Below are 42,467 nucleotides of genomic sequence, written 5' to 3'. Positions count from 1 at the left end.
AGGTCAATTCACGCCTGGACTCCGTCCGTTTCAGCAGTTCGCCGAACTGGTGGCGTAAACCGCCCACCAATTCCACTGATGCTCTGCCATCTAAAAGTTTGCGACAGAACCGATAAATTCAGGGGTTGTGTCGCAAACTTTGGGTTTAGGCTGCCGCAGATACGCAAAGTGTCACGCTCGATTTACTTCGCAACCGTTTTGAAGGTGCATATATCATTTCTGGAGACGACTTTTTGGGCTGATGGTTCGCGACGCGACTTCACAACTGCGGCTAAAAGACGGGGTTGATTTCGAACAGATCAATGGTGCCGACAATGCGGTTGCTCGGTAGAGCGCCCAAGACAACTCACTGTTCTTGAAGGAAGATGCCAACCTTGACAGCGAGATCGTCCATGCAGTCGATGAAGGTTCTGAGTTGAATTTCGTGGCAGATTATGGCCCTTTTCCTATTTGACGAAACAGCTGCTTGCGCTGGGTCGCAACGAGTGACCCGGTGCAAGCAGATTACGGGTTGAAAAGAAAAAAGTGGATTTCCGTCTGCATTGGTTTGTTAGATGGATTGCGCGATATCATCGAGTGGTCGTGCTCAATCAATACTATGACCGAGGCACTCGAAGCCCGGCGAAAGACGAACTAAAAGTACCGTTTTGAAGGTCGTTATTCATCAGGGTTTCCATAAATCTGAATCATCAACGCTGCAAAGAACGCTATCCAGGAACCAAAAGCCCTGAAAAATCGCACCCTGTTGAACTTTGGAAAGAAGCCTCGAAATGCTCTCAAGCCTTTGAGGGCTGCGCCGACAAACCACTGTTGATTAGTAACGAGTGTCCTTTGGCTTAATTCCGGGACGCAAAGGTGTGTAGTCCTACTCTCATACTCACGTAGTTGCTCAGGTCATCATAGAAGAAGTTTTCGGACATACGGACGACCTCGTTTCTATTTCTCTATTTAATGCAAAGAATCCGATCCACTTGCGAAACTCGCCGTTTATCCGTCTTTCTTTTGAGCTTTAGGCAGAAGATCGATGGGCAGCGGGAACACAATTGTCGTTGTACCGTCAGTGGCAATGTCATTGAGGGCGTTGAAGTAGCGTAGCTGCATGGAATTAGGCTGGGTCGCTAACAACTTGCCGGCCTCCACCAGTTTCGAAGCAGCCTGAAACTCACCCTGCGCATTGATGACCCGCGCCCGGCGTAGGCGTTCGGCCTCGGCCTGTTTGGCTATGGCGCGGACCATGCTTTCGTCGATATCCACATGCTTGATCTCGACATTCGCCACCTTTATGCCCCAAGCATCTGTCTGGCGGTCCAGTATCTCCTGGATATCGGCGTTGAGCTTGTCGCGTTCGGCCAGCATCTCGTCCAGTTCATGTTTGCCCAGAACCGAACGCAAAGTGGTCTGCGCCAATTGGCTGACGGCGGCGCGGAAATCGGCCACGTTGATGATGGCGCGCTGTGGATCCACGATGCGGAAATAGATCACCGCATTGACCTTGACCGAGACATTGTCGCGGCTGATCACGTCCTGACTGGGCACATCTTCTACGAACATACGCAGGTCGGTGCGCACAAACTGCTGCACCACCGGTATGATCAGGACAAAGCCCGGCCCCGAGACCCGCGTGAACCGCCCAAGCGTGAATAAGACCCCGCGCTCATATTCCCGAAAAATGTAAATCGCTGCCTGCAGGAACAGGATCACCAGTACCAGCGCGATCAGATAGGCGATCCACTCAAACTGGAATGTTTCCATCATCATACACCTCCGCTCGTTTCCGGTTTCTCCTTAATCGCCGCGCCGACTTGCAGCGTGAGACCGTCGATCCCCAGTACGCGTACGTCCTGTCCGGGCTGCAGGCCGGTTAAACCCTTGGCTTGCCATCGTTCACCCTCGACCCAGACGAATCCAGCACCACCGGACCAATCCATCACACGGGCCTGCGCCCCCAACATCCGGTTCGATCCTGACACCGGCGCACGGCGGTAGGTGTGGATCGTGTACCCCAGAAGTACAGCCAGGATCGACGCGCTGACCAGCGCCATTACACCGATCAGCCACCACGAGACGCGGTAGGCTTCGACATCCGTGTCCACAAGCATCGCGGCCCCCATTGAAAAGGCGATGATCCCGCCAAGCCCCAACACCCCTAAGCTTGGCGAAAAGGCTTCAGCTACCATAAACGCAATACCCAGCCCGATCAGCGCCAGCCCCGCATAGTCGAGCGGCAATTGATTAAGCGCATAAAGCCCCAGCGTCAGGCATATGGCCCCGACCACACCGGGAACGATCGCACCGGGGTTCCAGAACTCGAATATCAGGCCATAAACACCAAGCATCATCAGCACCAACGCCACGTTCGGGTTCGATAGAATGCTGAGAATCCGGGTGACCGTTCCCATCTCGATCCGTTCCACGGGCAGGCCAGAGACGTCCAGCGTTTTTCGGGTGTCGCCCATAACCACACTGCGCCCGTCCACGTCCCGCAACAGCGCAGTCAGGTCAGAAGCTATCAGGTCGATGACATTTAGCTTTAGGGCCTGGGCTGCCGACAAGCTCTCGGCCTGTCGCACTGCGCTTTCGGCCCAATCCGCATTGCGACCATGCATTTCCGCCAGACTGCGGATTTGGGCCGCCGCGTCATTGGTTGCTTTGGCCGACATGGCATCTTTTGGTGCCAACGGGTCCTTGGCCGCGTCCCCATTGGCTTCGCTGTCTTTGTCGCCGGGTTCTGGCGGAGGTTGTCCGGGCAAACCGCCTGGCATTCCACCAATCGCGACCGGGGTGGCTGCACCCAGATTTGTGCCCGGCGCCATTGCGGCGACGTGACTGGCGTACAGGATATAAGTGCCCGCGCTGGCTGCATGGGCGCCGGGCGGGGCGACATAGGTAATCACCGGAACTGATGACAGCAGTATCTCGGAAATGATTTCGCGCGTTGCGTCTGCCAGCCCTCCGGGCGTGTTGAGCTGCAATACGACCGCCGCAGTGGGTTGGTTCCTGGATTGTTCAAGCACACGGGCGATGTGACGCACGGTTGCCGGGCCGATTGGCCCTTCGATCACCGTGTGCAGCACCCGTGTTTCGGGTGCATCTGCCATATCAACCTGGCCGTTCAATCGGTCAGCCGACAGGAAGCTCAGGATGATCAGACAGAGGAGTTGTAGCCGTTGCTTTGCAATCTCCATGTTTGCTTCCCTGATGTATTAAGTAGCGCGATCCTCCGTGTGCTCAAATTGGGGGCCTGCAGACCCTTCAGTTGCCAGCGCCCTTGAATGGCAAATCCATGCCTTCAGGAACGGGCCAGATTTGTTACCTGTTAAATCGGCACGAGCGGACACATTGATCAATTTCAACCAGTGACAGATCAAATATGCAGTGCGTGGCCGAGCGCACGCAGACATGCCTCTTGCAGGCTTTCCGATCGCGTCGGGTGTGCGTGAATCGTGGCGCTGATATCTTCCAGGCAGGCCCCCATTTCTATGGCCATGGAAAAGGCTGCCGACAATTCTGAAACGCCCTCACCAACCGCCTGAATACCGACCACTGCATGATCGCTTTCGCGCCAGACAACGCGGATGAAGCCATCTTCGCGCACGGTCGTCATGGCGCGGCCATTGGCCTGAAACGGAAACAGGGTGGTTTTGGTACCTTCCATCTCATTCGGCAGTGCGCCACAGGTCACCACTTCGGGATCGGTAAAACAGACCGCTGGGATGGCGCGTTTGTCCCATTCGACGGAATGGTCCGCAATATGTTCGGCCACCATTTCGCCCTGCGCCATGGCGCGATGGGCCAGCATAGGTTCACCGGTTACATCGCCAATGGCATAGATGCCGCGCATCGAGGTCTGACAATACCTGTCGATCTTGACGAAGGGCCCATCCTGGGTCAGCGCCAGTTCCTCTATACCGATGCCAACGGTGCGCGGACGGCGGCCAACCGTCACCAGAACTTTCTCGGCCACAACTTCGCCCTGATCTGTCTGCAACCTGCTGTCATCAAAGCCCAGTGCCCTTGCGCCCGTCATGACGGTCACGCCTAAATCGCTCAGCCGTTCGGCCACCGGGCGGGTCAGGGCCGTATCGTAGAGCGGCAGGATGTGGTCTTCGGCTTCAACTACGGTGACTTTGGAACCCAGCTTGGCAAACACCGTTCCCAGTTCCAGCCCGATGTATCCCCCGCCGACAACCGCAAGACTATGCGGGGCTTCAGTCAGGGAGAGAGCGTCTGTCGAGGACAGGATCGGTCCACCGAAAGGCAATACCGGCAGTTCGACGGGGGCGGAACCTGACGCGATCACAATGTATTCGGCACTGATCGTATGCTCTGTGTCACCATGCCGGACCGAGACGGTTTTGCCGTCAAGGAACCGAGCGCTGCCACTGACGAACCGGACCCCTGCCTTTTTCATCAACCCCGATACGCCGGTGTTCAGCCGGTTTACGATGCCGTCTTTCCAGGCGACGGTTTTTGCCAGATCGATCTTTGGTTTGGCAACCAAAATGCCCAATGGCCCGTCGGAGGCGTGGGTGATCCTGTGGAGTTCGTCGGCTGCATGGATCAGCGCCTTGGAGGGGATACATCCCACGTTCAGGCAGGTGCCTCCGGGTTTGTTTTCGTCTACAATTACGGTGTCGATGCCCAGCTGCCCGGCCCGAATGGCGCAGACATAGCCTCCGGGGCCGGCTCCGATTATCAAAAGTTTGCACTCGATATCTGACATTTAACCCTCGACAAACAGCATGGCCGGGTTCTCCAGCAAAGATTTCAACTTCTGCACAAAGACCGCAGCGTCCCAGCCGTCGATCACCCGGTGGTCGAAAGAGCACGAGATATTCATCATCGTCCGCGGTTGAAATTGCTGCCCGTCCCACACCGGCCGGACCTGCATCTTGTTGATGCCGACAATGGCCAGTTCGGGATGGTTGATGATTGGTGTGGTTGCGATAGCTCCGAGCGGGCCAAGCGAGGTGATCGTGATCGTACCGCCGCTCAAGTCCTCACGCTTAATTGAGCCCTCGCGCGCGGACTCTGCCAGTCGCGCAATTTCGGTGGCGTTGTCCCAAAGGCTGGCCGCCTCGGCGTGATGCACCACAGGCACAATCAGACCATGCGGAGTTTGCGTGGCGATCCCGATATGCACACCGCCATAACGGTGGATCACCCCGGTTTCGTCGTCAAATCGGCCATTCAGTTCGGGCTGTTCCCGCACCGCCTCGACGATAGCGCGCATCAGGAAGGGAAGGAGGGTCAGCTTGGGGCGCTCGTCTTTGTACTTGGTGTTCAATGCGGCCCGCAGATCCTCAAGCGCGGACATCTCAACCTCTTCAACGATGGTGATGTGTGGGATTTGTCGGTTCGACACCGCCATTTTCTCGGCGATCTTGCGACGCATGCCCACCACGCGCACCGCTTCCACGCCGGTGTTCCGATCCCGTGTCACGGCACCCTGCCTGATATCGCCTGAGGCAATCCAGCTGTCGAGATCGGCGTGGCTGATCCGACCCGAGGGGCCAGACCCCGGTACCTGCCGCAGATCGACGCCCTCTTCCCGTGCGCGTGCCCGCACGGACGGCGAGGCCAACGGTTTGGTGCCGTTGCTGCGTTGCACTGGGGTAGAGGCCAGTTTCTGGGCCGGTTTGTCTACTGTTTCGGGTTCGCTTTCCAACACCTCGACCGGCTCCGCAGCCTTTGCCGGTTCGGGACGTTCGGTTTCATTGCCCTCACCTTCGACCTCGATTCGGATCAGCACCGCGCCGATGGGGATCATGTCACCGATCTCACCCCCCAGTTCCAATACCTTGCCAGAGACCGAAGATGGAACTTCGACTGTTGCCTTATCGGTCATGACGTCAGCAAGTACTTCGTCTTCCCGGACAATATCGCCCGTTTTGACATGCCACTCCGTTAATTCGGCCTGCGCGATACCTTCGCCAACATCAGGCAGTCGGATTGCAAACACGCCCATGGATCAATCCTCCATGACTTTTTTTAGCGCTTCGGCGACGCGCTTGGGGCCCGGGAAATACTCCCATTCCTGCGCATGCGGGTAGGGGGTGTCCCAGCCGGTAACGCGGATCATGGGTGCTTCGAGGTGGTAAAAACAGCTCTCCTGCACCAGAGACATCAACTCGGCCCCAAACCCCGACGTGCGTGTCGCCTCATGCACGATCACGCAGCGGCCGGTTTTCCTGACCGACATGGTGATCGCATCCAGATCCAGCGGGCTCAGCGTGCGCAAGTCTATAACTTCGGCGTCAATACCGGATTCTTCGGCGGCTGCCTGCGCAACATAAACCATTGTGCCATAGGCCAGCACTGTAACGTCCGTGCCTTCCCGACGGATTGCGGCCTTGCCCAGCGGCACGATCTCATCCCCGTCGGGCACATCCCCCAGCGGGTGGTCTTTCCAGCTGACAAGAGGTTTCTCATGGTGTCCGTCGAAGGGCCCGTTATAGAGCCGTTTGGGTTCTAGAAAGATGACCGGATCAGGATCGTCGATGGCGGCGAGCAAAAGTCCCTTTGCATCGGGGGGGTTGGACGGCATCGCCACCTTCAGACCTGATACATGGGTAAACAACCCTTCGGGGCTTTGGCTATGGGTCTGACCGCCGAAAATCCCGCCACCTGTGGGCATACGGATCACGATGGGGCAGGTGAAATCGCCGTTCGACCGGTGCCGCAGCCGCGCGGCCTCGGACACGATCTGGTCAAAGGCGGGGTAAACGTAGTCAGCGAATTGAATCTCAATTACCGGTTTCAGACCATAGGCGGCCATTCCAATGGCAGAGCCGACGATCCCGGCCTCGTTGATCGGCGCGTCAAAACAGCGGGAGGCCCCATATTTCGCCTGCAATCCGGCGGTGCAGCGGAACACGCCGCCAAAATAGCCGACATCTTCGCCAAAAACGACGACACGCTCGTCGGCTGCCATAGCAACGTCATGAGCTTCACGCACAGCCTCGATCATGGTCATCCGCGCCATAATCAGAACCCCGCTTCCTGACGCTGCCGGATCAGGTGGGGCGGCATGGTTTCGTAGACACCTTCAAACATGTCCCGCGGCGAGGGTTGTTTGCCGGAGGCGAGCGTTCCTACAGCCTCGGCCGTTTTCTGAGCCGCCATGACCTCGTCCAACACTTCGGCCTCGGCCTGCGCGTGACGCTCATCGCTCCATGCGCCGATGGTGATCAAATGCTGCTTTAGCCGCTCGATTGGGTCCCCCAGGGGCCACGCCGCAGCTTCGCGTCGGGAGCGGTAAGCCGCGGGGTCATCGCTGGTCGAATGCCCGCCCGCGCGGTAGGTCACATGTTCGATCAGGGTAGGCCCATGGCCACGGCGTGCTCGTTCGCAGGCCCATTTGGCGACAGCGTGCACCGCCAGATAGTCGTTTCCGTCGACCCGAACCGACGCGATTCCGAAACCGTGGCCGCGCGCGGCAAACGTGCCTACGCCGCCTCGGGCAATGCCCTGAAAGGTTGAAATTGCCCACTGGTTGTTGACGATATTCAGCACGACCGGTGCCTTGTAGGTCGACGCAAAAACCATTGCTGCATGGAAATCACTCTCGGCGGTCGAACCGTCCCCAATCCAGCCTGCGGCAATTCTTGTGTCCCCTGAAATCGCCGATGCCATGGCCCAGCCGACTGATTGCACGAATTGCGTACCGAGGTTGCCCGAGATCGAAAAAAACCCGTGTTCTTTTGAGGAATACATGATCGGCAATTGCCGTCCATGCAGGGGGTCTTCGGCATTCGAGAAAATCTGGTTCATCATCTTTACCATCGGATAGTCGCGGGCGATCAGCAGCCCCGCTTGCCGATAGGTCGGAAAATTCATGTCGCCGTGTTGCATGGCGCGGCTGAACGCGCAGGACACCGCCTCTTCCCCCAGATGTTGCATGTAAAAGCTGGTTTTGCCCTGCCGTTGCGCCGTTAGCATACGCGCATCAAAAGCCCGCAGGATGAGCATATGGCGCAGCCCTTCGAGAAGCTCCTCAGCGCTCAGCGCTCCGGCCCATTCACCGACCGCTTCACCTTCTTTGTTCAGGACCCGTACAATGGAAAAGGCCATATCGCGTATTTTGTCCGGGTCGACGTCCACGGGTGGGCGACCGACCGCTCCGGCACGGGGAATTTCGAAATCCGAGAAATCGGGCGTGTCGCCCGGACGACATCCCGGCTCAGGTACGTTCAGGGAAAGTGGGCGAACAACATCACTCATATTGCACCTTTCTGGCTTGCCGCGGCATTGGCGGAGCACTGGGTCGCAATTGCGTCGGCCGTGTCGGTTGACGCCCTGCCGCTGTTCGATTTGATGTCCAGTTACTTATGGTTACGCCCTGCCATGGGGTTCGCGCAATAGGCTATGGCGCAGGTTAGACTTTAGCGGGTTCTGTCGCAAAGTTTGGCACTGTTCAAAGCTAGCGCTCTGAGAGGGCGTCTTTTATCCATCAAACTCTGCAAATAGACGGAATCCGCTTGTTGAATATCCGAGCTGACCTTTGCGGATCATGTGCGACACTTCGATCCCTGCAAGCGTCGCCGTGACCGAGGCAATGGACTTGAAGCCAAGCATCGGGCGAGTTCATCTTTGATGAAACGATGCTCCTGCTATTTAGAGCATGCGCTACCAAAACGACACTTAGTCTGACAGATGGGAACAAAATTTGCGACAAAGCCCTTATGAGCGTCAATAGTCAAAAGTTTGCACCAGATTCTGGGGATCAGCCCGTCGGCATGGGAAGAAGCGCGAGAGCTGATGGGACCGGAATGCACCGCTGTGACGGTTGCCTGCATTTTGCAACGGTTCGGTGACATCAACAGCCCCGGTGGATATCTGCGGGCTCTGGCAGGCAAAGCGGCGCTCGGAGCGTTTTCGCCGGGGCCAATGGTGATGGCGCTTCTGAACGGAACACACCGGGAGGCGGCCTGAGATGCAGGCTCGAACATCCTCGGACCTGATCTTTTGCAAAAGGGAGCCCATTGAGCTTTGTTGACAGCTGTAAACTTGCCGGAAGGATCAACAGGTCCGGCGTGCCGGTCGATATGGCAGGGGCAGTGTACTGCCCCTGCCCTTGCTGTCAGGCCAGTTGATCGAACCCTATTTCGATCAACTGCGTGAAAAGCAAACCGCTGTCATCAAGGATGGGGTTATTGGCGTCAGCCTCAAGATTGGCGCGGTTCAGGTCTTCGGCCTGAATGTCAATCAGGGTGGTGATGTTGCCGCCATTGCCCAAGACTTCGATCTCAAGGTTCCCCTCGACTTCGCGGATGTCGATCTGATCGCCGCTCAGCGCGTTGAAATCAAATCTGTCGGTGCCAGAGTCAAACCCTTCGATCCGGGTTTGGACGCCCCAATTCCAGTTGATATCAACGGTGTCGCGCCCATCCCCAAGGGCCACTGTTCCACCCGGCGCCGGGTCGGTGGGCATTGGATCGGTTGCATCGCCCGAGCTGCCACTCTCGTCGACCGACTCCGTTGCGCCACCGGTGAGGTCACCGGTGCGGATCTGGAAACCGTCGGTGCTTGCCCCTGCGGGGGCTGCGGGGGTCAGCAAAACCGTTCGGTCAACCAGGGTGACATCGTTCTGATCAAAGCCGAAGGGGGTTTCCAGGTTGTCCTCCATCACCTGATCGAAATGAAACTCTACCAATCCGGGGATCAGGTCGGCCTTGGCGACATCCGTAAGGGTCATGCTCTGACCGCTGGGCAGGGTCGAGATCACCAGACCTGCATCGGTATCCTCGACCGACAACCTTTCGCGGGTGCCAAAATAGAGGAAACTGATTTTCATCGTGGACGGGTCAAAATCGTCGATCACCTCGGCGCGGCCATATTCGTGGCTGCGGATGTAAATCGTGTCGGCGTCGCGCGGGCCAACGCCCTGCTCCCAAGAAATCACGCCGCCCATATCCTGGCGGAAATGTTCGTTCCCGACCACACCGAAATTGTCGACGGTCACATCCTGAAAGCCGACACCCTGTACGATTTGCGCTGCATCGGACCAGGGGCTGTCGATCACAATCTCGCCTGCGGGCGATTTGGTTATGATCATGCCGTGAACCGAGGTTCCTCCGAAATCCAGCTGATCGGTTGCAGGGTCGAAATCGGTAAGGTCATCCGCGTTACTGTCTGCCTTGAACACTCGTCCTCCGGCGTCGGTACTGCCGATCACCTCGGCCGGGTTCGAACCGTCGGCGTCATCAGTCAGGGTGTAACCGCCGGTCTCGGGGGTGGACACGTCCTGCCCCAATACGCTGGCGATTTCATTCAGCACGCTCTGATCGTCGACCGAGAAATTGGCCATGGTCAGGTCTTCGAGGCCGAACCCGGTGAATAAGGTTTGTGTCGTCACGCCATCAGTGGTGATGCTGATGCGAACCGTCATTCCGAGCGCATCGCCGGATTCCTCGAAGATCTCAAAATCGCTCGCAGCCACGTTCGCGCTGATTTCGACGACATCACCCATGGCCGGCATGAAACCGTCAACCACCTGCGCCGGGCTGTCATAACCGACGGCGACGTGCATGTGAGTGTGCCCGTGGCCATCTCCGTGACCATTGTTGCCATCGTGGTTGTTGATCAGCGTCGCCAGCTCGTCGCGGACCGTGACATCCAGCGCATAAATGTTTTGCGCAGCCAGCATGTCCAGCGTGACATCTTGCAGCGTGACGCTCTGGTTGTTCGAGGGAACTGCGATTTCGACCGCACCATCGACCTCGGAAATCTCTAGCGCATCAGCTCCGATCCAATCGACAAAGATCGTGTCGCTTGCGGGGTCGAAATTTTCGACAACCGGGTTGCTGCCCCAGGTCCATGTCACAACCACGTCCGCATTCTGCTTGGTGATTGCCGGATTTTCAAAAGCGCCACCAGAATCGTGCGGGGCAGGGGAGGGGGCCGGAGCCGGACCCGGGTCGGGCTCAGGTACTGGTTCAGGCGTGGGATCGGGGTCCGGGGCCGGGGAGGTGTTCCCGATCAGGCTCAGAATTTCCTGTGCGGCAGTGTCGTCCAGAATGGTGAAGTTGACAGCTGTCAACTCAGCCAGTGTTACTCCGACCAGTGTCAACGACTGTTGGTTCGACGGGACCGAAAACACAACCGATCCACTGGCTTCGGTAACGTCCAGATTGGCGGCCGGTATCCAGTCGACAAAGATCGTATCCGTTGCTGGATCGAAATCGGTAACCTGGGTCTCGGCCCCGTAAGACCAGGTCAGGACGACATCGGCGCTGTCCTGGTCGACGTTGGCTGTCCCATCTGGTGTGCCTCCAGTATCGGTGCCACCACCCGAACCGGCATCGGGCGTGCCCATACCCTCGTCTCCGGTTTTTCGGTCCTCATAAAACGCGATCATGTCCGCCGCCGCAGGACTGTCGTAACCGCCAAACTGAGCGATATATTGTAGGATCGAAGTCCCATATTCATCGGTCGATACTGCGCCACCAAGCAACAGGTTCAGCGTGCCATAGGCACCACGCAAATGCGCTGCGGCCAGAAGGCCGGTCAGTGTCAGCTCGACCGTGACTGTGGCGCCGGTGCCGTCGGTGTAGCCGGTGGTCTGGCCTATGAAGTCACTCAAATCCCGCCCCGCGTTCTGCAGGCCGTTTTCTATGATCCGAAGATTCAGGCCAAACGCCTCCTGAATGGCGACGGTCTGGGCTTGTTTGGTTGTAAAACTTTCCAGCGACGTGACACCGTTCTTGCCTGTCCAACTGCCATCCCAAGTGTTGGTCGCGGCACCATTGCCATAGAATTGGTTGTCGTCGTAGTAACCCAGATCGATCAGCAGTGCCTCGCCGAACTGAAAGCCGACGAAACCCAGCGAGTTCATCGATCTGTAGGCCATCGTCTGCCATTCGTCACTATTCAGGTCACCCCAGCTGCTGTAGTCGGGAAAGAATTCAGCGACTGCCCCCCCGGCCCATGTGTCGAGTTGCCAGTCCTGAATGACGCCTGCGTCGTATCGTTCTCGGTCCCAGCCGGATTCGAACGCCAGCAGCGCCGAGAGGAAATCAGTGAATGTACCGTTAGACATGGTGAGTGATCTTTCGTCTTAAGGTTGATGTTTTGCGCGAAGATTTCGCGTAGGTATCAACAAAAACACAAGAGTCATGCCATGATGTGTTCAAATCTTTAGGGCGCTCCGTCATCGGCGATTTATTGCAAATTATCTTTTCTATCAGCGGTTTTCCGTTAACTGTCAGGGATCGCGCACCCATCGGTTAACAGATCATGTAAGACTGATCCGGTCGGGAAAGCCACACAGATATATGGTCTCTGCCAATGATAGGCATGGGATGGATTGAAATATTCTGCAACTGTAGATTGTACAATTCGCGCAGGCGTCTGTATGTCTCGCCCTTGCCTCATAGGTGACCAGCGCGGACGCGCAACTGAAACAGGCAGATTCACCTTCGACCCTTTTTCTTGTCGCACGCCGCCTACCGGGAAAACCGCAAAAAGGTGAGAGGAGCAGAGCCCGACTGTTCCACGCGGCTGAGAATACCCGCGTTTGTCCGGCTTTGTTGCAAAGTTTTGGCTGTTGACGCGCTTGCGTTTAGCGCGTGGATGGCTTTCGGTCCCAACGAGTCGAAAGCCAACTCATGATCTCCTTCAAAGGCGCGATATCCCAAGGATGTGATCCTCTTTGCCGTGTTCTTTTACGTGCGATACGGCGTGTCGTACCGTAATCTTGAAGGAATCATATCCGAGCGTGGCGTTGCAGTAGATCACACGACGCTGAACCGTTGGGTTACAAAATACGCTAGGCTCAGGACCCATTGATTTCCGTTTGGCTGCGTGATTCATCGCGTTCAAAAAATGAGCGGTGATATGTCTGATCTTTTCTGGTTGAGCGACGAGCAAATGGCGCGTCTGGCGCCATTCTTCCCAAAGTCCCACGGCAAACCTCGCGTTGATGACAGGCGTGTCTTGAGTGGGATTATCTTCATCAATCGCAACGGGTTACGGTGGCGCGATGCACCTAGGGAATGTGGACCACACAAGACGCTCTATAATCGTTGGAAGCGATGGAGTGACAAAGGTATCTTTGCCCAGATGTTGGTCGGCTTGGCGGATCTGTTGCAAATTTTTGACCATTGACCTTCATGGAGTTAGCGCCTGACTGGCAAATAGCATTATTCAGTTGAAAGTCTTCTCATGATCTCCTTCAAAGGCGCGCATTATCCGAAGGACGTTATCCTGTTCGCCGTGTTTTTCTATGTCCGGTACGGCGTGTCATATCGGGATCTGGAAGAGATCATGGCAGAGCGCGGCGTGTCGGTCGATCATACGACGCTGAACCGTTGGGTAGCGAGGTACGCTGGTGCTATTGCTGAAACTGCGCGTCGCCGAAAAATGCTTTGTGATCGTTCGTGGAGGATGGATGAGACTTATATCAAAGTGAAAGGCGCGTGGGTCTATCTCTACCGAGCCGTCGACAAACACGGCAAAACCCTTGATTTCATGCTTTCGCAGCGCCGAAACAAGCCAGCCGCCATAAAGTTCTTTGCTCGAATGATGGAGATCAACGGCCTTCCCAGGAAGATTGTTATCGACAAGAGCGGAGCCAATACCGCTGGTATCAAGGCTATCAACAAAATGCTCAAAGGCTTTGGCTGCCCAATTCCAATCGAGATGGTGAGGCGCAAGTATCTCAATAACATCGTGGAACAGGACCACCGTTTCATCAAGCGGCGTACTCGACTGATGCTGGGGTTCAAAGCCTTCGTTTCAGCAGCGGCGACGCTGGACGGGATTGAGGTCGCGAACATGATCCGCAAAGGTCAATTCACGCCCGGAATCTGTCCTTTCAAGCAGTTCGCGGAGCTAGCCGCTTAAGTCAGACTCGCTCGCTGAAACGACATGTTGCGTTCAAAACTTCGCAACAGAGCCCATTGCGGTTCTGTAAAATTCACATTTTCGGTACCGGACATCGATCATGCAATGCGATGCGATTGTTCGTTATGTTCCCGTAAAGGCATGGTGATGAGTGCAAAAGTAATACCGCCTGAAGATTTTAAAATCAGGTGTGAGCAGGGTGTTCTCTCAAGTTACCAATTTGGCACGGAAACGGCGCGGCACTTTTTTTGCAATCGCTGCGGAATTCATACATTCGTCGAGACGCGGCTGAACCCGGGCCACTATCGAGTTAACCTCGGATGCATCGATGAGTTGGACGCTCTTCGCCTACCTGAGGTAATCTATGACGGAAGAAATCTCTGACGCGACCAAGGCGCCTCTTGTGGTCAGAAAATCTCAAATACAATGACGTGGCCAACGATCTAGCTCCGAGATGAATTGACATATGTGTTCTGGCTCGGCTGCCCGAAACTGAAAAAGCGGCCAAAGGTACTGGGTACTACGCGGCTTCAGATTTCCTCAGCACCAGAAAGGTCATCATCCCCAGCGGTGGAAGGGGTCTTTGCTCTTCGACGACAAGGGCATCCTCTTTCAACACTGTTTCGATCTCGAAATCAGAATGCCAGCCAATTGTATTTGCCAGCGGGGCAAAGACGCGTTCCAAAGATGCAAGCAGCCCCCGCTTACGTTGGAAATGGTTGGTGATTACCACTCTGCCGCCCGGTTTGCAGACCCTCGTTATTTCCGCCATCACCTTTTCCGGTTCAGGAACGACGGACAGCACATGCATCGCCGCAACCGTATCGAAATGGTTGTCGGGGAAATCAAGCGTGCGGGCATCCATTTGCCTCAGTTCCGCGACATGGCTCAGCGATAGGTCCCTTACTTTGTCGCGCGCCTTTTGCAGCATGTCCTCGCTGAAATCGATTCCGGTCACCTGCGCCTCGGGCCCGTAATGTTCCAGGGACAGCCCGGTGCCCACGCCAACCTCCAGAACTTTTCCAGGACGTCTGTTGATATAATCAACCGCATGCTGCCGCCCGACATTGGTGACGGCCCCAAACGTCTTGTCATAGACAGGCGCCCAGCGAGCGTAGGAGGTTTGAACGGCTTTGATGTCCATATCGAGTCCTTAACGGTTAGAAGGTACTTCCCTGTCAATCCACGCCCAAGCGACCATTCCCACATATCCGACACAAAGCGCGATCAGCGTGGCCCAGGCAAAGGTCAGCAGAGCGGTCCCCACAACAGCGACACCGATGAGAAAATACTTAACGTTCTCACGGGAGACCCTTGTGGTCTTGAAAGACCAGGTCGGAATGCGGCTGATGAGCAAAAGGCCAATGATCACCATGTAGATGCATATCAATATGCTGGGCAGCAAAGGGGCATCCGCGAAAGCAAAGGACAGATACATCGGCAACATGACCAGCAGTGCCCCTGCGGGAGCCGGAACCCCTTCGAAATAGGCGTTGTCCTGATCGCAGGTCTCGGATTTGCCACCCACGTTAAACCGCGCCAGACGCATAACACAGCACACTGCAAAAAACAGAACGGCGATCCACGCCGCGCTGCGTATATCCTGCAAGGCCCAGAAATAGAGAACGAGCGGTGGCGCGACCCCGAAGTTCAGGAAATCTGCAAGTGAGTCCAGCTCCGCCCCCAGTTTGCTGTCACTGCTGAGAAGGCGGGCAATGCGGCCATCCAGCCCATCCAGCACACAGGCGGCAATAATGAGCTGCACCGCAAGTACGTAGTTGCCCTGAACGCCAAATCTGATTGCTGACAGGCCCGCGCAAATGGCCGTTATCGTCAGCGCATTGGGCAGCAATTGGATTAAAGCAAACCCGGTCTCTTCTTTCTGTTTGGTTGGTTCTGTCACTGATCCAACCACCTACTTTTCATTGGGTGTTTGTAAGCTTGCAAGGATCGTTTCACCTGCAATCATCGTTTGCCCAACACGCACCTGCGGGTCCACGCCTTCTGGAAGATAGACATCCAGACGAGACCCGAAACGGATCAATCCAAACCGGTCTCCTGTTTGCATCTCGTCGCCGGGTTTCGTGAAGCAGACGATCCGTCTGGCCACCAGGCCAGCAATCTGGACAACGGCCAAGTCCTGACCGTCTTTCATACTGATACGCAGGCTGTTGCGCTCGTTATCGGCACTGGCTTTGTCCAGGGATGCGTTGAAGAACTTGCCGGGGCGGTAGGCAACTGCGGTTATCTCACCTTCAATAGGCGTCCGGTTCACATGACAGTTAAAGACACTCATGAACACACTGACACGGGTGAGAGGCGTGTTGGGCATCCCAAGTTCCTTCGGTGGCACTGCCGCTTCGATCAGCGACACCACCCCGTCCGCAGGGCTAACAATCAGGCCTTCTCCTGTCGGTGGTACACGTTCAGGATCGCGAAAGAAATAGTAGCACCAAACCGTGAGGCCGACGCCAATCCAGCCCAGAATGTCGGACAGGAGAAACAGACCGACCGTTATGGCGGCAAAGATCGCGACAAACCGAATACCTTCCGGATGCATTGGTTTGATGAACGTATCGCGCATGCGCATCGCAAGCTTCCCTCAGGTCAAATGTCGGCACTTTGATAAGTGGATTGGTGTGGAACGCAAGTGTGAATAATACTGCCGGTTGCAATCTTTGGAGGCGTACTACAATTCAAAGAATATAACTGATAACATTTTCGAAGCGTCGGTTTGGGCGGTTGACTTGAGGGGCAATTAAAGCGACCCGATGAACTGAACCATTGCCGGCTGAAGCCGTTTCTCGCAACCAAGCTAAAACCTCACTGATTTCGCCATGCAGAGATACAATGCGCAAGCCAAACTATGTTAAATTCCACGATCTCTAACCACTCTACCTAATCACGGGATCAATTTCTCAAAGACGAAGGCGCGCCGTGGGAGAAAGCTCAACCACCTTTAACCCACTTTTAGATGCGACGCTTACCTGCCCGTTGTTCCACGCATAGACGAGCACCACTGTTTTGCCAGTATGGACGTCCTGCACCTCAATAATTGGTTCGGCTCTTTTTGCGCGCTCGTTTGGTTGCTGTGTCTGCATTTTCGTTCCTTGGTATCCAGAAGGTCCATTCCTCAAAATCCAGCGTCAGGCGAAGGCTAGGGGACTTTCGACTGTACGATTTTTTGCTCATCGCCCTGGGAAACGGTGCGGATTTTGGCTCAACTTATAGCTGAGTACCTCGGTTCGTTGACAATCCCACGAAACGAAACGACACAAGACGAAATGGAACGAAACGAAAGCGTGGAAGCCATTGATCAAGCGTGGGAAATATTTTGTTCCTCCGCCGAAAAACGGCAGCGACATCAAAGAGCTCTTTAAGTACTTGATGTCTGTCGGCGCTGGTCTTCCGACTGATGAGTCCGGATTGCCCGCCGGCTCCTGGACGCCAGAGCTTCTTGCGAGCACCATCTCGCATTTCGAGTCTAATAAAACGGGCGTAGACCTTCGGACCGTTCAGCATTGGTTTCAGGACAATGACAAGGGTATTAGCGCCGACAACATTTATTGGCTGGCGCGCGTATTCGGCTGTGACGATCCCGACGCCATCGCCGCGTGGAGGGCAGAACTCAATACCGCCAACAGGCGTTTAGCGACAAAGCGAAGAGAGATGCGGAGTGCTCAAAAGCGCGAAACGAACCTCTCTGATGGTGCTTCCAAGGGCGGCGATCAAGATGCGATCGCGAATACAGGGAACCGCGATTTTTCATTGGAACCAAAGCGGATATCTGGACTGGTGGGACGAACGGAAGCGATGTTCAGTGCTCGTTCTTCAGGTTCTGTCGCAAACTCCGTCCCCACCTGTCAGATCGAACGCAGTTCTGTTAACGCGGGCTGGAATATGACAGGAGCAAACTGTGACGATCTCATTTAAGGGTGCGCATTTTCCGAAAGACGTGATTTTGCACGCGGTTTTCTTCTACCTACGCTACGGTGTTTCATACCGGGATCTGGAAGAAATCATGGCGGAACGCGGCGTTGATCTGGATCATGCAACACTGAACCGCTGGGTCAGTCGATATGCTGGCCTCATTGCGGACGCAGCGCGGTATAGAAAGCGTCCCGCCGACCGTTCGTGGCGAATGGATGAAACATATGTGCGGATCAAAGGGAAATGGGTATATCTTTATCGAGCGATCGATAAACACGGCAAGACCCTGGATTTCATGTTGTCTGAGCGTCGGAATAAAGCCGCTGCGACGAGGTTCTTCGCCCGCGCGCTTGAGGTGAACGGTTTACCGCGCAAGATCGTCATCGACAAAAGTGGTGCTAACACGGCCGGCATCAAGGCGATCAATAAAATGCTGAAAGGTTTTGGTTGTCCGATCTCGACTGAGATGGTTAGGCGGAAGTACCTCAATAACATCATTGAACAGGATCACCGCTTCATCAAACGAAGGATCAGACTCATGCTAGGGTTCAAATCTTTCGCTTCAGCCGCATCTGCCCTGGCAGGCGTAGAATTGGTCAACATGATCCGCAAAGGTCAATTCACGCCCGGACTCCGTCCGTTTCAGCAGTTCATCCAACTGTCAGGATAATCGCCTCTCCAGTATCTTCAATACAACTCTCAAAGAAATTTGCGACAGAACCCCCTGAAAGGCGAAAATCATGCAGCAACACAGAAGAACCAGGAAAATCACGGAAGAACGGTGCCGCGTAATCGGAAGCAATCGCTTCCCGACCTTGAATCGCTTTGCCGGAATTGAGCCGCGCCGCCCCGTTTTCAGCGAAATGTGCTGCCACTTGCCTCGGATCGTTGGAACTCCACGCTGCAGCGTACGAAGAAGCCTTCTTTAGCGCATCAGCAAACAACATTTCGGTTGCCCCTTTCTCGAACATGCCACTCTTAGGCTTTGAAGGTGAGCCCATAGATGTATCTTAGACGTGTAAGTGCAATAAGTCAGAGGTAACCGCGTTTCAGGCGTCCGATCACAGCGCAGCGAAAGAGCGCTCCTCCGATCCGGGCGTTCGCAAAATTCGCAGCGACAGCGTCGGGCGCACCCAATTAACTGTTTTCTGCGGAGGTGACGAAAGTCGGCTACACTTTTGAGCTATCCGACATATCAGCGCATGTCTCGCGTGAGTCGATGCCATGTTCTCTAATTCGTGAGCACTATTCCGTGGACCCAATCAGAGCACACGACTAGCATCAGTGATTACACAGCACGAAGGGAGACACACATGTCAAAGTTCACCAAAAGAACACCTGCCCATGGGATTGCTGCACTCGTTATCTGCTGCATCGCGGCGACCGCACACGCGCAATCGGCAGGCGAGGAAATGTCGTTCTTCATCACTAGTGTGGGCAAGGGGGACGGTGCCAATCTGGGCGGACTAAAAGGTGCCGATGCTCATTGCAATGCGCTTGCTTCTGCGGCCGGTTCTTCCAAAACTTTTGCGGCTTATTTGAGCACCTCAATGTCCATTGATCGCAGCACTGACCCGATGACAATCACCGATGGCATTTCTGCGCGCGACCGGATCGGATCGGGTCCGTGGTACAATGCCAACGGAGAGCTCATCGCCAACAACGTTGAGGACCTGCACAGCGACAGCGTGAACATAAATCTACAGACCGCCGTCGACGAAAATGGTAACCCTGTCAATGGGCGTGGCAGTCAGCCGAACAAACATGACATTCTGACCGGCTCCGATTCCGCTGGATATTTCTCGACGGCAGGTGGCGACACGACATGCAGCAACTGGACTTCGAATAGTGAAGACGGGTCTGCAATTGTTGGACACCATGATCGTGTAGGTCTCAACGATGCTCGGAACATGATATCCTGGAACTCATCGCACGGCTCGCGTGGTTGCGGGGAGGAACATCTGCCACGTTCTGGCGGGGCAGGTCTGTTTTATTGCTTCGCAACTGACTGATCACGCAGCATTGATCCGCGCGTCGCCGTCATTGAACTTGGTATTGCCAATTCAGTTTTGGGGAACGCGCTCCGGAAGCGGTTATTGGGCGGCAAAGCCCAATTGCCGCTCCGGCCTGCGGCCGACACCGAATTAGGAGATTCGCAATTTCTATCGACAGTTTTGCGGACACTGAGATTGGAAGACACCTGGCCGACGCGGCACGTCGTCGCCGCATGGTTTTCTTTACCGGACTACCAGCATCTGGAAAGTCATTCCTGTTGCGTCAGCAGATATCCAATTCGGTCTCCTTGGGACGTCGTGTGCATATCATGCGTTGGGATACGGGGCTCGCGGCGTTTCAGACAGAAGACATCCTCGCAAGGTATCCGGATGTTTCGGATGGAACTCATCCGTTGATCCGAAAGGCAGCCGGATTGTGGGGCAGGAGAGCCCTGGCGCGATGGCTGTCAGAGAAAACCGACCCCACAGACATGATTATCGGTGAAGTCCCTATCATCGGAAACAGGTTTTCCGAGCTCATCCAGGCGCAGCCGGATCAGGTTGAACCAGCCTTAGCTTCCGAGGAAACCACATTCATCTATCCTGTACCCACAAAAAGCTTGCGTGCCAATCTTGAAGCCATCCGAAGGTCTACGTTTGCGGACCCAAAACATCCCGATGAGACCAGAGATGCGCCTCCATCGACAATGGAACTGGCCTGGCGCGAGACATGCGCCAAGGCTGCGGAATTGGGCTTGATCTCTGAGGTGGACATCCATTCTCCGTATGAGGAGGCGATCTATGTCCGATTTTTCGAGCACCTGCTGCAACACCGAAATGCCATCGGAATTGCCGTCGATACGATTTATTCAAATGCCGGGTCAGCCCATGACGTGAATGCAAACATCTTGGAACTCAGTGCAAGCCCAAACGAAGTGCAACGTGCTGTCGCAGAGGTAGAGGCTGTTTCTACAGTAGAAGAAGCTGCCCGAGACGTTGAAAACTGGTATCAAGTTTAGTTTCAGGCAATATTCCGCTCCTTAGGGCATCTCGAAAACTGCAAAGTCCGGTCTGGGCTGCGAACCTGCCAATCATGCAAGCTGCGGAGAACGGCAACTCTGAGCCGACTTTGACCGATGCTGCTCGATGCCCCAATGACAGCAATGCGCAGAAAGCAGACTTTGCAAAGTCTCGCTACGGCATCAAAACTGACGCTTATCGCTGTCTCGGATGTAGTAGGATAGATTCTCAAAAGCGGTCATTGATCTTTTGTACTGCCTACCCAAGCCGCCTTCGCGTTTGGATCGCAGAGCAACAGCGTCATCTCAACTTTTCGGGTTCTAAGCCAGACAGACTCAGATCCTCTGTTGTCCTTCGAAGCATCAAGGCTTGTATCAGGCGTACTCGAAGTCCATATACATCAGGCTTACGTTTTTCTTTTTCGACCAGCTGTCTCCCCAATTCGGCGTTCAGTCTCTCGATTCAGACCGACCACGCCGAGTCGCCGCAATGATGCGGGCGGCAAGTATTAGGAGACTTCCACCATGGCAAATGGCACAGTAAAATGGTTCAACTCGACCAAAGGTTTTGGCTTTATCGAGCCTGAAGATGGCAAGCGCGACGTGTTCGTACATATCTCAGCAGTCGAACGTTCCGGCCTTAGCGAATTGAAAGACGGTCAGAAGGTTACTTTTGACGTCGAAGCTGGCCGCGACGGACGCGAAAGCGCCGCCAATCTGGCACTCGCCTGACCTTTTAAGGGCACCCTTTTCGGGTGCCCTTTTGAACAATGGGCTACTATAAGCCGTTGGAGAACAAGTAACTTGCAACCTAAAGATTGGACGCGGGTGCTCGCGCAATACCGTGTTGCCGATGCGAAGCGCAGTGTTTTTGAACTTGCGATCACTGTTGTTCCCTTATTCGCGCTATGGGCCCTAGCGTGGTTTGCGTTATCTTTTAGTGTCTGGATCGCAATACTACTGGCCATCCTGAATTCCGCGTTTCTGGTCCGTATCTTTATCATTATGCATGATTGTGGTCATGGATCCTTCTTTAGAAACCGTACCGTTTGCAATTGGACAGGCCGGGTTTTGGGTGTCCTTGCGCTGACACCCTATGACGTTTGGCGGCAAAGCCATGCGATTCACCATGCCTCAACCGGTAACCTTGATCGGCGTGGTATGGGTGACATCCCTACATTGACCACTGAAGAATACCTGAAGCGGAAGTGGTTCGGGCGTGCCGCTTATCGTCTGACCCGGAATCCCATCTTCCTGTTCGGTGTTGCGCCGGTCTATACGTTCTTCCTTCAAAACCGCTTACCTCTTGGTTTCATGCGGTCGGGCTGGCTGTATTGGGCAAGTGCGATGGGAACAAACGTCGCGATTGCAGGGATATTGGCTCTGGTTTTTTGGGCCGGAGGCTTTGAGGTGTTGGTATATGTTTTCCTGCCAACCATGATTGTCGCATCATCGATTGGTATTTGGCTTTTCTATATTCAACACCAGTTTGAGCACACGACCTGGGAACGGGAAGAGGGGTGGAATCTTCAGAACGCCGCATTCTATGGAAGTTCTCATTATGCCCTACCAGGCATCCTGCGGTGGTTCTCTGCTAATATCGGCGTACACCATGTTCACCACCTGGCCAGCCGCATACCGTTTTATCGGCTAAACGAGGTTTTGCGTGATCATTCTGAGTTGGAAAATTGCCAGCGTATTACTCTAAATGAGAGCTTTCATTGTGCACGCTTGCATCTTTGGGATGAAAAAAGTCAACGTCTGCTGACATTTTCCGAGGCTTTGTCGAACGCCAATTCCAATAGGCATTTAGTGTAGTCTGGCACGGACCAGATAGGCTTCGACCGTATCACCGCCCAAGGCGCGAATGGCCTCTAATCGGTGAAGGCCTTCAATCAGCACGAACCTCTTGTTGTCCGAGCGTATCTGGATCGGGGTCTTCTGGCCGTTCTTCAGAATATCTTCGGCTAGTGTCAGAACTTTTTGTTGATCAAGCGTTTTCGCCCGTTTCACAGGTACATAGATCAGGTCGAGCGGATATGGTCTTTTCTCCAACATAAGCTACGTCAGCAACCTTTCGTGCATTTGTTCCGGTTCAGAGTTCGCTACAAAAGCGGGGGCTGGAACGCACGTCATAGAACCGAGCGAACAGCATCGCGCAGTTCCTGATGCATGATCCAAGTAGCTGGTTCATCGTCACTTTCGACGTGAGAATATGCGATTACCTGAGCAGCACCGTCATTCTGTGCCGATCCGGCTTCGGGAAGTGCGAGTTCCAGATATTCTGCGATCAATAGTCCGATTTTCTTGAAGACCTTGATGGAGGCCTCGCGGGATTTGTAACCGGCCGCCTGAGACAAGTGACCAATGGTCAGACCTTCCTTGCCTGCGATTGTAAGTGCTTTGAGCATTGTGACCTGCGCAGGGGTGAGCCTGATCTGGCGCAATGCCTCGGCATATTCTCTTTCGCTGGGAACGAAGGTACCGGAGTTTCCCTCCAAACGGCGTTGACCGCTACGTTTCCTGTCTCGTTCTTCGAGAATTTCTTTTAAGGTTTCAATGGCCAATGCTGGTGTTTCGCCGACTGCATCGGCAATCATTGCCTGCGTTTTAGCTGGTGGCTTGGGGAATGCGCGCGCAACGCTGTTACCGCTCAGAATGCCAGCCTTGATCAAGTACTTTCCAAACTCTTCTTCAATCACCCCGGATACGTCAGCGTTCCGCGTCTTACGAACACTGCGGTCCTGAAATGCTCTTTGTTCCAAACCACGAGCTGACATCTTTGAGTCCGGAAGGGTCACTTGAGGGGCATTTTTACGCATCAGAAAAACACCACTACAACTATCGCCGCAACAAAAACCGCTAACGCGATAAACATCTTAACCCTGTAGGACCTGCGATGAGCCTTTTCGGCTTTGAGCATTTTGCCCAAGTTTTCGTCTATCGAGTTGTGGTTCACGGCTTGGTCCTTCCGGATATGTCGGGCGAGATTGATTTCCACCAACCTATTGTCGCGGCACATTTTCGGTGCACGTATCGTTCTGTCGTGTGAACGGCCGATTGCATTCCCAACCATCACCTCTTCGATTTAAGTGAGCATTTGAAGGGACAAGGATCGCAACGCACCTGTCCCGGTTTGCGCGAAAACCACGTTCGCATTTCCATCCGGAATAAGTTTCAGGTGCAAGATATGCATGCTGTGGAACAGCTACAGGATCACAACCGCTCTCCGTTGCTCTGTAACCTCTGAGGCACACCCAACCATCCGCGCTGTTTTTGTCAGTCAGGCGGCCATTGCTCGGGACATTAATCGAAACACAATCCTGGCCCTCCTTACGAAATCCCCAGTCACAGTGTATTTCCTGCGCGCCAAACCGGGTTTCGACGTATCCATTTTGAGGTGCAATCACTTCTTCACATTCTGCGCCGACACGCTGGAACAGCCGATTGCACTCCCACTGATCTCCGGTTGATGCAAGATAGGCATTTTCAGGAACACTTATCTCCTCACAAAGTTCTCCGACATTCTGAAAACCGTGATTGCATTCCCAGCCGCTGCCGTAGGAGCTACCCGTCAAATATGCGTTTTCTGGTACGTCTGTTCTTTGGCAGGATCCGTTCTTGTTTTCGAAACCTTCGTCACAAACCGATCCTTCGGCATTTCCTGCAACTTGGGCAGGAAGCTGCGTTCCTGAGAGCAACACTAAGAGTGTCGGGATCAAACAAAGAATGCAGCGCGTAAACACGATGAGTGACAGATTGAAACGGAGCCTGAGACCTGATCTATCCGGCATCGCGCACGCGATTTATGAGCCATGTTCTGTTCATACGGCGCCTTCTTTGATGGGTCACGCGATGACTGGAGCATGTCAGGTGACCGTTGCGAATGCTTGCGAGGAACGAGCTCATAGCGAAGACCCCAGCGAAACCCGTTCCTACGCTGGGGCACATGCTACAGTTAGTCTGAAGGCCATTGGATCATCGAAGCCGGCAGCATCGCGGCGACGAGTAATTTTTACCAATGCACGTTTGTGGTCCTTAGCCAGAATAGAGTCAAGGAAGTTTCCCTCGTCGCAACGCTAGTTCTGCCAAGGCAGGTGGTTTTGAAACAAGCACGTGACCAAGTAGCCTGGTGAACCGCCGAAAGAAGTTACTTGGCATTAATCGGTTGTTGTAGGGTTTTGGGGTCGGACCAGCAGCGAATGGCAGCTTAAGTCCGCGTCTCTCTTGTCGAGCCTGAGTGCGGCGAAAGAGCGGTACGTGATCAAGGTTTCCTCGTGGCTATGAATGACTGGCCTGACGTCATCAGCAGCAACGCAGCGACATTCGTGCCGCTCCTGTGAACTGATGCTGCGCAAGCACTCGCGGCGCGAGCAAATGGTTGATCTGTTACGCTTCTCGGGAATTGCAAAGTCTAATTGTGAATGTCCGTTTTGGGCTGTCTCCGGCCCTCCGGCGCAAGCGGGCCAATGGCGGGAAAGTCCCGCATTCCTGCCCGCGATCTGGTGTCAGACAAAGGTTCGCTTTTGGCGGATCATCCCATTGATGGCCAAATCTAATTCGGACAACTCCATGCCTCGGCACGTACGCATTGATATTGATCAAGCCGGCATTGGGTCGAACGTTTAAGTTGCTTGCGTGACAACGCTCAATCTAATCCTGAGAATAGCAATGATGTCTTCCTCTCCATCCTGGGTTCGTCCAATAGCAATTGCAGCAGCCTTCTTCGGTCTCCTGACCATATTTTCGGGAGGCACGGCTCTGTTTGGAGGTGCCGCTGCTAAAGCAGCAGTTGGAGATGCAGTGCCATTGGTGCTTTGGTTCAATTTCCTGGCTGGTTTCGTCTATTTGCTTGGCGCATTCGCACTTTATAAATCCAAAATCTGGGCACATCGAATTGCCTGGTTGATTGGCTTATCAACACTATTGGTATTCGTTGTCCTGATAATAATGGCTCTTGGTGGAACGCCATTTGAATGGCGAACCGTCGGTGCAATGACCATACGCACTGGTTTCTGGCTATCGATAGCCATTGCGCTTTCCAGGACAGCGTGAGCCAGCCAAACGACGTCGCGCCCATGCTCAACCAGCTTGGTGAGTCAGGCATTTTGATTGAGATCAAGTGCAAAGGCGAAAAGCTTCGGCATAGTTGGTGCGCTTTTCAGACCGATTTGCGGGAGGATCGGAATGACAGTGCTTATTGCCTACGGTACCGTTGAAGGCCAGACGGCAAAGATTGCTCGTTTTATCAACGACATCATACGAGACGCCGGCCACGAAACAAAGCTGATCAACACCAGCGATCAAACAAGTCTGTTGTCTCTGGAAGATGTGGATCACGTCATCCTGGCGGCTCCCGTCCATGAACGCCGACACCCCAAACCGTTCGAGACGTTTTTAGAAAGGAACAAGGGCGCATTTTCCATGCGAAAATCACTTGTGCTTTCTGTCAGCCTTAAGGCAGCGTTTCAGAAGGGCCAGGAAGACGCGCGGGACTATCTCACCGAAATGCTGATGCGGACAGAATTTGAACCGGACGCAACTGCTCTGGTCGCGGGGGCCGTGAAACCTGATAATTACGGGTATTTTGAAAAGGAGATCGTTCAACACGTTGTCTTACTAGGCCGGAAATTCGACCCACAGGATGGCGTAAAAGAGTTCACTGACTGGGATGCGTTGAAAGAAACCGTAGCAACATTCCTGGGCGACTAATTCAGCCAAAACCCCGTTCACACCGGTGCGGCTCAGCTTTATTGCAGGAGCTCGCCGGTTTGAGATCGCTCAGACGCAGTCAGGAACCCTCCCTTCCAGCAGCCTTCGAATAGCCGTGACGCGTTCACTGATCTCCAGAGCCACTCCAGGAACCGACCCGGTTTTTTCGGCTGAGGTGCTGGCGGGCTTGATTACCGCACTTTCAATCAACTTGCGTCCGGCTTCGATCGCTGCACAGTCCATCACCGCCAGCTCAGCCTGTCGCTTCCGATCCTGAAATGAAGTTATGTTCTCGATTTTGAACCTCTCACGTAATCACCCACATCTTCACAAAACAGTTCATACAATACCGCCACAATCGCTGAAACTCTTTGATCGGCAATCCTGTAGTAAATGTTCTTCCCGTCGCGCCTAGCCTCGATCAACCCTGCAAGGCGGAGCCGGGACAGCTGCTGCGAGGCTGCAGCCTGCCGCATGGAGAACATGTCCTGAATTTCGCTGACCGATTTCTCGCCAGTGAGAAGCAAACACAAAATCTGCAGACGGCCGTCATGCGCCATCGCTTTCAGAAAATCAGTCGCTTGAAGGGCGTTTTCGCTGAGGTCTGACTTCAAGTGGCGCTCCGGGAACAGTAATTCATCTTGATATCACAATCTCTGACAACAGTCTCTTCGCCGCGCGAGTGGCGGCGGATATGTTGTTGCAGGTGAGACAATCACATGGTGCCATTCTCACAAGAGCAACGAGAGGGCAACGCGATCGTGAACGCCCATCAGAACAACACGGCATTCCTCGCATCCACGATACACGAGCTATTCTACAAACTATGCCCATCATCCTCACGGGTGTGGGCAACCTGCTCTCGCGTATGAACAATCTCCTGCACAACCTCAGCAATCCTGCTCGACGCAATCTGGTGCAGCTCACCAACAACGGCTTCGGCATGTTGATAGCTATCCGGCACCCCTCGGTTGCGGAGATGAGCCGCCGCGGTTGAGATATCCGCCGCACGCCATGTCATCGTCGTGCCAAGCGTTACGTTTTCATGGTCGTTGTACCGGGCCAGGAACGCATTGCCATCAAGCCCGATGCGATTTGCGGAGCCGACGATCTCCTCCCTCACAGCCAGCCATTTCTCGGCTTCGGTCGGGTCCAATGCATCCAGCTGGGCCGCGCTCATGGGTGTGGTGTACCTGCTGTCCTCGATGGTGAAGGCCTGTAGATCCGGATCGTAAGGGCGTAGATCTGCAACCTCCCCTTTCAGCTCGCCGATCTGAACATCCATCGCGGCGCGCAGCCCGGGGTCTTCGACCTCCCGCGCAAGACCTTCCATGTTGTCGATGGACTTGAGGATGTCTGCCGTCTGCTCCTGCAATGTAACAAAGGCATCTTCGCCCAGATGGTCCTGCATGTAGCGGACATAGCGGCTGGATGCCGTGACATAGTCATCGGATGTCTGGAAATCGCTGTCGCCCACGATATCCGCAAGTGCGGACAAATGCGGATAGCTTTGCTCATCATTCCGAACGTCATTGATATGGGCGATGACCTGGGTCTTCAGATCGGGACCGATCGCTTCCAAGTCGGCTCCCGAACGACGGTGCTGCTCCAAGGCATCCATGACCGGTCGGGATACATAACTCGGACCTCCCGGATCACCATAGTCGTCAAAATGATTGGCCTGGTTCAGCAGATATTCCAGTCTTGAGACCACAGGGGCGTCTCCTTCTATGAGTTGGATGGCAAACTCTTCAATCTTCTCTTTGACGGCGTTGGCGCGCGCATCAAAGAGATCAGACATACGGGCGATAGACAGGGCCATCACATCGCCCGCTGCATCGCGGGCTTTTGCTTCGACGTCCGGCGTGGTCTCGACCACCGACATCCCGGCCTGAACCTTCCAGGTGTCGGTCTCCACTTCCTGACGCAAGCCACGTTCCAGACGGGTGGTGGCGGCTAGTTCAATTCCAAACTGTTCTGCCACCTCGACCTGGATCGACCGCAGCCGGTCGATATTCATTTCGCTGGTCATGCCGGTCTTGAGCCAGTGCCCATGATCCACACCTCGGCAGTTCACAACTAGATGGACATGAGGGTTCTCAGTGTCGTTGTGGAACACTGTCAGGTAATCCCAGGTGTCACCAAACTCTCCGCTGCTGAAGACGCGTTCTGCAAACTCAAGACCTGCCTCATGAGCCGCATCCGCATAGGTCCCTTCCGGAAAGGACACGATCATATGACGGGTATACCCATAGTTGGTTTTGCCTGAGAACCCATCCGCCCAGCTCTCGATGAGATCACCCACCTGATCCGCATCGAGTGGCGTCACCCCATTGTCCCGGATGTCCAGAACACCTTCAGCCCGAACGGTCAGGTAATTGATCTGACGACGCAGTTCCTGCGCGTTTTTCACCCCACCCTTTCTTACTATTTTGACAACCGCCTCCGGCTTGCCAAACACGGCCCCAAGCCGGGCTTTGACCGACGACGCGCGCGAGATCAGGAACTTCATTCGCCTGGCAGTTTGCAGCTGAACATCGATCCGCCGAGATTGATCGATCCCCTTCTGGGCTTCCCGGAAAGCAATCTCGAACAGGTCAGCTGCAGTGAGATCAAGGGCTGCCGTGGTCATGTACCGACACCCCCCTTTTCCTCACGCAGGATCCTCCGAATGGCGGCCTCCGGCTCCCGGTTCCTACGCGCCGCTGTGATCAACGCCTTCAGATCCTGGCGCTGCTGGATGATCGCACGATGGAGATTTTCGACGTCGCGCCGATCATCATCCGTCCAGATCACCGAGCCGCGCTTGGCCGATTTCGCAAGCTGATTCAGGTTCGTGTAACCCCCCTGAACCTGCCGCAAGTGTTTCTGCCAGAGATCCACAACAGCCGGGTCAGGATCGAGATAACCAATCAGCCGATAGATCAATCGCTGGATGATCTGGTTGCGGCTCTTCGCCCCGAGCGCGGTCACTGCCGCCTCCAAACGCTCCATCGCATCCACTGGCAAACGCACGGAAAAAACGGTGGTTTCTTTAGCCCTGCTCTCGCTCAAAACTTGCTCAATCAGCTATCAACTCTTGGTTGAATCATTTTGTAACACAACTACCTTATCCTGTCATACACTCCAAGAGGAAACCGGGGGTGATTTTAGAAATCCGCATTTTCTCAAATTGCCCCCGGAACAGTTTTGCTCTTGGAGGCAATCTCCACGCCGGAAAAAGGGTCCCGCCCCTTTTCCAACCAACAGGCGCGGGTGCCGGTGGACCGGCGCAGGGCAATCACGCGAAGCGGGGGCTGCCCGAACAGCGCCCGTCACATTTCGGCACGTTCAAGTTCAGTATGACATTTTCTGCGCGCCTCAGCGCGCTCTGTTTCCTGCCGATTGCGCGGCGGGTGTGGCAGGGGTGCAAACTGCCGCGTTGCGGCCGGACGGAGCCCCTGCCCAGCCGTTAGGCCGCGCTCCACGTGTGGCGCAAATGTGGTCCGGCCTCTAGCCGGAGCACGGGAAAGGGCGGCTTGCGCCGCCCTGCCCTCTCGTCAATCGGTGACGGGCTCGTCATCGCTCCGCTTTGGGAAGGCCACCATCTCGACGCCGGGGAACATGCTGTGCCGGACCTGGATCGAGGTGATGTTGCCGGCCTCATCGGTGTTGACGAAGAGCACCCCGCACCGATCCCAGAAGTTTTTGCCTTCTTTTTCACCGGTCTTGACGTTCAGTTTTAGAGTTTGAGTTGCCATTGTTTGATCCTCGCTATGGCGTGTTTCGATGAACATGGGAAAAGCGGGCATCAAGGGGATGTCAGCAGGGAATTTGATCCGCGCGGAATGCGCCGCAGGCGCAGGGGAAATTCCCCGTTGAAGCCCGGTGCCCCGGTCGGGCACCGGGCGTCTTCCCCGACTGCCCGCTTATGTTCATCCCTTCAGAAACACGGCAGCCGAGGATCTTCTCCGGCAACGAGGTTGAAACAGTCAGACCTAGTTAAAGGAAGGACGTTCTGGGAATGCTGCGCGCGGAACATCTGTGCAATGCGATGTGGTAAGTGGCGGCAACATCACCTCGATCCATCAGAGGCGCATACCTACTAACAAGTGGTCGTGGCCTTTCCGGATCGGTATGACCTTCGTCGCAAAGGAGGGGGGAGCACCGGTGGCAAAAGTCACCCATTCCTACTGGCGGAGGCCAAAGATCGGACGGCCCGGCCCTGATCCGCGCACGTGCGGAGCAGGTGATCAGCCGGACTCAATTTGAAATGGCGGAGTCTGACCAATAACCGGCGCTAAATCTCTAAGTTGAACTTTGATGCCCGAGCCATACCAAAGGTCAGGTAATCGGACGCAATGGTTGTTCACTCATCCAAACACTAGATCACTCCGTGTTTCGAACCCCCGCTCCAATCAGAACAGGCATGACCTGCTCATCAGATTTGAACTCGAATATCCGTTCAACCCGAAGGGAGCCAAGCCGTGCCGCCTCCAGCGCGGTTTTCATTTGATTCAGCGTCAATCCGAAACCGTCATCATCTGACGCCTGCCAATCCCACTGCACGAAATGTCCACCCTTGTTGAGCAAACCCGCCAGCACTGCCACAGCGCCACAGTAATCTGGAAGAAAGGCGCAAACGGAAGAAGTGCAGATCAAATCGAAACCTGAAATCTCGTTCTCTAGCCCCGGAACATCTCCAGCCAAAATATCTCCATGAACCGCTCTAACATTATGCAGCTGCTTTTCCTGCAGGACGGCAATCATATTCTCAGAGGTATCGACTGCGACAATTTCCTTCACATACGGTGCAATTTTCTCCGCCAGCAATCCGGTGCCGCATCCAAAGTCGAGCACGCGTTTTGATCGCCAATTCTTCCCACGAATATCCAGGTGCTCGTCCAGCGTGGCGAAAGCGCGATCCGCATAGCGTCTGACGTCGCTATTGTCGTCCCAACCATCGGCATAGTCGTTCCAATCATCAGTCATGTTGCTTGCGTTTCCTTGTGGGTTTGCATCGGCCCCAACACATCTGCGCTGAGGCAGACGCATCGATACGAACGCGCGACATTGGCTAGGTTGGCGAGAACAGTCAACATGGGTTTGGAACGGCATATGGAGGGAATAGAGGCGACCTCGGCACGCCTCTCCTGACAATCTTTCCCGCAAGAAAAAGGCCCACCGAAGCGGGCCACAAGTTTAACCAAAGGAAAGTCTCGAGGTATTTGATACAGGCTAACGCCTGCGCGCGCGATCGACAACACCGTCGGCTGTGATCGTGGCAATGCGATCCTCGGTGCGCCGGGTTATCTCCACCCCGTCACCCGTCATATGTGCCTCGGCAAATTCCGTGAACTTGAAGATGCTGCCATCGGCTTCAACATGGGTTTCAACTTCCGTCGAGCGCCGTTTCACCGACCCGTCATGGCGGATTTCGATGATCGTGTTGTCGGCCATTCGGACTGTCACGGAATGCTCATCCACAGCCACACCTTGCCACCACATATCTGCATCTCGCCGCACAACAATACGGTTTGGGTGCAGCTTGATTTGCACATCGTGTGTGGCTTCCGGATCAGCAGCTTTGACTACGACGATGGCTTCTTGCGCGCTGGGGTCACCATGGATTGATGCGCTTCCGTTCTTTGGCGGCCAGAGCTTTGGCTGTTCACGTGGCTTGCCCTTCTGGTCCGTATGAAACCCGACAAACATCTGCGCGGATTTCCAGACGCGGTGAGCGGCTTTCTCAAGCTTGTTTAATGACGTGTCCATGGGTCTATCCAAATCCGTTCTGATCAGGTGATTGCTATTGAAAATAAGCCGGGTGACCGACCTCTGATAGCTATGCGCGACGGTGTGTTTGCGCAATGCCACTTTGAGCTTTCATCATTGAGGCTGACACAGCCAGAGATTGATAGGCAGGGCACAACGCGCCCTACCCTGTTAGGTTCAGAAGCAATCCGGCACCCAAGCATCGATCCGGGCTTTCTGTGCCTCGGTCACGCCCAGTGCATCCTGATGATCTTTGTCATTGAACAGCTTGTGCAGCGCCTCGTTCTTCGCGCCTTTCTTGGATTTCGCGAAAGCTTTGAACATGTCGGTTTCGTCATGCAGGTCCAGCAGGTCCTTGTAGAGATCATCCAGCTGCCAGCCTTTCAACCGTTTGAAGCAATTCTCTGCTGATGGGTTCCAGATCGCGCGGATGTCCGCGCCAATCTCAGCCTCGATCTCCGCCATGAACTCCGGGCGTTGGGTCAGGAACCGCCGGGCCAGAAAACTCGTGATCTCTCCATTGCGGGTCTTCTTGCCAAATTCGCGAAACGCTTTGAACGCCTCCACGCTGCTTTGTGCGGCCATCTCCTGGAACTGGTCATAGGCTGCCTCTGCCGCCTCATCCCGTTCCCCGCCAAGGCGCGGGTCGAGGATGAACTGGTCGTCGATTTCCGGCGCGTTCCGCTCAGCGCCGCCATAGCCAAACCCGAACAGGTTGCTGGTCAGACCAGACGCCGGGGTTGCGGAGAAGGCAAACAGGCTCAACACATAATCAGGCTTGTCCAGCAGCGCTGTCTGGACCGCCGCCAGCCGGATCGCCACCATGTCGTCGATGAACTTCTGCGAATAGGCCGGTTTTGGTGTCTCTACGGCCTCTGGTTCTTTGACCGGGTCCAGAACACCGGCTTCAATGGCGGTCTGCACATGTTCTGCCGCGACATAGGCCGATGATGTTTTGATCTCGCCATCGTTGCCGACATAGACAAACACGCCGGACAGCTCGCGCTGCGCGTCGGAATAGAACGGCGCCGTATAGTCCTCAAGCGCGGCCAGCTCTTTTTCGCCGGCCTCGTCCAGAGCCTCACCCTCATAGAGTTCGGCAAGTTCGTCATACCGTTCAGCCTGTTCTTCGGTGAACTCCCGGCTCACCATCTCCAGACGGTGCATGCCTTCGATGCCCGAAAACCCATAGGGAATGTAGCTTTCGTCATGGGTGTCCACCCAGTCCCAACCTTCCGCCTCGCGCAGCTTCGCTGCTTCTGCCGCCAGTTTCTCGGCAAACAGATGATCCAGTAGCGCGCCGTCATTGAACAGGGTTTCATCGGCAAAGAGATCAGCGGTGACGGTGCCGCCTGCTCCAACATAGGCTTCCTGCCCGACAAACACCGCCTTGCGGTTGGTGCTGCTGACAGCTTCGGACGTCAGCGCCTGTTTGACATCATGCTCACTGAACCACCGGCACTCCTTGGCCTGTTCCAACACCTCCAGAATTTTCTCTTCCTCAGTGCTGACGGTCATGGCCTTGGCCAGACCCATGCTGATTTCACCCGCCTTGAGCGCGTCCAATACGGCGGTGGGCAGACCAGCCAGCGCAAGACGGCGGCGCACATGCGCTTCCGTTACGCCAAATGCATTGTTGATCTTGGCAACAGACAGGGATTTCTCCGCCATCTTGCCATAGGCACGGACCTCGTCCACCGGGTCCAGTTCTTCACGCGCGGTGTTCTCTGCATTGGCCCATTGCTCGGCCACAAAGGGATTGTCCGTGACCTTCACGGGAACCTGTGCCAGATCAGCACGTTCGGTCACGGCGATGTTCAGAGCCCGCAAGCGGCGACCACCGGCCACGATGGCGACTTTGCCATCTGTATCCCGCAAACCGCTGAGGTTCTGGATCAGACCGCACATGACCAGACTGTCAGCCAGCAGGGCGATACCTTCTTCGGCAACGTCCTGTCGTGGGTTCAAGTCGGACAGGTAGAGATCGGACAGGGCGATGGTTTCAATGGTTTCCGGTGCGGTGAATGTTTCGACTTTGCTCATGGGGCAAATCCTTGTTTGAGTGTTTCGCTTTGTGTTAAGGGTGCCCTACCCCTTCCGGGGTAGAGCGGGGCCGCTTAGGCGGCTGCGTGTTGTTTCAAGAAGCGGAGCGCGATGTTGGCTGACAGGCCTCCCTTCTTGAGCAATTCCACAGCTTCACGTGTTCGCAGTTCGATGATCTTTGCAGGCATGATTTCACCTCCTTTCTTGCGCTGGTTGCGCATGCAGACCCCGCCCCGTTGGGACAGGGCTGGTCTCAATATTCGCTGGGGCACATGATGGTCAGGACACGGCGTGTCACTGCGGGATCAAACGGGCGGTCGGACCCGTACGTGTAATCCGCGTCGTAAAGATCGATTTTCCAAAACAGCTTCTGACCGCTGACCGTCACCGTTCCGAATGTGTGATCGCCATAGGGGTCATTGCCTTCGTCAAACTGATCATCTGACGCCACGGCTGCCAAAGCCGCCGTCTGGAAATCCACTCCTTCGCCCGACATGCCCGGCGTGACGAACATCTGTCCCTGAATGCCCTTGGAGTGCATCTCAATCGCCGCAGTCGGATCAATCAGAGCTTTCCGGAACAGGTCATTCTGAGTTGCAATCTCTGCCGCCTGAAGGCTGGTGTCATTCTCGATGTCTTTTGTCGTCTCAAGATTCAAAACCGTCTCTCCTTTGTGATGCGACCTCCGGGGCTGGTTCCCTTTGGTGCTGGTTTTGAGCCGAGCCCTGAAAGGGCGTCGTCTCTAAAACCTGCCCCGTGGCGAACGCGGAGAGGGGCGAGACAGGACAAATCGACAAGAGTGGTGCGGCCCGCAGCGCAACGCGCGAGGACACGGTCTTGTCTATTTGTCTTGTCCGAGGGGGGAGGCCGCGCCTTCCCCCTGACGTCGGGGGGCGTTTGGCTTGTCCAAATCCCGCCTGACCACCAAAAGAAGCCAAAGGATTTTCGATCCTGCGGGAGCGCAAAAGGGATCGAAACCCGAACGGGCAGATCACCACGGCATGGAGCGACCATGACCCAAAGCCCCTGCCCCGGCTCGCAAGAGACGGTTCAGGGGCTAATGGCTCAGGGAGATCATGCCGGGGTGTTCTGGGTGGAAGCCGATACGTCGGCTGGAACCTAGAGTCCGCTCACGAGACGACAGGCTCGGGATTTGCCAGGGACTAAAGTCGCATCCCGCTTTCTGGCTACGAACAGAACGTCGGGCTCCGATCTTCGCTGGTTCCCATCAAGTAAGTTCCGCGATTGACCCCGGAAATCCGATTGTGCCTACTGCGCGGATTGAGGAGAACTGATGCATGCAAGAGCCATTAATTCGCGAGTTGCTGGGCAGGATGCTTGCCCATCGTTTGCTCATTGAACGTTTGATTTACCGCCTTCGAGAAGTCGATGATTTCCAATCCATGGGACTGGAATCTGACTTGAGAAAGATCGAAGCGGATATCGAAGCATACAATTTGCCAGAGGGGATTTCAGAAGCGTGCCAGGACGAGCTGGAAAACCTCGGTGATCATGTCCATTCTGGCCGGGTGGCCAAAGAATAGATCGCTCAACCGCGTTGAGTGTGAAAGATCTACGATCGCTGGCGGTTGGTACTAACCACCGACGGGAACATACCCTCGACGACGCTTTTGCTTCTCAAGTTTATGGAGCGCTTCACTGGCCTGGGCTTCGTCATCATATGTCACCATCATGGCTTGCCCGTTTGTCCCGATACGTCCCCAAGTACGAAGGATGGACACTTCCCCAAACAGCGTAGGCTGCAACTCTATTCCATAGAACCGCGCCATGTTGACGTCCGGGTCCACATGGATCAGGTGGACAGGTGTGGTTGCCGTCAGTTCCATGACGCGATTGTCGACAAACTCAGCCTGTCTGTCCAATGACATTGCGAAATCAATTCCCGTGAAAGGATTCTGATCCTGAATCGAAAATGACATCGAGTGCATCCGCTACTACTATAGCTGACCAATATGTAGGTAATAGGATCGGCCATGTTTCGTTTTCTACTATTTGCTTTCGTGATGGGTCTTGCCGCCAGCGCAGGCACGGCGCAGACACCGCCTTCGGCTGATGAGGTCGCGCAATACGACGGTCTCTTCGCAGCCGCTCACACCGGCAACGAAGAAATGATCCGGCAACTCGTTACGGCAGGGGCAAACGTCAACGCGCGGGACTCGCGGGGTCGCACACCAGCCCATGTGGCTGCCTTTGCTTCCGAGGACGAGGCATTGAGTGCACTGGCTGAGGCTGGCGCCGACATGAACGCATTCGAAGATCAGGCCTACGACGTTGTCACGATTGCGACCGTTGCAAATGATGCGGAATTGATGACGCTCGCAATCAAATTGGGCAACGATCCAGGCCTAACGACCAGCCCTTATGAAGGAACGGCACTGATCGCGGCCGCGCATCTCGGTCATGTTGAGATTGTCAGACGGCTGATTGCCGCTGGCGCGCCTCTGGACCATGTGAACAATCTGCACTGGACAGCGGTTATCGAAGCCGTTGTGCTTGGTGACGGCGGCCCGGATCATCTTGCAGTTCTGGATGCGTTGTTGGCAGCGGGCGCTGACAGATCGCTTGCCGATCGTAATGACACTACACCACTCGAACACGCCGAGCTACGTGGATTCACAGAGATGGCAGAGCGGCTTAGAAAAGAGGATTGAGGCCAATCCAGCAGGCTAAAGCGGTGAAGTTACGTGAATGGCACCGATGGCAGCTTGGATACGACAGATCTCTGTTCAAAGTGGTGTCGTGGCACAGTGGTGAAAAAGATGAGTATGTTATCCATTTTAACCTCTCACGCATCACCCACATCGTCACAAAACAGTTCATACAACACAGCAACCACCGCTGATACTCTTTGATTGGTGATCCTGTAGTAAATGTTCTTCCCATCGCGCCTTGCATCGATCAACCCAGAAAGGCGCAGACGGGACAGTTGTTGCGAGGCAGCGGCCTGGCGCATGGAGAACATGTCCTGAATTTCACCAACAGATTTCTCACCGGTGAGAAGCAGACACAATATCTGCAGACGACCATCATGCGCCATGGCCTTCAGAAAGTCGGTTGCTTCAAGGGCGTTTTCGCTGAGGTCTGCCTTCAATTGGCGCTCCAAAACAGTGTTAAATCTTGATATCACAATTTCTGCCATCAACCACCTCCGCGGCGCGGATAGCGTAGCAATCTATCTTCATGCCTGCGTAGTGGTTGGCCATTGGACCTTTCAGAATTTCCGCTCATACTTAGAGCATCTGAGCATCAAAATGAGATATTCCCGATGATTAAACTGATCATGTGTTTGCACCGCCGATCGGACATGAGCCGAGAAGAGTTCCAGGATTATTGGCTGAACAAGCACGGGCCATTTTTTCAAAAGAACGCTACGGTACTGCGCTCTAAGCGGTATGTATAAAGCCATACAATTGACAGCCCTCTGAATGACGCGATGCGAGAGTCCAGAAGCATGCAACCGGAATTTGACGGTGTGGCTGAGGTCTGGTTCTCTTCTGAAGAAGATCTGATGGAGGCGATGGGCACCACTGAAATGCAAGAGCTAGGCGCAGAGTTGCTGCAAGACGAGGCCAATTTTGTCGACCACACAAAGTCATGCGCATTTATTGTTCAAGAGCGGGAACTCTAGACCAGTCGAGTAAAGTCGTTCAGCCCACACGCGGCATTCACCACTTTCCCCAGCGAAGCAATGCGCACTTCGCCCCGCAGACCGGCCAGGGCAATCCGAATCTGTTCTTCAGAAGAGTAGTGTCTGCGTGTCTGGCGCTTAATGCCCCTGACTAACTTGCCAGCGGCATATTTCGATGTTCCGGATTTCCTGTTAATCCAAGTCCAAAACCTGTCCGGCGAGCGCAGACGTCAGACACCCAGAGCAACTATACGACGAGAGCGAAATGGGCAATCTTGGTTTTACCTTCAGGTTCGCGAAGAATGGCGATGTGGTGATCAATCATTACGGTCGGCGCGCGACGACTCTTCGGGGCGACAAGGCGGAATGGTTTTTGCAAGACATGAATGGTCTGGATTTCGAGGGCCAACAGCAGGAAATGGCCCGCGTTACCGGCAACTACAAACGGGGCAATGAACGCAAGGCGCGCAGCCATCCCCGAAACCGGTAGGCTTGAAAAAAGATACGGAACCGGCACAGCGCCGCTGTGTTTGGCACCACTCAGGTCGTCGAATTGAGCGATGGTCATGTGCAGCTCTCGATGCGCCTCAGCCTCCCAGCCCCGCCTCGACATCCCAAAACGGCCTGTCCCTCCCGATCCGTTCGGCAAGGAAATCCACAAAGGCGCGCACTTTCATTGGCATATGACGGCGGTCGGGAAACACCGCATAAAGCGCCTGTTCCGGCATTGCGTATTCCGGCAAGACCCGGATCAGACGGCCAGCGGCCACATGGGAACCTGCTACAAATGTTGGCAGTCGTCCGATCCCAAGTCCGTCGAGTAACGCGGCACAAAGCGTCTCGCTGTTGTTGACGCGCAGTGTGCCTTTGGTGCGAGTCCGCACTTCTCCACGCGGACCTTGGAACACCCATTCCATAGGATCCCGTGAATAGGCGTAGTGCAGGCAATTGTGCGCCAGCAGATCTTCGGGATGCTGTGGGGCACCCTTTCGCGATATGTATTTCGGTGAAGCGACAAGGACGCTATGGATCGGCGCCAACCGGCGCGCGATCAGAGCTGAGTCAGGCAGGGTGCCGGCCCGGATGGCCATATCCAGCCCGGCATCGACCAGATCGACAATCCGGTCATCCATGGTCAGGTCCATCGTGATATCAGGATAAGTGGCCAGAAACTCGGTGAGCAACGGCGCGATGTGTAGCCGCCCGAAGGACATGGGCGTGCTTATCCTCAGATGCCCGACCGGTAGACCCTGAAGGGCCGCGACAGCGTCTTCTGCTTCCTGCGCCGATCCAAGCGCCTGTATTGCATGCGTCAGGTAGATTTCCCCGGCTTCGGTCAACGAAATGCTACGTGTCGAGCGATGAAACAACTGAGTGCCAAGATGCGCTTCCAACGTGCCAATTCGTTTGCTGACGGCTGATTTCGTGATCCCCAACCGCCGCGCTGCCGCGGCAAAGCCACCGTTCTCGGCCACAGCGACAAATACCGGGATAGCGCCGATTTCGACCATGTCACCCTCACACTGTCAACTTTTTCTCATCCTTGAGTATCCAAAATAGCCAATTATCCCACCTTGGGAAACACGTTAAGTCGTCCTCAACACGTATTGGATGGAGGCGACCATGCCCAAAATGCTCATCAACGGGATCCTGCGCGACAAGCCAGCGCAATCTGATGGACGCTTTCACCGGTTGCCCAGCCCGTTTCGTGGCTGGATCAGTTCGGATGCGCGCGCGGACTTTCCGGCGGCTTCTGGCCGTTACCATCTCTATATGTCGAAGGCATGCCCGTGGTGTCACGGTGTTGATCTGGTGTTGTCGCTCAAGGGGCTGCGCCAGGCCATAGGCATCACCTGGATGGACCCGGTGATGTCCGAGGACAGCTGGGTCATCGATCAGTCCAGCTTTGACGAGACGGCCGGGGTGCCACGTGACCGATATCTCTATCAGGTCTATCAGCGCGCCGCGCCGGCCCTTACCGGCGCGATTACTGTCCCGCTGCTGTTGGACACTCACAGCGGCCAGATCGTCAGCACCGACTCCGCAGATATCATGCGAATGCTCAACACCGCCTTTGTGGACGCGACTGGTCCGGACCTCTATCCAGCCGAAATCGCAGCTGAGATCGACCGGTTGGCCGAGATCATCCAGGCTCCTATTCGCAATGGCGTTTATCGTGTCGGCTTTGCCACCACACAGGACGCCTATGACGAGGCGATCCATCAGCTTTATGCGGCGCTGGACATTGTCGAAACAGTGCTGAGCACCCGGCGTTTTCTGGCTGGCACAACGCTGACCGAAGTTGATCTGAAGCTGTTCCCGACGCTTCTGCGGTTCGATCCCGTCTATGTGACGCATTTCAGGATCGACCGGACTCGGATCAAGGACTACCCGGCCCTTTCGCGCTACCTGGCGAATTTCTCTCAACTGCCTGACGTCGCTGAAACCATCGATATGCAGCATATACGCGCACATTATTTTCTCAGCCATCGTCACATCAACCCAAGCGGCATCATCCCGATCGGGCCAGAACCAGACTTCATCATTGCGGCACCAACAAAAGGAGCCGCATGATGCCCCGCTTTGTCAGGAATCTTCCACCGACAGCGCTGATCATTGCAATCGGCGCACTTGTCGGGGTCAGTTTTACCTTGACCAAGTTTGTGGCAATTGCGGACATCGCGCCACAACTTGCCTTGTTCTGGCAGCTCCTGGTCGCAAGTCTAGTTCTGTTCGTCATTGGGGTGATTTCCGGCAAGCATCCCCCGTTGCATCGCAGGTATCTGGCCTATTACCTTGGGGCTGGCATCCTTGGCATCAGCGGGCCTGCCCTGATTGGCTATACTGTGCTGGGATATGTATCCACCGGTTTCTATTCGGCGCTGGTCACGCTCTCACCGCTCTTCACATTTGCGATCACAGCTTTGGTCGAAAAGCGAATGTTACCCGCATACCGGCTGATCGGGATTCTGATCGGGCTGGCTGGCATCAGTTTTGCCTCTCATAGTGGCTTCGACCTGTCAAACGTCGCGCCGCACTGGATCGCCATCGCGATGGCCGGCCCGCTTCTGCTGGCAATGGGCAATGTCTTTCGCAGCCGGGCTTACCCGCAAGGCGGTGATCCCATGGCGCTGGCAGCCGGAACTCTTGGGTTGCAACTGCTGGTGATCGGGCTGCCGGTCCTTGTCAGCGGTCAGGTCTCGCCCGGTTCGTTAGGTCCTGGCCCAATTGTTGCTATCATCGGGATCGGACTGATCACCGCACTCAGCTACGTGCTGACCTTCGACGTGCAGCGGCGCACGGATGGCGTCGGATTTGCCCAGGTTGGATACTTCGCCACTCTTTTCGGCATTGGCTTCGGGGCTTTTGCTTTTGGTGAGCCAATCCGCCTCACTTTGGTTGTAGCGCTTGCGGTTCTCTTTCTTGGGCTGGCCATAACCAACGGGCACATCCGCTTTGACCACCTCCGGCGTCTTGCATTCAAAACGCAAGCTGGAATGCCGCTGAACGTCACAACACACAAAACATCTGTCAAGGAGAACAAAAATGCAGATCACCAATGAATACAGCTCGCCGCACGCCACACTGGTTGCCGAACTCTATACAGCCGTCGATGCAATGAACGCAGACGACGTTGTCGGATTTGTAGCCGAAGATGTCACATTCCGCCTCGGGAATTTCGATCCGATTTTGGGGCGCGAACCTGTCCATCAGGCCAACGAAGCGTTCTTTCAGACCATCATGGCCATGCGACACACAATCACCGGCATCTGGTCGGACGGCGACACGGTGTTCTGTGACGGAACAGTCCATTACACACGCAAAGATAGCAGCGAGCATGAAGTCCCATTCGCCGCGCGCCTTGGCCTGCAGGAAGGTAAAGTGGCTGATTACGTAGTCTACGTGGATATCTCAGGGCTCTAGAGGTGCTGATACGGATATGCGGCTTCGGGTTTCAGAAGCCGCCATTCGCGTAGTACTGAATCTTGGTCGGTACGGCTCAAATCCCGCATTTCCTGCGCTTGGCGCATACGACAATTTTAGGTTTATCGAATGTCTGCAACCCTTAGGCGACAGTCAGTAATGCAGGACTCTTCGGACTAGTGCGCCCCCAGCAGGTTGCACCCAACCGGTCATTCCAAAGCATGCCATTGGACTGTTTTTAATCTGCCTCTTCGCTGCATTGTAATCGAAGAAACGAGACTTGCAATTTAGCCGACCTTGACCCTTGAGCGCCTGGCGCAGAGAGTGTCTGAAAATCAGGAGCCCCATTCATGTCACTTGAATTTTTACTAACTTCAATGGTTGTCGTATTACTGCCTGGAACTGGGGTGATCTACACTTTGGCAATCGGCCTCGGCCGCGGATTTAAGGCGAGTGTCGCTGCTGCTGTTGGATGCACCCTTGGAATTCTACCCGCGGCTGTAGCCAGTATCATTGGTTTAGCAGCGCTGCTTCATACCAGCGCTTTGGCGTTTCAAGTAATTAAGTATCTTGGGGTCGCATATCTGTTTTTCATGG

The 42,467-nt window shown here is 55.0% G+C and carries 44 protein-coding genes and 4 pseudogenes (1 of these 48 only partly in view); 20 read left to right on the top strand and 28 right to left on the bottom strand.

Translation table 11 applies throughout. From position 1 onward, the window contains the following. Positions 1 to 987: 987 nt before the first annotated feature. The 7 genes and pseudogenes from ACR0NW_RS21480 to ACR0NW_RS21450 form a co-directional block, all read right to left on the bottom strand. Positions 988 to 1,755: a slipin family protein gene (locus ACR0NW_RS21480; protein ID WP_480452626.1), complete on the bottom strand. Its 768-nt coding sequence runs from the start codon at positions 1,753 to 1,755 to the stop codon at positions 988 to 990. Further along, positions 1,755 to 3,185: an NfeD family protein gene (locus tag ACR0NW_RS21475; protein ID WP_480452627.1), complete on the bottom strand. Its 1,431-nt coding sequence runs from the start codon at positions 3,183 to 3,185 to the stop codon at positions 1,755 to 1,757. The genes ACR0NW_RS21480 and ACR0NW_RS21475 overlap by 1 nt, the downstream gene beginning before the upstream one ends. A 179-nt stretch (positions 3,186 to 3,364) precedes the next feature. Then, complete coding sequence (gene lpdA, locus ACR0NW_RS21470) at positions 3,365 to 4,723, bottom strand: dihydrolipoyl dehydrogenase (protein ID WP_480452629.1); 1,359 nt, start codon at positions 4,721 to 4,723, stop codon at positions 3,365 to 3,367. After that, positions 4,724 to 5,968 carry a dihydrolipoamide acetyltransferase family protein gene (locus ACR0NW_RS21465; protein WP_480452630.1) on the bottom strand — a complete coding sequence of 415 codons (1,245 nt, stop codon included), beginning with the start codon at positions 5,966 to 5,968 and terminating at the stop codon, positions 4,724 to 4,726. It lies immediately after the preceding gene. Between the two features lie 3 nt (positions 5,969 to 5,971). Beyond that, positions 5,972 to 6,985, bottom strand: coding sequence for an alpha-ketoacid dehydrogenase subunit beta (locus tag ACR0NW_RS21460; protein WP_480452632.1), 1,014 nt, complete (start codon positions 6,983 to 6,985; stop codon positions 5,972 to 5,974). A gap of 2 nt (positions 6,986 to 6,987) precedes the next feature. Then, positions 6,988 to 8,223, bottom strand: coding sequence for a thiamine pyrophosphate-dependent enzyme (locus ACR0NW_RS21455; protein ID WP_480452634.1), 1,236 nt, complete (start codon positions 8,221 to 8,223; stop codon positions 6,988 to 6,990). Positions 8,224 to 8,445: 222 nt separating this feature from the next. Next, positions 8,446 to 8,612 (bottom strand): annotated as a pseudogene (locus ACR0NW_RS21450) (IS6 family transposase); the annotation flags it as partial. A 94-nt stretch (positions 8,613 to 8,706) separates the two neighbouring features. On the opposite strand from ACR0NW_RS21450, the pseudogene repC reads away from it, so the two are divergent. Then, positions 8,707 to 8,934 (top strand): annotated as a pseudogene (gene repC, locus ACR0NW_RS21445) (replication initiation protein RepC); the annotation flags it as partial. 148 nt (positions 8,935 to 9,082) lie between these two features. Here repC and ACR0NW_RS21440 read toward each other — a convergent pair. Further along, a complete protein-coding gene (locus ACR0NW_RS21440) occupies positions 9,083 to 12,040 on the bottom strand; it encodes a hypothetical protein (protein ID WP_480452635.1) in 2,958 nt (985 codons plus the stop codon). Positions 12,041 to 12,608: 568 nt separating this feature from the next. On the opposite strand from ACR0NW_RS21440, the pseudogene ACR0NW_RS21435 reads away from it, so the two are divergent. The 4 genes and pseudogenes from ACR0NW_RS21435 to ACR0NW_RS21420 form a co-directional block, all read left to right on the top strand. Then, positions 12,609 to 12,771 (top strand): annotated as a pseudogene (locus tag ACR0NW_RS21435) (IS6 family transposase); the annotation flags it as partial. A 66-nt stretch (positions 12,772 to 12,837) separates the two neighbouring features. Continuing rightward, positions 12,838 to 13,080: pseudogene (locus ACR0NW_RS21430) on the top strand (transposase); the annotation flags it as partial. Between the two features lie 84 nt (positions 13,081 to 13,164). Further along, positions 13,165 to 13,845 carry an IS6 family transposase gene (locus tag ACR0NW_RS21425; RefSeq protein WP_480452637.1) on the top strand — a complete coding sequence of 227 codons (681 nt, stop codon included), beginning with the start codon at positions 13,165 to 13,167 and terminating at the stop codon, positions 13,843 to 13,845. 24 nt (positions 13,846 to 13,869) lie between these two features. Continuing rightward, complete coding sequence (locus tag ACR0NW_RS21420) at positions 13,870 to 14,229, top strand: GFA family protein (protein WP_480452639.1); 360 nt, start codon at positions 13,870 to 13,872, stop codon at positions 14,227 to 14,229. A 136-nt stretch (positions 14,230 to 14,365) separates the two neighbouring features. Here ACR0NW_RS21420 and ACR0NW_RS21415 read toward each other — a convergent pair whose 3' ends face one another. The 4 genes from ACR0NW_RS21415 to ACR0NW_RS21400 form a co-directional block, all read right to left on the bottom strand. Next, positions 14,366 to 14,989, bottom strand: a complete 624-nt coding sequence (locus ACR0NW_RS21415; protein ID WP_480452640.1) for a class I SAM-dependent methyltransferase — start codon at positions 14,987 to 14,989, stop codon at positions 14,366 to 14,368. Between the two features lie 9 nt (positions 14,990 to 14,998). Continuing rightward, positions 14,999 to 15,748, bottom strand: a complete 750-nt coding sequence (gene pssA, locus ACR0NW_RS21410; protein WP_480452642.1) for a CDP-diacylglycerol--serine O-phosphatidyltransferase — start codon at positions 15,746 to 15,748, stop codon at positions 14,999 to 15,001. A gap of 12 nt (positions 15,749 to 15,760) precedes the next feature. Then, positions 15,761 to 16,435: a phosphatidylserine decarboxylase gene (locus ACR0NW_RS21405; RefSeq protein WP_480452644.1), complete on the bottom strand. Its 675-nt coding sequence runs from the start codon at positions 16,433 to 16,435 to the stop codon at positions 15,761 to 15,763. 328 nt (positions 16,436 to 16,763) lie between these two features. Beyond that, positions 16,764 to 16,946: a hypothetical protein gene (locus ACR0NW_RS21400; protein ID WP_480452645.1), complete on the bottom strand. Its 183-nt coding sequence runs from the start codon at positions 16,944 to 16,946 to the stop codon at positions 16,764 to 16,766. A 211-nt stretch (positions 16,947 to 17,157) separates the two neighbouring features. On the opposite strand from ACR0NW_RS21400, the gene ACR0NW_RS21395 reads away from it, so the two are divergent. Both ACR0NW_RS21395 and ACR0NW_RS21390 read left to right on the top strand, forming a co-directional pair. Continuing rightward, positions 17,158 to 17,778 carry a hypothetical protein gene (locus tag ACR0NW_RS21395; protein ID WP_480452647.1) on the top strand — a complete coding sequence of 207 codons (621 nt, stop codon included), beginning with the start codon at positions 17,158 to 17,160 and terminating at the stop codon, positions 17,776 to 17,778. Further along, the gene (locus tag ACR0NW_RS21390; RefSeq protein WP_480452649.1) at positions 17,762 to 18,445 is read left to right on the top strand and encodes an IS6 family transposase; all 684 of its coding nucleotides are present in this window, start codon (positions 17,762 to 17,764) and stop codon (positions 18,443 to 18,445) included. The genes ACR0NW_RS21395 and ACR0NW_RS21390 overlap by 17 nt, the downstream gene beginning before the upstream one ends. Here the strand turns inward: ACR0NW_RS21390 and ACR0NW_RS21385 are convergent. Continuing rightward, positions 18,426 to 18,776 carry a nuclear transport factor 2 family protein gene (locus ACR0NW_RS21385; RefSeq protein ID WP_480452651.1) on the bottom strand — a complete coding sequence of 117 codons (351 nt, stop codon included), beginning with the start codon at positions 18,774 to 18,776 and terminating at the stop codon, positions 18,426 to 18,428. The two genes, ACR0NW_RS21390 and ACR0NW_RS21385, sit on opposite strands and share 20 nt — an antisense overlap. Before the next feature lie 411 nt (positions 18,777 to 19,187). Here ACR0NW_RS21385 and ACR0NW_RS21380 point away from each other — a divergent pair, with 411 nt between their 5' ends. The 4 genes from ACR0NW_RS21380 to ACR0NW_RS21365 all read left to right on the top strand — a co-directional run bounded on the left by ACR0NW_RS21380 (position 19,188) and on the right by ACR0NW_RS21365 (position 22,606). Continuing rightward, on the top strand, positions 19,188 to 19,787 hold the full coding sequence (locus ACR0NW_RS21380) for a hypothetical protein (RefSeq protein ID WP_480452653.1): 600 nt from the start codon (positions 19,188 to 19,190) through the stop codon (positions 19,785 to 19,787). 215 nt (positions 19,788 to 20,002) lie between these two features. Then, positions 20,003 to 20,788 (top strand): DEAD/DEAH box helicase family protein, encoded by a 786-nt coding sequence (locus ACR0NW_RS21375; RefSeq protein ID WP_480452654.1) that lies wholly within the window; start codon positions 20,003 to 20,005, stop codon positions 20,786 to 20,788. A gap of 525 nt (positions 20,789 to 21,313) precedes the next feature. Next, a complete protein-coding gene (locus ACR0NW_RS21370; protein WP_170328727.1) occupies positions 21,314 to 21,520 on the top strand; it encodes a cold-shock protein in 207 nt (68 codons plus the stop codon). Positions 21,521 to 21,592: 72 nt separating this feature from the next. Further along, positions 21,593 to 22,606 carry a fatty acid desaturase gene (locus tag ACR0NW_RS21365; protein WP_170657599.1) on the top strand — a complete coding sequence of 338 codons (1,014 nt, stop codon included), beginning with the start codon at positions 21,593 to 21,595 and terminating at the stop codon, positions 22,604 to 22,606. Here ACR0NW_RS21365 and ACR0NW_RS21360 read toward each other — a convergent pair. After that, positions 22,598 to 22,846, bottom strand: a complete 249-nt coding sequence (locus ACR0NW_RS21360) for a ParB N-terminal domain-containing protein (RefSeq protein WP_039524390.1) — start codon at positions 22,844 to 22,846, stop codon at positions 22,598 to 22,600. The two genes, ACR0NW_RS21365 and ACR0NW_RS21360, sit on opposite strands and share 9 nt — an antisense overlap. A gap of 74 nt (positions 22,847 to 22,920) precedes the next feature. Continuing rightward, positions 22,921 to 23,610, bottom strand: a complete 690-nt coding sequence (locus ACR0NW_RS21355) for a hypothetical protein (RefSeq protein WP_170469384.1) — start codon at positions 23,608 to 23,610, stop codon at positions 22,921 to 22,923. A gap of 1,816 nt (positions 23,611 to 25,426) precedes the next feature. Here ACR0NW_RS21355 and ACR0NW_RS21350 point away from each other — a divergent pair. Together ACR0NW_RS21350 and ACR0NW_RS21345 are read left to right on the top strand one after the other, a co-directional pair. Continuing rightward, a complete protein-coding gene (locus ACR0NW_RS21350; RefSeq protein WP_480452656.1) occupies positions 25,427 to 25,843 on the top strand; it encodes a hypothetical protein in 417 nt (138 codons plus the stop codon). Between the two features lie 132 nt (positions 25,844 to 25,975). After that, a complete protein-coding gene (locus ACR0NW_RS21345) occupies positions 25,976 to 26,500 on the top strand; it encodes a flavodoxin domain-containing protein (protein ID WP_480452658.1) in 525 nt (174 codons plus the stop codon). A gap of 284 nt (positions 26,501 to 26,784) precedes the next feature. Here the strand turns inward: ACR0NW_RS21345 and ACR0NW_RS21340 are convergent, their stop codons facing one another. The 9 genes from ACR0NW_RS21340 to ACR0NW_RS21300 form a co-directional block, all read right to left on the bottom strand. Beyond that, the gene (locus ACR0NW_RS21340) at positions 26,785 to 27,114 is read right to left on the bottom strand and encodes an ArsR/SmtB family transcription factor (protein ID WP_480452660.1); all 330 of its coding nucleotides are present in this window, start codon (positions 27,112 to 27,114) and stop codon (positions 26,785 to 26,787) included. Positions 27,115 to 27,317: 203 nt separating this feature from the next. Further along, positions 27,318 to 29,132 carry a relaxase/mobilization nuclease domain-containing protein gene (locus ACR0NW_RS21335; protein ID WP_480452661.1) on the bottom strand — a complete coding sequence of 605 codons (1,815 nt, stop codon included), beginning with the start codon at positions 29,130 to 29,132 and terminating at the stop codon, positions 27,318 to 27,320. After that, a complete protein-coding gene (locus ACR0NW_RS21330) occupies positions 29,129 to 29,494 on the bottom strand; it encodes a hypothetical protein (protein ID WP_480791901.1) in 366 nt (121 codons plus the stop codon). Before ACR0NW_RS21330 ends, ACR0NW_RS21335 begins: the two co-directional genes overlap by 4 nt. Positions 29,495 to 30,039: 545 nt before the next feature. Next, entirely contained in the window at positions 30,040 to 30,384 is a 345-nt protein-coding gene (locus tag ACR0NW_RS21325; RefSeq protein ID WP_480452664.1) for a hypothetical protein, read from the bottom strand. Between the two features lie 484 nt (positions 30,385 to 30,868). Next, positions 30,869 to 31,471 carry a class I SAM-dependent DNA methyltransferase gene (locus ACR0NW_RS21320; protein ID WP_480452665.1) on the bottom strand — a complete coding sequence of 201 codons (603 nt, stop codon included), beginning with the start codon at positions 31,469 to 31,471 and terminating at the stop codon, positions 30,869 to 30,871. Between the two features lie 246 nt (positions 31,472 to 31,717). Then, positions 31,718 to 32,254, bottom strand: coding sequence for a hypothetical protein (locus ACR0NW_RS21315; protein WP_480452667.1), 537 nt, complete (start codon positions 32,252 to 32,254; stop codon positions 31,718 to 31,720). Positions 32,255 to 32,431: 177 nt separating this feature from the next. After that, positions 32,432 to 34,297, bottom strand: a complete 1,866-nt coding sequence (locus ACR0NW_RS21310) for a ParB/RepB/Spo0J family partition protein (protein WP_480452669.1) — start codon at positions 34,295 to 34,297, stop codon at positions 32,432 to 32,434. Positions 34,298 to 34,371: 74 nt separating this feature from the next. Then, positions 34,372 to 34,518: a hypothetical protein gene (locus ACR0NW_RS21305; RefSeq protein ID WP_480452671.1), complete on the bottom strand. Its 147-nt coding sequence runs from the start codon at positions 34,516 to 34,518 to the stop codon at positions 34,372 to 34,374. Positions 34,519 to 34,550: 32 nt separating this feature from the next. Next, positions 34,551 to 34,955, bottom strand: coding sequence for a DUF3768 domain-containing protein (locus tag ACR0NW_RS21300; protein ID WP_480452673.1), 405 nt, complete (start codon positions 34,953 to 34,955; stop codon positions 34,551 to 34,553). Positions 34,956 to 35,595: 640 nt separating this feature from the next. Here ACR0NW_RS21300 and ACR0NW_RS21295 point away from each other — a divergent pair. Beyond that, on the top strand, positions 35,596 to 35,841 hold the full coding sequence (locus tag ACR0NW_RS21295) for a hypothetical protein (RefSeq protein WP_170657409.1): 246 nt from the start codon (positions 35,596 to 35,598) through the stop codon (positions 35,839 to 35,841). Between the two features lie 51 nt (positions 35,842 to 35,892). Here ACR0NW_RS21295 and ACR0NW_RS21290 read toward each other — a convergent pair whose 3' ends face one another. Beyond that, complete coding sequence (locus tag ACR0NW_RS21290) at positions 35,893 to 36,237, bottom strand: WGR domain-containing protein (protein ID WP_480452675.1); 345 nt, start codon at positions 36,235 to 36,237, stop codon at positions 35,893 to 35,895. A gap of 54 nt (positions 36,238 to 36,291) precedes the next feature. Between ACR0NW_RS21290 and ACR0NW_RS21285 the strand changes: the two genes are divergently transcribed. Next, on the top strand, positions 36,292 to 36,969 hold the full coding sequence (locus tag ACR0NW_RS21285; protein ID WP_480452676.1) for an ankyrin repeat domain-containing protein: 678 nt from the start codon (positions 36,292 to 36,294) through the stop codon (positions 36,967 to 36,969). Between the two features lie 134 nt (positions 36,970 to 37,103). On the opposite strand, the gene ACR0NW_RS21280 is transcribed toward ACR0NW_RS21285, so the two are convergent. Further along, positions 37,104 to 37,457 (bottom strand): ArsR/SmtB family transcription factor, encoded by a 354-nt coding sequence (locus ACR0NW_RS21280; protein WP_480452678.1) that lies wholly within the window; start codon positions 37,455 to 37,457, stop codon positions 37,104 to 37,106. 270 nt (positions 37,458 to 37,727) lie between these two features. Between ACR0NW_RS21280 and ACR0NW_RS21275 the strand changes: the two genes are divergently transcribed. After that, positions 37,728 to 37,946, top strand: coding sequence for an EthD domain-containing protein (locus ACR0NW_RS21275; protein ID WP_480791902.1), 219 nt, complete (start codon positions 37,728 to 37,730; stop codon positions 37,944 to 37,946). 247 nt (positions 37,947 to 38,193) lie between these two features. On the opposite strand, the gene ACR0NW_RS21270 is transcribed toward ACR0NW_RS21275, so the two are convergent. Both ACR0NW_RS21270 and ACR0NW_RS21265 read right to left on the bottom strand, forming a co-directional pair. Then, positions 38,194 to 38,514, bottom strand: a complete 321-nt coding sequence (locus tag ACR0NW_RS21270) for a hypothetical protein (RefSeq protein WP_170657417.1) — start codon at positions 38,512 to 38,514, stop codon at positions 38,194 to 38,196. Positions 38,515 to 38,533: 19 nt separating this feature from the next. Further along, complete coding sequence (locus ACR0NW_RS21265; protein WP_170657419.1) at positions 38,534 to 39,457, bottom strand: LysR family transcriptional regulator; 924 nt, start codon at positions 39,455 to 39,457, stop codon at positions 38,534 to 38,536. Between the two features lie 112 nt (positions 39,458 to 39,569). Here ACR0NW_RS21265 and ACR0NW_RS21260 point away from each other — a divergent pair, with 112 nt between their 5' ends. From ACR0NW_RS21260 to ACR0NW_RS21245, 4 genes are all read left to right on the top strand, one after another. Continuing rightward, on the top strand, positions 39,570 to 40,520 hold the full coding sequence (locus ACR0NW_RS21260; protein WP_480452680.1) for a glutathione S-transferase family protein: 951 nt from the start codon (positions 39,570 to 39,572) through the stop codon (positions 40,518 to 40,520). Then, on the top strand, positions 40,520 to 41,509 hold the full coding sequence (locus tag ACR0NW_RS21255) for a DMT family transporter (RefSeq protein WP_480452682.1): 990 nt from the start codon (positions 40,520 to 40,522) through the stop codon (positions 41,507 to 41,509). The genes ACR0NW_RS21260 and ACR0NW_RS21255 overlap by 1 nt, the downstream gene beginning before the upstream one ends. Then, on the top strand, positions 41,493 to 41,870 hold the full coding sequence (locus ACR0NW_RS21250; protein ID WP_480452684.1) for a nuclear transport factor 2 family protein: 378 nt from the start codon (positions 41,493 to 41,495) through the stop codon (positions 41,868 to 41,870). The genes ACR0NW_RS21255 and ACR0NW_RS21250 overlap by 17 nt, the downstream gene beginning before the upstream one ends. A gap of 350 nt (positions 41,871 to 42,220) precedes the next feature. Beyond that, a protein-coding gene (locus ACR0NW_RS21245) for a LysE family translocator (protein ID WP_170657427.1) crosses the window boundary here: on the top strand, positions 42,221 to 42,467 show its beginning. It continues 362 nt past the right edge of the window; only the first 247 of its 609 coding nucleotides appear in the window; the start codon lies at positions 42,221 to 42,223; the stop codon falls past the right edge of the window.

It is taken from the genome of Ruegeria sp. CF5 (assembly GCF_056537325.1).
Note: the sequence above shows the minus strand (reverse complement) of the source record. Positions and strands in the feature narration are given on the sequence as shown.

Coding starts and splice junctions, on each gene's coding strand:
- ACR0NW_RS21255 (WP_480452682.1), top strand. CDS start 40,520: ATGCCCCGCTTTGTCAGGAATCTTCCACCGACAGCGCTGATCATTGCA.
- ACR0NW_RS21295 (WP_170657409.1), top strand. CDS start 35,596: ATGCAAGAGCCATTAATTCGCGAGTTGCTGGGCAGGATGCTTGCCCAT.
- ACR0NW_RS21465 (WP_480452630.1), bottom strand. CDS start 5,968: ATGGGCGTGTTTGCAATCCGACTGCCTGATGTTGGCGAAGGTATCGCG.
- ACR0NW_RS21265 (WP_170657419.1), bottom strand. CDS start 39,457: ATGGTCGAAATCGGCGCTATCCCGGTATTTGTCGCTGTGGCCGAGAAC.
- ACR0NW_RS21360 (WP_039524390.1), bottom strand. CDS start 22,846: ATGTTGGAGAAAAGACCATATCCGCTCGACCTGATCTATGTACCTGTG.
- ACR0NW_RS21290 (WP_480452675.1), bottom strand. CDS start 36,237: ATGTCATTTTCGATTCAGGATCAGAATCCTTTCACGGGAATTGATTTC.
- ACR0NW_RS21320 (WP_480452665.1), bottom strand. CDS start 31,471: ATGACTGATGATTGGAACGACTATGCCGATGGTTGGGACGACAATAGC.
- ACR0NW_RS21330 (WP_480791901.1), bottom strand. CDS start 29,494: ATGGAGCGTTTGGAGGCGGCAGTGACCGCGCTCGGGGCGAAGAGCCGC.
- ACR0NW_RS21355 (WP_170469384.1), bottom strand. CDS start 23,610: ATGCGTAAAAATGCCCCTCAAGTGACCCTTCCGGACTCAAAGATGTCA.
- ACR0NW_RS21315 (WP_480452667.1), bottom strand. CDS start 32,254: ATGGACACGTCATTAAACAAGCTTGAGAAAGCCGCTCACCGCGTCTGG.
- ACR0NW_RS21400 (WP_480452645.1), bottom strand. CDS start 16,946: ATGCAGACACAGCAACCAAACGAGCGCGCAAAAAGAGCCGAACCAATT.
- ACR0NW_RS21335 (WP_480452661.1), bottom strand. CDS start 29,132: ATGACCACGGCAGCCCTTGATCTCACTGCAGCTGACCTGTTCGAGATT.
- ACR0NW_RS21250 (WP_480452684.1), top strand. CDS start 41,493: ATGCAGATCACCAATGAATACAGCTCGCCGCACGCCACACTGGTTGCC.
- ACR0NW_RS21260 (WP_480452680.1), top strand. CDS start 39,570: ATGCCCAAAATGCTCATCAACGGGATCCTGCGCGACAAGCCAGCGCAA.
- ACR0NW_RS21415 (WP_480452640.1), bottom strand. CDS start 14,989: ATGGACATCAAAGCCGTTCAAACCTCCTACGCTCGCTGGGCGCCTGTC.
- ACR0NW_RS21480 (WP_480452626.1), bottom strand. CDS start 1,755: ATGATGGAAACATTCCAGTTTGAGTGGATCGCCTATCTGATCGCGCTG.
- ACR0NW_RS21375 (WP_480452654.1), top strand. CDS start 20,003: ATGGTTTTCTTTACCGGACTACCAGCATCTGGAAAGTCATTCCTGTTG.
- ACR0NW_RS21440 (WP_480452635.1), bottom strand. CDS start 12,040: ATGTCTAACGGTACATTCACTGATTTCCTCTCGGCGCTGCTGGCGTTC.
- ACR0NW_RS21370 (WP_170328727.1), top strand. CDS start 21,314: ATGGCAAATGGCACAGTAAAATGGTTCAACTCGACCAAAGGTTTTGGC.
- lpdA (WP_480452629.1), bottom strand. CDS start 4,723: ATGTCAGATATCGAGTGCAAACTTTTGATAATCGGAGCCGGCCCCGGA.
- ACR0NW_RS21380 (WP_480452653.1), top strand. CDS start 19,188: ATGTCGTTCTTCATCACTAGTGTGGGCAAGGGGGACGGTGCCAATCTG.
- ACR0NW_RS21270 (WP_170657417.1), bottom strand. CDS start 38,514: ATGACCATCGCTCAATTCGACGACCTGAGTGGTGCCAAACACAGCGGC.
- ACR0NW_RS21455 (WP_480452634.1), bottom strand. CDS start 8,223: ATGAGTGATGTTGTTCGCCCACTTTCCCTGAACGTACCTGAGCCGGGA.
- ACR0NW_RS21385 (WP_480452651.1), bottom strand. CDS start 18,776: ATGGGCTCACCTTCAAAGCCTAAGAGTGGCATGTTCGAGAAAGGGGCA.
- ACR0NW_RS21285 (WP_480452676.1), top strand. CDS start 36,292: ATGTTTCGTTTTCTACTATTTGCTTTCGTGATGGGTCTTGCCGCCAGC.
- ACR0NW_RS21280 (WP_480452678.1), bottom strand. CDS start 37,457: ATGGCAGAAATTGTGATATCAAGATTTAACACTGTTTTGGAGCGCCAA.
- ACR0NW_RS21345 (WP_480452658.1), top strand. CDS start 25,976: ATGACAGTGCTTATTGCCTACGGTACCGTTGAAGGCCAGACGGCAAAG.
- ACR0NW_RS21405 (WP_480452644.1), bottom strand. CDS start 16,435: ATGCGCATGCGCGATACGTTCATCAAACCAATGCATCCGGAAGGTATT.
- ACR0NW_RS21460 (WP_480452632.1), bottom strand. CDS start 6,985: ATGGCGCGGATGACCATGATCGAGGCTGTGCGTGAAGCTCATGACGTT.
- ACR0NW_RS21310 (WP_480452669.1), bottom strand. CDS start 34,297: ATGAGCAAAGTCGAAACATTCACCGCACCGGAAACCATTGAAACCATC.
- ACR0NW_RS21305 (WP_480452671.1), bottom strand. CDS start 34,518: ATGCGCAACCAGCGCAAGAAAGGAGGTGAAATCATGCCTGCAAAGATC.
- ACR0NW_RS21420 (WP_480452639.1), top strand. CDS start 13,870: ATGTTGCGTTCAAAACTTCGCAACAGAGCCCATTGCGGTTCTGTAAAA.
- ACR0NW_RS21425 (WP_480452637.1), top strand. CDS start 13,165: ATGATCTCCTTCAAAGGCGCGCATTATCCGAAGGACGTTATCCTGTTC.
- ACR0NW_RS21475 (WP_480452627.1), bottom strand. CDS start 3,185: ATGGAGATTGCAAAGCAACGGCTACAACTCCTCTGTCTGATCATCCTG.